Below are 57,671 nucleotides of genomic sequence, written 5' to 3'. Positions count from 1 at the left end.
TGTGAGCCGTCGTTGCTCCGACGCGGGTGTGGCGGTCGGGAAATCCACATTTTTCAAGCAAGCCGCTCCCCTCCGTGGCAAAAACCACGGTCGGCTGTACATCAGGAGTTGCGTATCAGGGCCGCGAAAGTGCGGCCCTTATTTCAAGGCGACGACATCACTTGGAGGTCATCACTGAAATCTTGGTAATCCCCGAACGCTCGATGGACGCCATGGCCTTGGCCACCTGGCCGTAGTTGACGTTGGTGTCGGCCTGCAATTGCACGCGCACGTCCGGGTCCTTGGCCTTGACGTCCTTGAGGCTGACTTCCAGCAGCTCAGGCGCCAGTTCGGACTTGGCCAGGTAGAACTTGCCGTCCTGATCGACGCTGACCACGATCGGGTCTTTCTTGTCGGCGGCGGCCACGGCGTCGGTCTTGGGCAGGTTGACCTTGATCGCGTTGGTCATCAGCGGGGCGGTGACGATGAACACCACCAGCAGCACCAGCATCACGTCCACCAGCGGCGTGACGTTCATTTCGCTGAGGACTTCATCACTGTCTTGGGTGGAGAACGACATTTAGCTCGCCTCCCGCACGGCCTGGGCGTGCTTGCTGGCGATGGCCTGGCGGTTGATGGAGAAGGCGCTGCGTGAAGCCAGTGCGTCGAAGTCATGGGCGAAATCGTCCATGTCGGCCACGGCCAGCTTCAGGCGACGCAGGAAAAAGTTGTAAATCAGCACCGCCGGCACGGCGACCGCGATGCCCACACCGGTGGCGATCAGCGCATGACCGATGGGGCCGGCAACCGTTTCCAGGCTCGCCGAACCGCTGGCGCCGATGCTTTGCAGGGCTTCCATGATTCCCCAGACCGTACCGAACAGACCAATGAACGGCGCGGTGCTGCCGATACTCGCCAGGATGGCCTGACCGGCTTCCAGCGAGCGGCGCTCTTTCTGGATCTGCTGGCGCAGGTTGCGCTCGAGGCGGTCGGAACGGTTGATGGTGTGGGCCAGTTGCTGGGTGGTGCGCGGGGTGTCGTCCACGGTCATCGCTTCAAAACCGGTGTTGGCGATGCGTGCCAGCGAACCCGGGTACTGCGCGGAGTGTTCAGCCGCCGTCAGCAGGTCCGGCGCAGCCCAGAAGGCTTTGGTGAACTGCTTGTTCTGTTTTTTCAGTTTCAGGTACTGCGCCGACTTGATCAGCAACAGGCCCCAGCTCAGTACCGAGAACACGACCAGAGCCCACAGGACGCCAGGGACAATCATCGAAGAGAGCGATTCGTTCATGGTTTAAACCTCACCAGCTATATAAAGAGTTATCAGTCGTTTGCGAGCAGCCGTCATTCCGGCAACTTGAAATCAATGGTTTGTGTCGCGAAGCCTTCAATCGGGGTGTCACCGCGCTTGGCCGGAATGAACTTCCAGTTGCGCACCGTTTCCACGGCGGCGTCGTCCAGCACTTGCTTGCCGCTGGATTTGGTCACCTCCACGGTGCCGGCGCGGCCGTTGGGCAGCACCTTGATGCGCAGGATCACCCGGCCTTCCATGCCTTTGCGCAACGCAGCACCGGGGTACTCCGGCGGCGGGTTGCCCAGGCTGGCGAGTCCCGAAATCGCGGCCGATTCCTTGACCGGCGCAGCAGGGGCTGCCGGTGCCGCAGGGGCGGGCGTCGGTGCAGGCGGTGCCGGGTTGGGCGGTGCCGGCGGGGCAGGAGGCGTCGGCGGCGCGGGCGGCGTCGGCTTTTTCACCGGCTTGGGCTTCTCCACCGGTTTTGGCTTCTCGACCTTGGGCTTCTCGATCGGTTTGTCCGGCGGCTTGATCGCATCCGGGTCTTCCACGGGCGTCTCCGGTTCCGGCGGTGGCGGCGGTGGAGGAGGCGGCGGTGGCGGAGGAGGTGGCGGCGGTTCTGGCGCTGGCGGCGTCGGGCTGGTCAACTCAACTGTCATTTCCGGTACTTGCGGTGCAACTTCTGGAAGTTCGGCTTTTGCCGTTTGCATGTACCACCAGATCGCGCCGTGAATAAGCACAGAGGCGGCAATCAATATCAACACCTGCGGCTTATTAAGGCCGCCGGGTCGAGAGGTGTTTTCCTTGAAGGGAATGCCTTGCCACGCCTTGGAAAGTTGTTCCGGCGTGGGGTCGGGCATTGCCTTCATCTTTACCGCATCATTCATTAAAGCTCCCTCGGGTAGTTGAAGGGCAATACGATTCCGTTCAAACATTTCGTGAATGTTCGAATGCAGGGGGCTTGCACTTTCATGAGGCGCAAAAGCCCGTAAGCGGACACACAAGTGTCAGCTGTTTTATCGGAAGTTAAGTCGCGGTTTCAGTTATTGAGACGGCATCACTATTCCCTGATTTCTTGTTGTGTACCGGGTTGTACAGCTTTGTTCCTGTGTGGATACATAGCAACCGCTATGCCAAAACACCTGTGCTAGAGCCTTTATTCATGTTCGTTACGAAATATGTCGCATTCTTGTACTTTTTTTTCGAATTGACCCGCAAACGCCGCCTGGATCAATCCGGACCATTGGAACCTGTGTAAAACGCACAGGCGACGAGGTCCGCCTGGCAGTGTTTGCGAATAACGCCACGGCCGGTTATTTACTGTTTCAACGTCGCTTGCACCAAACAGGTCTATCAAGTGTTGGATTGGTGCATGAATCTTTTAACGGTACATGTTCAATGTTCTCGGGCGAGGGGTGAAGTATGACTGGTAAGTCATAAATCAAACTAACGACAATTTCAGGCCGAACGAGTTTAACGAACTGAAACAGTGCGCTGTTCAGTACTCAGTGCAACGTTGTTAACGGAAAGCTCCGTTTTACCGCAGGCCTGATAAGTCGTTATTGTTGTACCACTGTTCAGGAATAAACACTGAGCGCTGCACGCGCTCAACGATAAAAAAATAAAAAACTCAAACCGCGGACATGCGTTCGCGCCTGGGTCAGGTGTAGGAGGCGTTCAAAAAAATCAGCCGTGACGGCCAGGGGAGGACAGGGGTATTCGCGCCAGTTCGAGGCGATTGCGCAGACGCGCGGAGGAGGGCGTTGCCAGGTGGGTCGGGTGAAGCGCGGGAGGGCGTCGGTTTGAAGGCTGCACGAAACGAATTCCTTATCGTTGGACGCTGGCTTGTGGTTGCGTCCTGCACTGTTATGGACAGGGTAATGTCCGTTTGTTTGCACGTTGGTGCGGGGTGAGCACTCAACGGCGCAGTACCCCGCGGATTCACTGGGTTGCAGTGGTCGCCTTGTGGTACTCCCGTTCCATAAGGAAGAAATGTGCCAAAAACCGCGAATTTGTAACATTTTTTTTACAACTGGCACGGGACACTGTTCCATGGCACGTGGAATGCCCCCGATCCAACGCCATCGAGCGAGAGCCCTTCATGACCACGCTTTTCCCTGGAAGCCCCACGTATCGCGCACTGCGTGAACGCTTTCTGGCGGCTGCACAGTCGGCCGGCGCTGTGCTCACCGCGCATCAACACCCGCTCACGGGTCCGTTTGGCGAAGCGCTGTACACCGACGTCGCCTGGCTGGGCGCACCCGACGCCAGGCGTGTGCTGGTGGCAGTGAGCGGCACCCACGGCGTCGAGGGCTATTACGGTTCGGACTGTCAGACCCGCTGGCTGCAGACCTTCAGCGAGCGCACGCTGCCGGACGATGTGGCCATCCTCATGATTCATCTGATCAATCCGTGGGGCACCGCGTGGATGCGTCGGGTCAACGAAGACAATCTGGACCAGAACCGCAATTACCTGGACTTCAGCCAGCCGCTGCCTGACAACTCGGCCTACCGGGCTGTGCACGACATCTATGCCTGCAGCCAGTTACAGGGCGCCGAGCGGGACCGTGCCGATGCGCGGTTCAATGAGGAGATTGCCTCGCGCGGCTGGTCGGGGTTGATGGGCGTGGTGGAGGCCGGGCAATACGCCTTCGCCGACGGCCTGTTCTATGGCGGCACCGCGCCCAGCTGGTCGAACCTGACCCTGCGGCGCCTCATCGACACGCACCTGAAGCACGCCGAGGTGGTCACCTGTTTCGACCTGCACACCGGCGCGGGCGATTACGGCCATCCCATGCTGTTGAGCATCGTCGAGTCGGCGTACCCGGCGCTGGGCGATGCCCAGACGTTGTTCGGGCCGTGGTTGTTCACCCTGGTGACGGGCGCAGGCAAGGTCAGCGACACCGGTGTGTCGGCGACCTCCACCGGCTACACCTCGCAAATGCTGGTGGACGCGTTGCCCCAGGTGCACCTGATGCCGTTCGTGATCGAGTGCGGAACCTACCCCGGCGCCGAGGTGCACGGTCACCTGCGCGACGATCACTGGCTGCACCTGCACGGGGATCCACTCGACGCTACTGGTCAACGGATCAAGCGTGGCCTGCTGGAACAGTTTTATCCGGCCGATCCGGACTGGCAGGCGATCGTGTGGGTCCGCACCCGGCAAATCTGGGAGCGGGCGCTGGCGGCGTTGCCGGGGATCAGTCGGGGCTGAACCTCAACGAATCAACTGCTGGGCCAGATCAGGCAGCAGTTGTTCGCAAGGGGCTTCGAGCTTCAGGTCCAGCAGATCGTCGGCCCGGGTCTTGCCCATGTTGACGGCGATGATCGGCTTGCCCTGGTCCACTGTGGCGCGGCACAGGCGAAAGGCCGAATAGGCCATCAGCGAGGAGCCCACCACCAGCAAGCCTTCAGCCTGTTCGATCAGGGTCATGGCCTTCGCGGCTTTGGGCGGGGCGACGTTTTCACCGAAGAACACCACGTCGGGCTTCATCCGTTCGCCACCGCAGTGGGGGCAATGCGGCACTTGAAAGCGCTCTTCGAAAGAGGCGTCCAGCAGCGTGTCGCCGTCGGGGGCCTGAATGGCGTCGACGCCGGCCAGGTATGGATTCTGTTGTTCGAGGGTCAGCTGAACCACATCCCGTTCGGTGCGTTGCCGACAGTCCAGGCACAGCACCCAATGCAGGCTGCCGTGCAGTTCGACCACGCCATGGCTGCCGGCCTGGTCGTGCAGGCTGTCGACGTTCTGGGTGATCAGGCCGGTGATGATGCCGTGGGTCTGCAGGGTGGCCAGTGCCTCGTGCGCCGCATTGGGGCGCGCCACGCGCACCCGCGGCCAGCCGAGCATCGCCCGCGCCCAGTAACGGCGGCGGGCCTCCGGGGCGTTGAGGAACTCCTGAAACATCATCGGCTGCCGGCCACGGCGCACGCCGTCGCGGTCCCGGTAATCCGGAATGCCCGACGAGGTGCTGATGCCCGCGCCGGTGAGCACCACCAGTGACTTGATGTGCATCAGCTGTAACAGCGTGTCGAATGAAGCGTCGGCGGACATGCAGGGGTGGCTCCGGGTGGTTGGCGAGGACTTTGATCGTTCCCACGCTCCGCGTGGTAACGCCGTTCAGGGCGCTCCGCGCCCAAGTGACGCGGAGCGTCACCGGCATGCATTCCCACGCGGAGCGTGAGGAACGATCAGCGCAGGCAGGGTTGATCGTTGTTCGGCATCGCCCAGACTGTCACGAACCCCGGCCCTTTGAAAAGGCAGTCGGTCGGGCGAAAAATCAGTAATATGGCGAAACATCGGGACAGGCCAACGCTGGACCGTGCCTTCAAGACCGTATTGTCGATCAGTCAGCCGCCCCCACGCCGGGCGCGCTAGCCAAGAAATAGAGGGTGTCATGGGTAACGAGAGCATCAATTGGGACAAGCTGGGTTTCGACTACATCAAGACCGACAAGCGCTACGTGGCGCACTGGATTGATGGCGACTGGCAGCAAGGCGAGCTGACGGAAGACAACGTGCTGCACATCAGCGAAGGCTCCACCGCTCTGCATTACGGTCAGCAGTGTTTCGAAGGCATGAAGGCCTACCGCTGCAAGGACGGCTCGATCAACCTGTTCCGCCCGGACCAGAACGCCGCCCGCATGCAACGCAGCTGCAACCGCCTGTTGATGCCCAATGTGCCCACCGACATGTTCATCGAAGCCTGCAAGGACGTGGTCCGCGCCAACGAGCGCTTCATCCCGCCGTACGGCACCGGCGGCGCGTTGTACCTGCGTCCGTTCGTGATTGGCGTCGGCGACAACATCGGCGTGCGCACCGCCCCCGAATTCATCTTCTCGGTGTTCTGCATCCCGGTCGGCCCTTACTTCAAGGGCGGCCTGACCCCGCACAATTTCCTGATCTCCGACTACGACCGCGCCGCCCCCCATGGCACCGGCGCCGCCAAGGTCGGCGGCAACTACGCGGCCAGCCTGATGCCGGGTGTCGATGCCAAGAAGCGCGGCTTTGCCGACTGCATCTACCTGGACCCGATGACCCATTCGAAGATCGAAGAAGTCGGTTCGGCCAACTTCTTCGGCATCACCCATGACGACGAATTCATCACGCCCAAGTCGCCGTCGGTGCTGCCGGGGATCACCCGTCTGTCGCTGATCGAACTGGCCGCCAGCCGTCTGGGCCTGAAGGTCACCGAAGGCGACGTGCTGATCGACGAGCTGGACAAGTTCAAGGAAGCCGGCGCCTGTGGTACCGCGGCCGTGATCACCCCGATTGGTGGCATCAGCTACAAGGACAAGCTGCACGTGTTCCACAGCGAAACCGACGTCGGCCCGGTGACCAAGCGCCTGTACGCCGAGTTGACCGGCGTACAGACCGGCGACCTCGAAGGTCCGGCGGGCTGGATCGTCAAGGTCTGAGTGTGACCTGATCGCCGCGCAATAAAAAACCACCGCCCTTGAGGCGGTGGTTTTGCTTACGGTCAGCAGTGGGAGCAAGCTTGCTCGCGATGAGGTCGGTACATTCAATTCCGGGTGTTGATATCGAATCGCGAGCAAGCTCCCTCCCACTTGTTCGCGAATGAATTCGCGCCTACAGAGATGCCAAGTAGCAGCGGGATCACACAGCCTTCACCGCCCCATGCTCAAGCAACAACGCTTCCATCCACTGCATGAACGCCCGGCAGCGGGCGGGCAGGTGGCGGCGGTGGGCGTAGAGCAGTGACACCGGCATCGGCGCGGGCAGGTAACCGGGGAGGATTTCCACCAGTTCGCCGCTTTCTACGGCCGCGCGTTTGGCCATGCGCGGTGCCTGGATGATGCCCAACCCGCCCAGGCAGGCGGCTTCGTAGGTCTCGATGTTGTTTACCGTGACGCTGCAGGGCATGGGCACGCGCTGGTCCTTGCCGTCCTGGTGATACTCGAACACGGCGTCGCTGGCACCGAAGGTCGAGACGTAATTCACCAGCTTATGCGCCTGCAGGTCGTCCAGCGTGTGCGGCACACCGTGCTCGCGGGCATAGCCTGCGCTGACCACATTGATCATCGGGAAATCGCCCACGTGCCGGGCCACCAGCGTGGTGTCGGGCAGTTCGCCGACACGCATCACGCAATCAAAACCTTCGCGGACCAAGTCGACACGCCGGTCGGTGCTGCTGATTTCCAGGTTGATCAGCGGATGACGGGCGATGAACTCACCGATCCTCGGCATCACAATCTTGCGCGCCACGGCCGTGGGCATGTCCACCCGCAAGCGGCCGCTGAGCGTTGCATCGTCGCTGCGAAACAGGCTTTCCAGTTCGTCCATCTGCGCCAGCACGTCCTTGCTGCGTTCGTACAGCACCTGGCCGTCCGGCGTGGTCTGCACCTTGCGCGTGGTGCGTTGCAGCAGGCGGGTGTCGAGCAGTGCCTCCAGCACACGGACCTGCTCCGACACGGTTGAACGCGGCAGGCCCAGGGCTTCGCTGGCCTGGGTAAAACTCGACAGCTCCGCCACCCGCACGAAGGTGTTCAAAAGCTCCAGCTTGTTCATGGGCAGGCACTCTTTATTGTTCGGTCAGGGCGATCAGTGATATCGATTGTGGCGTATTTATCGAATGGCCGCTCCCCCCTAAGCTCCTGTTCATTCACCGACCCATCACTTGAGGAATGAGCCATGAGCAATAAAATCGCAATCATCACCGGTGCCAGCCGCGGTTTGGGTAAAAGCGCTGCACTGCATCTGGCGGCGCAAGGTGTCGACATCATCGGCACGTACCACAGCAATGTGCAGGCGTCGCGCAACGTCATCGCCGAGATCGAGGCCCTGGGCGGCCGGGCAAAGATGCTGCAACTGGACGTTGGCAACAGCGCCAGCTTCGAGGGTTTTGTGGGGCAGGTCCAGGCGCTGCTGCGTGACGCTTTCCACACCGAGCATTTTGACTTTCTGGTGAACAATGCCGGCGTCGGCGCCCACGCCAGTTTTGCCGAGACCACCGAAGCGCAGTTCGACCAGTTGATGAACGTGCACTTCAAAGGCTCGTTCTTCCTGACCCAGAAGCTGCTGCCCGTGATGGCCGACGGCGGGCGGATCATCAACATCACCACCGGGCTGACACGTTTCTCGCCCGTGGGCTATGCCGCCTACGCGGCCATGAAAGGCGCAGTGGAAGTATGGACGCGCTACCTGGCCAACGAGCTGGGCCCGCGCGGGATCACCGTCAACAGCCTGGCCCCCGGCGCCATCGCCACCGACTTCAGTGGCGGCACCGTGCGGGACAACGCCGACGTCAACGCCTGGGTCGCGGGCAGCACCGCCATGGGCCGGGTCGGCCAGCCGGACGACATCGGCGCGGCGGTGGCGATGTTGCTGGGCGAGGGCGGGAAATGGATCACGGCGCAGCGGATCGAGGCGTCGGGCGGGATGTTTCTTTAATCACCGATCCCCTGTAGGAGCGAACTTGTTCGCGAGGCGGCGTGCCTGACACACCGCGTCAAAGGCTTCGCCAACACGTTGGCTCCTACAGAATCGGGCTGCAGTTCAGCCCTTGATGTAATAAATACACAACGACAACGTCACCAACGACCCCAGCGTCGAGATCAGTATCGTGCTCGACACCACTGACGCTTCGCGCTTGTAGTATTCAGCCAGCATGAACGGGCCGGTGCCGGTGGGCAGTGCGCTGAGCAGCAGGGCGGAGTTGGCCCACAGCGGCGGCAGGTGGAACACCCGGTACGCCAGGAACCACGTCAGCAGGGGATGGGCGATCAGTTTGATCAGGACCAACAGGCTCGTGCCCTCGCGCGGGCCTTGTTGTTTGTGGGCCAGGAACAGGCCCAGGGAAATCAGCGCGCAGGGCGTGGTCGCGGCGCCCAGCAGGTGCAGGAATTTATCCAGCGCCCCCGGCAGCGGCACCCCGCTGGCCGCCCAGCACGCCCCCAGGATCGGCGACACCACCAGCGGGTTCTTCGCCAGCGCGGTCAGCACCTTGAGCACGATGCGGTGCACCCGGGCTTCGCTCTGCAGGCCGATCTCGATGCACACCAGGGCAATGCCGAACAACACGCAGACCACCAGCAGCGAAGCGATCAGCGCCGGTTCCAGACCGCCATCGCCCAGCACCAGCACGCACAACGGGATGCCGATGTAGCCGGTGTTGGCGTAGGAGGCACTCAGCGCATCGATGCTGGCGTCGGCAAGATGATGCCCGGCTTTTTTTCGGCGGATCAGCAGCGTCACCACGAACATGGTCATCGTGCTCAGGGTGAACACGGCGACGAAGCCCGGGTGCCAGATCTGTTCCCAAGTGGCGGTGGCGGTCGCGGTAAACAGCAGCGCCGGCAGGCACAGCCAGACCACCATGCGATTGATTTCCGACGCGGCGGTGGGGCCGAGGCGGTTGGTGCGGCGACACAGGTAGCCCACCAGAATCAAGGCGAAGATCGGCAACAACACGTTCAAGACAGACGACATCGGACCCAGGCCTTCCACACGACAAATCAGCGGGCAAGGTTAAGGGCGGCAATCGTGAGCGTCCAACCTTTATTGCCCTGGACGCGCGGGTTTCATGCCCGCCAGAGCGCAGGCCAGACCGTTTTCTGGACCCCACACATGCAAATGCCCGGAAACGGTCCGGGCATCAGGTGTCGGGTGGGCGTATCAGTGTTTCATCGGCGCGATGTCGAGGATCTTGCCGTTGTCCATTTCCACCATCACGTATTTATTGCTGATGGTGACCCACTGCGCGCCTTCTTTCGGGGCCGGAAGGTTCTTTTGCTGCCAGTCCTTGATGCCCAGTCGTTCTTCCTGATAGAGCTTGTGCGCGGTGTCGCCGACCTTGTACTGCTTGTTGGTGTGCTCGGCCTGGACGGTCTCGGTGGAGGCTGCCTGCGCCACGAAGGCGGTTGAGGTCAGGCACGTGACAACGGCCATGCTGGCCAACAGGGATTTCAACGTCATGGGGACTTCCTCTTGTTATTGCTCTGAAACCGGGTCGGCGCAGCCACCGCCGTCATGCAGGGTGTTGGCTACTTCTTGCTTCTTGCTTCTTGCTTCTTGCTTCTTACTTCTTGGCTGGGGCGTGACCCTTCATCGGCACGATGTCGGTGATCTGGCCGTTGGTGGTCTGGACTTGCACGTATTTGTTATGGATCAACACCCACTGGCTCTGCTCGGCCGGTTCGTGCAGGCCTTTGGCTTTCCAGTCGGCGATGGCGGCGCCAGGGCGCTGGAACTTCTCGGGGGCGCGGTCGCCTTTTTCCAGCTCGCGCATGTTGTCTTTGGATTCTTGAACCTTTTGTTCCGGTGCATCGGCCGCGTGCACGGACAGGCTGGTGACAGAAACGCAGCCCAGGATTGCGAAACAGGCCATAAGCGTCTTGCTGTTCATACGATGCTCCTTATCCAGTGCGTAATGCTCTGTTCACTAGTTCGGACCGTCGCGGGGGCAAATCATTCATTTGGGTTGGCGGCGACGGGTGGCGGTGCGTCACATGGATCGGATCGCAGCCTTCGGCGGCTCGGCAGCGCCTACAGGGTTTGCGTCTGGCCGCGATCGGCGCTGCGCCGCCGCTCCCGGGTCGATCAGAGCGTCGCCGCCAGTTCAATCGCGGCAGCGGTGGCGGTCTGGCGCGATTCGGCGTCCACGTCGGGGCCCAGCAGGGTTTTCTCGATGAGGATGTTGTACTGCTCGTCGATCCCGACCATCTCGGACCAGGTGGTCATGTACGAAATCTGATGCTCGGCCCTGTCCAGCGGCGCGCCACGGGCGGCGATGACCACCACTTTGCGGCCGTCGAGCAGCCCGTTCAGCCCGCGCTCGTCGAAGGTGAACAGCAGGTCCTTCTGGCTGACCACGTCGATCAGGTGCTTGAGCTTGTAGGGAATGCCGAAATTCCACATCGGCACGCCGAACACAATGATGTCGGCCTTGATGAAGCGCCCGGCCAGTTCGACGATGTGCGCCCAGGCCTCTTTCTGTTCAGGGGTGCGTTCGATGCCCTGGATGCCGGCGTATTTGGCCTCCAGCGTCGGGCCATCGAACTCCGGCAGCGGGGTGTTCCAGACGTCCAGCGTGTCAACCGTGGCAATCGCGTGCTGAGCCTGCCAGGCGTCGATGAACGCGTGAGCCACTTCGATGGAAGCCGAGCGTTGTTTGCGGGGCGAGCTTTCGATGTAGAGCAGGTGCGCCATGGCGATATCCCTCTGCGGGGTAAATGGAAACCTCAGTGATAGCAGAAAGTGGCGTGGCAGGGCGTTTTTCTTGAGGTGACGCGACAGGCCGGGGCAGCCTGTCGCGTCGGCACGGCTCAGGCGAAGGTGGCGCCGCGGGTGTTGACGAACAGCGAGTACACCGAGTGACTGCTGGCCATGAACACACGGTTGCCTTCGCGGCCGCCGAAGCACAGGTTCGGACAGCGCTCGGGCAGCGAAATATGGCCGATGGCTTTGCCTTGGGGGTTGAACACGCGCACGCCGTCGAGTTTTTCCAGGTCCGCTTTCGGGTCGCCGTTGCCGCCCCAGCCGCACCACAGATTGCCCGCTTCGTCGCACTTGATGCCGTCGAGGGCGGCGTACTCCAGGCCCTCGATGTGCTTGCGCCGGGCGCCGAGGCTGCCGTCGTCATTCATGGCAATGGCCCAGACCAGACGGTTGGGCTTGGCGCGGCCTTCGACGACATACAGCGTCTTTTCATCCGGGGAGAAGCACAGCCCGTTGGGCCCGTTGAGGTCGTCGATGACCCGCGTGACCTTGCCGCTGTCGCCGTCGATCCGGTACACCGCGTGGGGCTGGGTCGGGGTGATCTTGTGGCCTTCGTAGTTGTTGCCGGTCTGGAACGGCGGGTCCGTAAACCAGATCGAGCCGTCACGCTTGCAGATCACGTCGTTGGGCGAGTTGAAGGGTTTGCCCTCGTAACTGTCGGCGAGCACGGTGATCGTGCCGTTGGGTTCGGTGCGGGTGATGCGCCGGCCTTCGGAGGTGGTGGTGGAGCCCTCGCAGGCGATCAGGCGCCCTTGTCGGTCGCGGCACAGCCCGTTGGAGAAATTCGAGTTTTCCCGGTACACCGAGAACGCCCCGGTGATTTCGTCCCAGCGCATGATGCGATTATTGGGGATGTCGCTGAGCAGCAAATAGCGGCCATCGCCGACCCACACCGGACCTTCCGCCCAGCGCATGCCGGTGGCGAGTTTTTCGACGCTGGCGTTGAAGATGCGCAGGTCCAGGAAGCTGTCGTCGAGGATCTGGATCAGCGGGTCGGGGTAACGCTGACTCAAGGGTTCGGCGGCCTGGACCAGGCGGGGCAGGGACAGTCCACCGACAGCGGCGAGAGAGGCCGAGACGGCGAGGGAGGTTTTCAGAAAGCGACGGCGACTGGCGCCTGCCAGTGGTTCAGATTGCAGCTCGGAGTGAGACGGCGGTTGCATGGAATCCATCGAGGATCTCCGTTGATTATTGTTGTGACGGCGGGCGTAGTAATACCTCCTGATAAGACATCGTACAAGTAGATCGGCCGATCTGTAGGAGCGAACTTGTTCGCGAAGCGCCGCACTTGAGTCTCCTCCTTAACCCCCATCGGCAACACGTTGGCTCCTGAAGGACGCGGGCTTGCAGACAAAAAAATGCCCGATTCCATCACTGGAACCGGGCATTTCTGTACCACCGAATCGCTACACCCTATTTAGGCCGCAGCTCCTCGCGCAGGTCCTTCACATCGCCGCTGGACACCGCCGGCGCGGCGTTGCCCCAGGTGTTGCGCACGTACGTGAGCACGTTGGCGACGTTGTCGTCCGACAGGTTCCAGCCGAACGCTGGCATTGCCGGTGCGGTAGGGGCCGCATCGGTAGCACCGGCACGGCTGCCGGCCAGGACCACACGGATCAGCGACGACGGATCATTGCTGTTGACCAGCGGACCCATGGCCAGTTTCGGGAACAGACCTTCCACGCCTTCGCCGTTTGGCGTATGGCACGCCGAGCAACGGTCAGCGTAGATCGCCTTGCCCGCGACCATGGCGGCATCATCGGCCGCCAGTGGCTTGGGCGCCTCAGCCGGCTTGGCTCCGTCCTTCAGATACACCGCAACCGCCATCAAGTCCTCGTCTTTCCAGTGCTGCGAGGAGTGTTCGACTTCCTCGGCCATGGGGCCGGAGGCGATATCGAACCGGTTGGCGCCGGTCTTCAGGTACTTGACGATATCGTCCTCGGTCCACGCACCGATGCCGTCATGGGCGTTGGCGGTGAGGTTCGGTGCAACCCAGCCTTGCAGGTTCGCGCCGCCCAGGAACTCGCCGGACTTGTCGCCACCGGTCAGGCCCTTGGGTGTGTGGCAGGTGCCGCAGTGCCCCAGGCCTTCCACCAGATACGCGCCGCGATTCCACTGCTCGGACTTGTCCGGGTGCGGTTTGAATTCGCCCTGGGTGAAGTTCAGCAGGTTCCAGCCGATCAGGCTGGTGCGCACGTTGAACGGGAAGGGCAACTGGTTGGTTTCAACCTTGTTGTCCGACGCGTCGACGGTCTGCAGGTAGGCGAAGATCGCCTGATTGTCTTCACGTCGGACCTTGGTGTAAGCGGTGTAGGGCATGGCGCCGTACAGCAGCTTGCCATCCAGACCATGCCCCTTGGACATAGCGTTCTGGAAGTCTTCCTCGGTCCAGCGGCCAATCCCGTTGATCGGGTCCGGGGTGATGTTGGCGCCGGCCAGTTTGCCGAACGGCGTATCGAGGATCACGCCGCCGGAGAACTCAGGCTTGCCCGGCAGCGTGTGGCACGCCGTGCAGTCGCCCAGGGTCGCCAGGTATCGGCCTTTGGCCACGAGGTTGTAGGAATCGGCGCCGGTGTCGGCCTGCGCCAGGTTCAGCGACAGACCGATGACGCCTGCGCACACAGCCAGAAAAGTCTTCATGCGCTGATCATCTCCCCAGGACGCTTGAGGTAGCGGGTGCGAATTGCGTCGGCCGCCTTGAAGGCCAGCGCCGCCACGGTGCCGGTCGGGTTGTAGCCCGGGTTCTGCGGGAAGGCGGATGAGCCGACCACGAACAGGTTCGGCACGCCCCACACTTGCAGGTGCTTGTTCACCGAGCTGTTCTTCGGGTCGGCGCCCATGATGAAGCCGCCGACGATGTGCGAGGACTGATACGGCGCGCTGTTCCAGTGCCCGGTCTGCGCGCTGGGGACCATCTGCCGCGGGTTCATGCTCTTGGCGATTTCACCGACCTTGGACGTCACGTAAGCGGCCATCTTGCGGTCGTTTTCCGGGAAGTCGAACGTGATGCGCAGCAGCGGGCGACCCAGCGGATCCTTATAGGTCGGGTCCAGCGACAGGTAGTTGGTGCGCGTCGAGTAGCTGCTGGCTTCGCAGCCGATGGACATGGTGCTGGCGTAGTTGTCGACCGTGGCCTTTTTCCAGGCCGAACCCCAGGCCGGCGTGCCCGGTGGCACGGGGCGCGAGTCGATCGGTGCGGCGCCGATGGGCGTCACACGGGTGCTGCCGCCGCCGACGAAGCCGAGACCTGAGTGGTCGAAGTTGTCGTTGTTGAATTCGTCGATGCCCATGCCGATGGCGCCGCCACCGATGAACGGGTTGAAGTTCTTGTCATCGAAGAACATCCGCACGCTGTTGGCGGTCTGGTACGCGTAGTTGCGGCCCGTGGTGCCGGTATTGGTCACCGGGTCGTATGGCTGGCCGACGCCGGACAGCAGCATCAGGCGCACGTTTTCGAAGATGAACGCGCTGATGACAACCAGGTCCGCCGGCTGCTCGTATTCGTCGCCGTTAGCGTCCATGTAAATGATGCCGGTGGCCTTGGTGCCGGTGTTGTCCATTACCACGCGAATCACTTCGCAGTTGGTCCTGGCGGTGAAGTTGGGTTTGCGGATCAGCACCGGCAACACGGTGGTGATGGCGCTGGCCTTGGAGTAGTTGGCGCAACCGTAGTTGGTGCAGAAACCACAGAAGGTGCAGGCGCCCATTTTCACGCCCAGGGAGTTGGTGTAAGCCCGGGACACCAGCGCCGACGGCACCGGGAACGGCTTGTAGCCCAGGTTCTTCGCGGCTTCGGCGAACAGCGTCGGCGCGTAGGTCTGGGCGGTGGGCGGGTTGGGGTATTCCTCGGAGCGCGGGCCTTCGAAGGTGTTGCCGCCTTCCTGGATCACGCCCTTGATGTTGCCGGCCTTGCCCGACACGCCCGCCAGTTTGTCGAACTTTGTGTAGTGCGGCTCCATCTCTTCCCAGGTGGTGCCCCAGTCCTGCAGGGTCAGCTCGGGGGACAGTTCTTTGCCGTAGCGCTCGCTCAGGTGGCTGTGCAGACGGAACTCGTGGGGCTGGAAGCGGAACGAAATCCCCGCCCAGTGGTTGCCCGCGCCGCCCGTGCCATTGCCCGGGTGGAATGAGCCCCAGGTGCGCATGGGTAGCGCTGTCTCTGTCACGCTGTTGCGCATGGTGGTGGTGTTTTGCTTGGTGCGCAGCATCAATTCCTGACGGCGCGAGTAACGCAGCTCGTCAGTGGCGGACGCCAGGTTGAAGTCGGTGGCGGTGTCGCGCCACGGGCCGCGTTCGAAACCAATGATCTTCAAGCCTTCGTCGGCGAGTTCATTGGCGATGATGGATCCGGCCCAGCCGAGCCCGACAACCACGACGTCCGTGGCAGGTAGTTTTTTGGCCATGTGCAATTAACCCTTCTTGTTCCAGGCGGAGCTGCCGATGATGGAAAGCGGCACGAGGTTCAGCTTCTTGTTATGCAGCCCGATGTAGTCGCGGTAGTCATAACGGGCACCGGGGAAACCGATCATTTTCCACGACACCATTTCGCGGTTGCCGCCGTAGATCGGGTCGGCGAAGAAGCCTTCCATGGTGTTGGCCAGGATCTGCTGGAAGAAGATTTTGCCGTCGATGCCGTCCAGCGCGATGTCGCCCTTTTCCACGCCGGTCAGGACTTTGTCCTGCTCTTCAGGCGACAGGGCATTGAAGGCTTTCTGGAAGGTTTTCTGGGTATAGGCGGCCAGACCGGCCAGGCCCAGGCGATAGCGTTCGCGGGGCACCAGCGACGACTGATCGCCCTGGGTCGGTGTGCCTTTCTCGAAAGGCCCCTGCATGTACAGGCGATCAAACGTGCCGTACTCGCCCGCCAGCTGGCGGTCGATGAACACCGCGCAGCCTGCGTCCTTGCCACTCACGCTCAAGTCGTCCGCCGGGATCAGCCGCGCAACGATGGCTTCTACCGCCGCCGCTTCGTCAGCGCTGAAAAACTGCCAGCCGGGGGTTTCGTAATGCATCGGGCCGTTATGGTCGAACGGCACCCACTGCGGCACGCCGGTGAGGGTAGCGGCCTTGGCCGTTGCAGCGCCGACCACGGCCAGAGAGGTCGCGGAGGACACCAGCAACTGCCTGCGGGTGAGGCCTTTGGGTTTATCTGTCATTCAGGGCTCCTGCGAACGCGCCTTTCCCGGCCCAGGGCACTGGGTCCGGAGACAGGCTGCGTCATCGCGGTTATTTCACGGTTAGTGCTCGAGCGTGACAAACAATGAGCGAGCGAATCCATTGCTGCGCGGGGTGTGACATTAGGTCTCTGTGACATCGGGTCTCTGGCGAACCCGTTGTGTCAGGGCGCACGCTAGGCGGGCACTTGGTTTGCCTGTAATCATCTTTTCCACGCGTCGCGCAATGATAGATGTGTTACGAACAGTTGCACGTACAGATTCAGTAAATGACTGTTACGGATCTGGCAACAGTGGGGATGACTGAGGCGTTAGCCTGCGTTTCTCGGCGTCACCCGCAAGCGTCCGAAAGCCAAGCGCGGTATGGCTCAAAGGGCTGACGTTGATTGGCCATTACTGACCCGCTATCACTGCGCTGTATGTTCGCCTATCAGCTGTATGGAAAGTCACCCCGTTATTGTCTGGTTTTATGCAACAAAACGGCCTCATGTTTTTATACGCCTGCTCGGGCGAAGGGCTGTCTGACAGGATTTTCATGAAGTTCGCGGCATGGCGGATGCCGGTTCTTGGTATCTTGCACGCCATTTGTGTCCGTCCAATCGTTACCGGTGGTTGCCTGCACCGTTCAAATCTTCACCGAGAAGCTGTAGAAAAATGCCTGATCCCATACCGTTAAAAGACCACGAGAAAGAAACCCGGCTGGTCAACAAGCGGCTGATTGCCTGCGCCCTGTTTGTGGCGGTGCTGAGTGCGGCACTGGTCTGCCGGATGTATGTGCTGCAGGTCACCGAGTTCGCCTATCACTCGACGATTTCCGAAAACAACCGCGTTCACGTGTTGCCCATCCCGCCGGAACGCGGACTGATCTACGACCGCAACGGCGTGATCCTCGCCGACAACCGTCCCAGCTTTAACCTGACCATGACCCGCGAGCGGGCAGGGGACTGGCACGCCGTCATCGAAACCCTCATGGGCCTGCTCAATCTGCCGGACGAGGACCGCATCGTTTTCGACAAGGCGATGAAGAACTCACCGCACCGCTTCGTCCCCGTCACCCTGCTGTACGAGCTGACCGAGGAGCAGATTGCCTTGCTCGCGGTCAATCAGTTCCGCCTGCCGGGCCTGGACGTTGAAGCGCAATTCGTGCGGCACTACCCGCTGGGCGCGCACTTTGCGCATTCCATCGGCTATGTCGGGCGGATCAACGAGAAGGAATCCACCCAGCTGGATCAGGTGGAGTACCGCGGCACGCAGTCCATCGGCAAGACCGGTATCGAACGCTTTTACGAAAGCGAGCTGCACGGCCACGTGGGCTACGAAGAAGTCGAAACCAACGCCCAGGGCCGCGTGCTCCGGGTGCTGAACCACACCGACCCGGTGGCGGGCAAGAACATCGTCTTGAGCCTGGACATCAAGCTGCAGGAAGCGGCCGAAGAGGCGCTGGGCGACCGTCGCGGTTCGGTGGTGGCGCTGGACCCGGAAACCGGCGAGGTGCTGGCGATGGTCAGCAAACCGAGCTTCGACCCCAACCTGTTCGTCACCGGCATCAGCTTCAAGGAATATTCCGCGCTGCGCGATTCGGTCGACCGCCCGCTGTTCAACCGCGTGCTGCGCGGCCTGTACGCGCCGGGTTCGACCATCAAGCCGGAAGTGGCGATTGCCGGGCTCGACAGCGGGGTGGTCACGCCCTCCACGCGGGTGTTCGACCCCGGTTACTTCCAACTGCCGGACTTCGATCACAAATACCGCAACTGGAACCACAGCGGTGATGGCTGGGTGGATTTGAACGCAGCGATCATGCGCTCCAACGACACCTACTTTTACGACCTGGCCCACAAGCTGGGGATCGACCGCATGCACGACTACCTGACCATGTTCGGCATCGGCCAGAAGGTCTCGCTGGACATGTTCGAGGAATCGGCAGGCCTGATGCCGTCCAAGGAATGGAAACGCGCGACCCGGCGCCAGGCCTGGTTCCCCGGCGAAACCGTGATCCTCGGCATCGGACAGGGCTACATGCAAGTCACGCCGCTGCAACTGGCCCAGGCGACCTCGCTGATCGCCAGCAAAGGCGTGTGGAATCGCCCGCACCTGGCCAAAACCGTGGGCGGTGTCGCACCGCTGGACGAACACCCGATGCCCAACATCGTGCTGCGCGATGCCCACGAATGGGATCAAGTGAACAACGGCATGCAAGCCGTGATGCACGACCCGCGCGGCATTGCCCGTGCTGCCGCCCAAGGCGCTCAATACCGCATCGCCGGCAAGAGCGGCACCGCGCAAGTGGTGGCGATCAAACAGGGCGAACGCTACAACCGCGCCAAAACCCTCGAACGCCACCGCGACAACGCCCTGTTCGTCGGCTTCGCCCCCGCCGCGCATCCCAAGATCGTCGTCTCGGTCATGATCGAAAACGGCGAAGCCGGCGGTCGCGTGGCAGGCCCGGTGGTGCGGCAGATTCTCGATGCATGGCTGCTGGACCCGGAAGGGCATTTGAAACAGCAATACGCAACGCCGGCGGTGCCGTTGGTGAATACGAAGCAGCAGGTGGCGGTGCCGGTGAAGGGGGCGCCGAACCCACCCGTGTGAGTCGGGATGGGTAGAATCCTGTAGGGGCGAATTTATTCGCGAATGGGAGGGGCGGGGCATAACCCTATCTCTAGAAAGATCAAATGGCAGCGGATTCGCTTCCCATTCTTTTCAAGAGCACGGCTTCACTGCTAGTTTTTTTAGATCACGGAAGTGCATTCTCTGAAATCGTAGAGGCTCTTCCGACTGAAGAATATCTAGGTAATCAATTTCTGGAGAGCCTCTACTTGAAAATACCAGGAATCCACTTGTGTTGCCTAAGTTAAAGCACCCGAAAGGACCCTTAATGTATTTCTCTGGCATTGCGTTTTCAAGTGCGGACACTGACGGGTATCTGTCATATATCTCAATATCATTAATTTTTCCAAGCAAGAAGCTAGCAGGTCCTGAGTTATTAGCAATTAATTGAGTGTCGAAGGAATAAATCATTTGCTGTATGTTCTCCGTTTTCTTTCGAGCGGCGTCACTGTACGTTTCATCGAGCTGTAAGTTTAATCCACAGGTAGCAATCGTCACCCTTGCGCCATTATAGTTATTTCGCGTTTCAGAGTAGGCGCAGTCAATGACTATTTGATCGCGTTCCACTGCCAGCGTAAAGTACTGGGTGTCCCTACCGAGCACCAGAACAGCGGGCGATCCGTTTATAATGGAGAGGCTTCGATTCACGTACTGTTCGGTAGTAGTGATATTTTCATAAACCCTCTCATGCCCAGCTGCGCGCAGGACAATGCTGCCTTCCTTGCTGCCGTCGACTATCTCGTTGGCATCAGTCGCAGCGCTTGCAACAAAGAATAAAATCGCATAATGGCATTTATATATATGCAAATAGGAACCTCGTATATTCATGGAGCCTGACTTTTGAGCCGTTAACGCATTAATTTTTATCCAGGCTTGGCTCATCCGCTGAGTCATTTCCAGGTTGTTTCACCTTACTGCGGAAAAACTGATATGACAGCTCATTAAACAATCAAATTTTGCATACGAAGTGGTGATGATGCCATCTTCCATTGTTGTACTTCATGTGAGCGAATGTATGTCGTGTCCGGGCACTCTGCTTAGGGCATAGCATGATGATAGGTAGTGTGGTATTGAAAAAATTAGTTTTCTGCGTCATTGGTCGTGCTCCCGCTTATGGCTCGATAGGCATCTGAGTTCTTTGCACTCGGTGGATCGCATGCCAGTAAATTCGCAAAAGAGTTATCAGGCGATTCTGAAAATTGGCGACGGCCTGTTGCATAGTCAATGGCTCTTGGCTGTTCAGAGGATAGGTTGAATTCGGGATAATTCGAATTTCACAAGTTTTCCGAGACCGTAAAACTACCCCCGCAAAATTCACCTGTTTCCCTTGCCACCACGCATCCCGTAGACGTATCAATCAGATTGCAGTATGCCACCTCGTGGTATCTAGTGGAGCCGTCTGGCATTACGACCGTGCCTGACAGAACTTGATGAATTAATACAAAGTTTTGGTCATTTGAGAATCGTGGCGATTTTTCATATTCGAAGGTGCCGAATTTCTCATTGTCGCCCTTTAAGGTGCGTATTAATTTTCCGTTGTCGATTATTGACAGCGTGAGGTATCGATTACTTATTTGATTCTGATATTCGAGTTTTATCATATTAGGATCCATATCCTTAACCATCTCTGTAGCGCCTACAGCTGAGATGCTAGGTACGAGGGCGAGTGACACCAGGAATATTAGACGGTTGTTCATTGCAGTCACTCAGCCCTGATATAGTTTGGGGTAGCATATTTTCCATATGCCCTAAATACGATTTTTATGAGCGCCAATTGATAGCATATTTTCAATCCCCAGTGCTGAGTTATTCACTTTGAAATTAGTTTTGTGGGTCTTGTTTAACCTTATTTCACATTTTTGTAATCGTTTTCAGCATGCTTGGTTGAATCTGGTTCTCCGCTCTGCATTTGGCGTGTTTTGTGTCTTCGTCCGGATACTCTAGACTGCACGAGAGGTGATCTGCTAGCTCGTCTTTGAAGATGACTTCGCATAGCACTGAGGTTTCGCTTGCCGACTTAAGCGGCGTAATCCCAACATCAAAGAAAAGTTTTCCATTTTCAAATTTTCCGCTTTTGAAGTCGACGTAGGTGTAGCCATCATAGAAACTTTTTCCATCTATTGAGCAGATCTCTTGCTGCGCCGAGACTTTCCCTTTTCCACCTGGGACCAAACTCTGGATGACAAGGCACGGGGTTTCTGAGGAATACAGGTAGCGCACGAATGTATTTCCAAGATCTCCTGTTCCAGCCATGAGCACTCTACTGTAATTGAATTCTTTAGCGTCGGTGGGAGCAGCCAGTGACAAGATCAGTGCAGGAATTAGAAATATCTTCATTTCCTTAATAGCTCCGGTTGGTGTAAGAAAACGAACTCTGGAAACACCTTTTCAGCTGCTCACCTCGGATATGTCTTCAATCATTCGTGCAAATATTCTCTATAGACGAGCTTTAAAGGTGAAAAAATATAGCCCTGCGCGACGATTTTTTTATGAGCTCTCGATTTGAATTATTAGCACGGATTGACAGCAAGTTTTTTAAGATCCTGGTGCTGCAGTCTTCTTAGTATCATAGGATCTTCGGATTCAAGTACGTCAAGGTATTCAAGCTTCGGAGATGGATTTTTTGAAAAAACTAAATACCCAACGGAATTTCCTAAATCAAAGCAGCCATTGGGTCCTTTGATATATTTCCGTGGCGCATAATTTTCTAACGTTGCTGCCGAAGAGTAGTGGTCATAAATCTCAATATCATTGATTTTTCCAAGCAGAAATTCACTGGGCTTGGAATGTTCAATAATAGAACGAGTATCAAAAGAAAATACTAATTGCTGAAGATTTCTGAATGCATTCGCGCAGTTTCACTGTATGATTCTTCGAGTTGCAAGTTTAATCCGCAGACCCCGGTGGTCATTCGGGCACCATTATAATTGTTTCTCGTATCTAAATAAGCACAGTCAATGAGCACTTGATGGTGCTGTACCTTTAAAGTTAGGTATTGAACATCTCTAGCAAGAACCATGAGAGCGGGTGATCCATTTATTTCCAAGAGGTTCCGACTGACATCATATTCTTCGCCGGTAATGTTTTGGTATAGTGTCTGGATCCCGTTTTCGCTGAGAACTATACTTCCCTTCGGTTCTCCGTCGAATATTTCGCTGGCTTCTGCCGTAGAGATAGTTATAAAAAAAACCACTGCCTTACAAAATCGCTCTACTATAAGCATTTAAAACTCCAAAGGCAGTTGAGACGTCTGCTTCAGAATAGATTCAAATTTCTCTGCATAAGACGCGAGTAAGTGTTGTTGATCTGTGCCGTTAATAATGCGTCTTGATGATGAATAGTCTATGCCGCCGGCATTCAGGTAGTCCCCTAGTTTTTTTCCTGTGAATAACCCTTTTTTCATACCAATGATCATAATGGGTACGGCGTATTCAAATTTTGCTGCAGCATCCGGATTCACGACAAAATCGAACGCCATGACATCTGAAAACCTTTGATAGTTGTTTTTCCAAGTCAAGTGTACGCCGCCACGACCTCGATACTTAAGTCCGTCTCCTTCATTGATGTTGCCATGTGCTACTGCTCTTTCGCGAAGTTTAGCAGTCGGCCCGCGAACTGGATCGTATTTATTAAAATAGGTAACATCGCCGACTTCAGGCTTTTCGCTGAAGAACTCTCCTGAAAGAAAGTGGTAGGCTTCATGTCGATAGGTTGCTAGCATGTAAGATATTTCGTAAAGATTTGGTTTGCTTGTACTGAATTCGTAATACTTGTTTATCTGCGAAATAATCTGCCTTAGGTTGTCCTTAGATACTTGGCTCAGAGCGCGAGTCCCTGGCGCAAAAAGCGGATGTAGTTGTTCATAACGCTCTAAAAATTCCTCCACATTAATCAACCCTTGGGGGTGGGTGAAACACCCCACCAACCCCACCGGATGAAGGTGATACACCTTCCCATCTTCCGGCAACCCAAGTTTCCCGGCGACCTCATCCCACCAGCAGATCTGCTGAACCCGTTCCTTTTCCGCCAGCCAGTTGCGCAGTGGCGTCGAGTTGCTGTGGCCGACCAGTTCATCCAGCCCGTCCCATTTGTTCGGTATGTATTTCCACTCGCTTTCGGCGTAGATGATCAGTTGCGAAATCGATTGGGCAAGCGCCGGCAGGCTGAGGGCGGCTTGCAGTTCTTTGGAGGTGATGACGCCGTCGCCAGTGCGGTCGATGAGGTTGCGCAGGCGGGTTTTCAACGGGCCGGTATCGCCCAGATCGGCCGTTGATCCAAAGCGTTGCAGCTCGCCTTCGTTCATCTGGCCGGTGGCGCGGCGGAAGGAGGCCAGCAAGGTGCGGGGGTTGTCCCAGTTATAGATCACCTCGTGGTTTTCCCACGACCACGGGCTCACCCAGGGAGTGGCGTTGTCTTCGCAGACCCAGCCATCGAGCAGGTTGTTCTCGGCGTCGTGCAGCAAGCCGTCGATTCGATACCAGGTGCAGGCGTTGTTTCCGTCTGTGGCGGAGACTTTGATTTTCTTGTCGGCGGGCAGGCCATCGAGCAGGGTTTTCGGCAGCAACGCCTCACCCGCGCTGGGTGTGTTTGGCGCTTTCAGGCTTGGAGGCTGTTGGGCGTTGAAACGGTCCTGATGCGCGACGACGGGGGTGCCTTTGGCCAGCTTGAGCCAGGTCTTGCTGCTCGGGGGCAGACGCTTTGCCCAGGCGCGGCTGGCTTCGATAAAGCTGTCCACCACGTCGGTGTTGAACACTTCCAGGTGCAGGCGCTGTTCCGGGTGTTCGACGGCGCTGTCCTGATACCAGCCGATGTGGCCGATCAGTTCGCCCGCCTTGATGGCTATCGGCTTGTCGAGCACCACCACCCGATCCTGCAGAGGCTCGCGCGCGCCTTGCAGCGAAGCGAAATGCACGTATTGGTTTATGCGCTCCAGCTTGCGGTATTCGCCGTCGCCGCTGACGGTCACTTCGGTGCCGCTGTGCAACTGGCCGATGGATGGACTTTCACGGCGGCCATCAGCCCGGACGTTAAGCGGACCTTTCTGCGTCACGACGCGGTATTGGCCGTCGGCAATGGGCTGCAGAAAACTGGCCGCGACATAACCTTTCAGCGAACCGTCAGGGTTTTGCAGCGTCTCCGGACCTCGGGTGTTTGCCAGCCTGCGGAAATCCCCATCCCCGCTGACAGCGACCTGCGCACCACGGGGCAGGAACCCGATCACCGCGCCATTCTTGGCCTGGTTTCGGACGTTCAGGCCGCGCTCTTTGAGCTTCGCAGGATTGGCATCGTTGGCCGACTCACTGACCTGACGGGTTGCGCCTTCCGGCCAAAACATAGGCCGTGCGATGTTCGCGTCGTCCTGATAAGCAGCCCAGTCCTGCAAATGCATGTACAGGCTGTAAAACGTCAGGCTTGGCGGGGTGTCCGGGCTGCCGTCGATCTTCGGCGGCTGCAGCCGGTGGCGGACCAGCACGAAATTGCGCGAGAAGGGTTTGTTCACTAACAACTTTTCGACCCAGAAGGGCGTGGTGGGTGTCTGGCGATCCATGCGATATGCCACCACCTCACCGTCCGCCAGACAATGCACGCTGGACTGGTCGACAGTCCCCGCCGTGCCGCCATCGAAATGGACACCGCCGTGCCACAAACCGCTGATGCCCAGCGGGTAATAACCGGCGGCGGCCTTGGCCAGGTGGGTCAATTGGAGTAACGGGTTCTGAGCGCTCTTGAAGGGATGACTCCAGCTCTTGACCGGCGGCAGAGTGTCAGCCTGCGGTTCGGGAGCTATAGGCAAAGGAACCGGGCGCCCGTCAGGGGTCGGCAGTATCGGCATACGCGCTTGCCGACGTTGCTGCCGTTCGGTTTCGCCACCGCCAAACAATTCGTTTTTTAACCACTTCAACATCATCAATTCGCTCCTGCGAGGGACGGACACCTGCCCCAAACGGCTCACGAGCAGAACAACGCGGTGCTCGTTTTCGCAGTGGAAAATAAGCGTGCACCGGCCGAAATTCCATGGCGAAAAGACGATCAAGAACGGTCCGAGGAATTTAAGAGATGCGTCCTACAACGGCCCATGACGACGTCGCCTGGATCACCCCGGACCCACGGCTCCCCCCTGAATCACTGAACTGTCAAACCGCGTGCTTGTCGATTTGAGACAACGCTCGACACCTGGCGCCTTCACCGCAGCCCACATGGCTGCCGTCAGGCCGAGCGCTCACCCGCATCGACAAGGAACTCACCCCTATGTCCAGCAAAACCGTCGCCGACTACCTCGCCCATACGCTGCTTGCCGCCGGCGTCTCCAAGATCTGGGGCGTCAGTGGCGACAGCCTCAACGGCCTGACCGACAGCCTGGAACGCCTGGGCAAGATCAAGTGGATGCACACCCGCCACGAGGAGGTCGCCGCGTTCGCCGCCGGTGCCGAAGCGGCTGCCACCGGCCAGTTGGCGGTGTGCGCCGGCAGTTGCGGACCGGGCAACTTGCACCTGATCAACGGCCTGTACGATTGCCACCGCAGCCGGGTGCCGGTGCTGGCGATTGCCGCGCAGATCCCGTCCTCGGAAATCGGCCTGGGTTACTTTCAGGAAACCCATCCCACCGAGCTGTTCAAAGAATGCAGCCACTTCGTTGAAGCGGTCAGCAGCGCCGAGCAGTTCCCCAAGGTGCTTGAGCGAGCCATGCGCGCGGCCATCAGCCAGCGCGGCGTTGCGGTGATCGTGATCCCGGGCGACGTGGCGCTGAGCGAACTGCCGGACATCAAGGCGGCGTGGGTCGATCACGAACCGGCGCTGGTGACACCCACTGAAAAAGACCTGCAGCGCATCGTCGATCTGCTGGACAAATCCAAGGCCGTGACCATCCTCGCCGGGGCAGGGTGCGCCGGTGCCCACGATCAGGTGGTTGCCCTGGCCGAGAAGCTCAACGCCCCGGTGGTGCACGCCCTGCGCGGCAAGCAGTACATCGAATACGCCAATCCCTATGACGTGGGCATGACCGGTCTGATCGGTTTCAGCTCCGGGTATCACGCGATGATGGCCTGCGACGCGCTGGTGATCCTGGGCAGCAGCCTTCCATACCGCAATTTCTACCCCGAGAAAGCCCAGGTCATCCAGATCGACATCGACCCCACCGCGCTGGGCCGTCGCGTAGCGCTGACCGTGGGCGTCACGGGCGGCGTCAGGGAAACCGTCGATGCCTTGTTGCCCAAGCTCAAGGACCACACCGACCGACGCTTCCTCGACAAGGCCCTGGATCACTACGCCAAGTCCCGCGAGGAACTCGACGAGCTGGCCACGCCGTCTGCCGCCGGTCAGCCGATCCACCCGCAATATCTGACACGGCTGGTGGACGCCTACGCCGATGCCGACGCCATCTTCACCGTGGACGTTGGCACCCCGACCCTGTGGGCGGCGCGCTACCTGACCATGAACGGCAAACGCTCGCTGATCGGTTCGTTCAACCACGGCTCCATGGCCAACGCCATGCCCCAGGCCTTGGGCGCTAAAGCGGCGGACCCCAAGCGCCAAGTGGTGGCCTTGTGTGGCGACGGTGGTTTGTCGATGCTGCTGGGCGACCTGCTGAGCGTTCGCCAGTTGGACTTGCCGATCAAGATGGTGGTGTTCAACAACAGCTCGCTGGGCTTTGTCGCCATGGAAATGCAGGCCAGCGGCTACGTGCCCCACGACACCGATTTCGACAGCACCAGTTTCGCCAACATTGCCATTGGCGCAGGGATTCTGGGGATTCGCGTGGAGGACTCGGCCGACCTGCCCAATGCCTTGAAACGCGCATTCGAGCACCCAGGCCCGGTGCTGATAGACGTGGTCACTGCCAAGCAGGAACTGGGTCTGCCGCCGAAAATCAAGCTGGCCCAGGCCAAGGGCTTCAGCCTGTTCATGCTCAAGGCCGTTATGAACGGCAAGGCGGACATGGTGCTGGAATTGGCGAAGACCAATCTGCGCTGAGAAGCGTGCTTTACATCGTGCGGATCGATCTCACGCGCTGCGAGGGATCGATCTACAGACTTGCCGTGGCGCGCAAGTGCGCTTGTAAATAGCGAATTAATTGCCCCCAAAAAGCGCATTTCACCTCCCTCCCGCACCACCCTGAATCACCAAAACCCCCATCTGAAAACTTCTGAAAATAACCGTTGTAACGGAGAAATTTCGGGTGTTATGTTGGTAACATCCTGTAGCGAAATGCACGGTAGATAACATTTATTACCCTTCGCTTAGTCAAATTTCCGGCCGAAATCCCATGCAGAAAAGCACGTTCCTCGACACGCTGGAGCAACGTTTCACCAGCCTGACGCCGACCGGCAAACGTATTGCGGGCTATCTGCTGGCCAATCCGCAGACGCTGCCGTTCGAGACCGCTGACAGCATCGCGCAGCAGACGGACACGACCGGCATTTCCGTGGGGCGGTTTTTGCGGTCGCTCGGTTACCGCAATCTGGATGACGTGAAGCAGAGCCTGCGCGGGGACACGGGTAACCCGTGGGTGATCACGGACCGGCTGGGCGCGTTTCGGGAGGAGGGCACTCATGGCGATGCGCTGGAGCGCTCCATGAATCGCGAGATCGAGGCCATCCAGCGCGTCTACGAACTGGCGCGCAGTGACGTGTTCACCCGGATCATCGAGCGACTGCACAGCGCAGACGCGGTGTTCATCGTCGGGCTGCAGACCACCCGGGGAATTCTCAACGCGTTTTTCAGCCACCTGGAGTACATCCGGCCCAAGGTGTATTACGTCGATGGTCTGTCCGGGACCTACGCCGAATCCTTGAATTCGCAATTCGAAAACCCCTACGCGCTGATCGCCGATTTCCGTACCTATTCCAGCGTGACCCGCACGTTTTGCCAGGTCGCCAGCCAGCAGGGTTTGCCGCTGGCGTTCATCACCGATTTTCACTGCCCGTGGGCGCGGGATTACCCGATGGACCTGTTGCAACTGCAATCGGACGTTGGGCAGTTCTGGGATTCTCTGGCGCCGCTGACGTGCCTGTTCAACCTGATGGTGTCGGCGGTGGCCGAGCGCTACGGCGACCGGCTGGATGAGCGGCTGGCGAAGAACCGGCAGTTGCAGCAGCTGTTCGGGCAGTTCGAGTAAGCAACAGACGCCGGGCAAACCCCGGGCCATGACCGTATTCAGTCGCAGTAGAGTGTGGAGTGCGTTACGTGAACAACCCTTTATTGGAAATCGATGCCCAGGCCCTCGGGCTTGAAATCGACCTGATCTACGCCGGTGTCGACAACCTGGCCGGCAAACAGATTTATCAGGACCCGCGCTGCCTGCTGCACCGCGACGCCGAAGTCTGCCTGCGAACGGCCAGCCGCCTGGCCCGTCAGGCCGGTTTGCGCCTGAAGATTTTCGACGCGTACCGCCCGCCGTATGCGCAATACCTGCTGTGGGAAGCGCTGCCCAACCCCGAATACGTGCGCGACCCCAGCCTGGGCTCGCACCACAGCCGCGGCGTTGCCGTGGACCTGACGCTGATCGACGCCGACGGCCAGGCGCTGGACATGGGCACCGGGTTCGACGACATGCGCGAGCAATCTCATCCGTTCTACGCTGACCTGCCGCCTGAGGTGCAGCGCAACCGCCTGCTGTTGCTGGGGATCATGCTCGGCGCGGGCTTCACCTACATGGACAGCGAGTGGTGGCATTTCGAGCTGCCCAACGCCGACGATTACCCGCTGATCGACGACACCTCGATCAAGCCGGCCCATTAACTAAGCAGCACCCGCCACACCTGACCGGGACGCACAAGATCCCGGCGTGAATCTGGCGACTCGCGACGGGAAGACCCTGAGCGAACGCCATGTCGAACGCCCGAAAGAGCGGTCGAGCTTTAACTGCCCGGTAAAGCGACAACAACAAACCTGACGAACTTTCCCACATTGAACGATCAAGGAACCGGCATGAAATCATTCACTTCCCCCCGCACGCTGGCGATGGCAGTCCTCTGCACCGCCATGGGCCTTGGTGCCTGGCAGTCGGCCAGTGCCGCCGTGCCGCAGGACACCTTGATGATCGGCAAACCGTCCGATCCGCAGACCCTCGACCCGGCCGTGACCATCGACAACAACGACTGGGCCGTGACCTATCCGTCCTACCAGCGGCTGGTCACCTACAAGGTCGAGAACGGCAAGGGCAGCACCGAAGTGGCGGGCGAGCTGGCCAGCAGCTGGACCACCTCGGCCGACAGCCTGGTCTGGGAATTCAAGCTCAAGCCCGGCAATAAATTCGACGATGGCGCCGAGGTCAACGCCGAAGCGGTGAAGTTCTCCTTCGACCGGGTGATGAAGCTCAAGCAGGGCCCGTCCGGCGCATTCCCGGACGACATGGCAGTGTCGGTGGTCGATCCGATGACCGTGCGCTTCACCCTGAAAACCCCGTATGCGCCGTTCCTCTCGACCCTGGCCCACAACGGTGCGGCCATCGTCAATCCGGACGTCGCGAAGAAACCCGAAGGCGCCGACGCGTACCTGTCGACCCACACCGCAGGTTCCGGTGCGTTCAAACTGGTCAGCTGGCAGAAGGGCCAGACCCTGACGATGGACCAGAACCCCAATTACGCCGGCACCAAACCGACGCTGAAAAAGGTGGTGATCAAGATCATTGGCGAGGCCTCGGTGCGTCGTCTGCAACTGGAGCACGGCGACCTCGACATCATCGAAGACATGCCCGAAGACCAGCTCGAAGCGCTGGGCAAGAAGCCTGGCATCGTGGTCGGCGACTACCCCTCATTGCGCGTAACGCTGTTGTACCTGAACAACAAGAAAGCCCCGATGAGCGACCCCAACGCTCGCCGCGCCATCGTCGAAGCGCTGGATTACGACGGCATCATCAACGGCATTCTCAAAGGCAAGGCCAAGCCCATGAACGGCCCGATCCCCCAGGGCATGTGGGCTTACGACGAGAAGCTGCCGGTGCCGAAACAGGACGAAGCCAAGGCCAAGGCGGACCTGGCCAAAGTCTCGCCCAAGCTCAGCAACCTGAACTTCATGTACTCGGACAAGGACCCGAACTGGGAACCCATCGGCCTGACCCTGCAAGCCAACCTGCAAGCGGTGGGGGTGAACCTGAAGATGGAGAAACTGGCCAACGCCACCTTGCGTGAGCGGCTGGGCAGCGGTGATTTCGACGTGGCCATCGGCTCCTGGAGTCCGGATTTTGCCGACCCGTACATGTTCATGAACTTCTGGTTCGACTCCAAGCTGCAAGGCCTGCCGGGCAACCGCTCGTTCTACAGCAACCCGGAAGTGGACAAGCTGGTGCGTGACGCCGCGGCCGATAACGACATCGCGCAGCGCACCGAGATGTACCAGAAAGCGCAGAAAATCGTGATCAACGACAGCGCCTACGCGTACCTGTACCAGAAGGCCTACACCTTGCCCATGAGCGATAAGGTCAAGGGCTACGTGTTCAACCCGATGCTGGAACAGGTGTTCAACGTCGACACGATTACCAAGTAAGTCACCACGCCCTGTAGGCGCGAATTCAATCGCGCCTCATCCCCGTAGGAGCGAATTCATTCGCGAAAAGGGTTCAGGCGATGGAGATGGATCGTCTGTACTGCCTTCTCGCGAATGAATTCGAGCCTACAGGGAGTCGTTACACGGCTTCGACCGAGGTGCCTGATGGCCTTCCTGACAACTGTACGCAAACGCCTGTCCGGCCTGTTGCTGGTGGTGTTTGGCGTTTCACTGATTACCTTTTCGATCTCGCACCTGATCCCGGGCGACCCCGCGCGTCTGATCGCCGGCGACCGGGCCACGGACGAGATCGTGCAGCACATCCGCCACCAGTTGGGGCTGGATTTGCCGCTGTATCAGCAATACGGGCGCTACATGCTCGACCTGTTTCATGGCGACCTGGGCACCTCGATCCGCACCAGCCGCCCGGTGCTGGAGGACCTGCAGGCGTTCTTCCCGGCGACCCTGGAACTGGCGCTGGCGGCGCTGATGCTGTCGATCCTGATCGGCGTGCCGCTGGGCGTGTTGTCGGCGGTCTACCACAACCGCTTCATCGATCAGGTGGCGCGGACCCTGGCGGTCACCGGGATTTCCACCCCGGCGTTCTGGCTCGGGTTGGGCCTGATCCTGCTGTTCTACGGCCACCTCAACTGGCTGCCCGGCAGCGGACGGCTGGATGAAGGCCTCGACCCGCCGCGCACGGTCACCGGTTTTTACCTGATCGACGCGCTGCTGATGGGCGACATGGCGCTGTTTTCCAACGCCGTGCAGCACCTGATTCTGCCGGCCATCACTCTGGGCTTCGTCAATCTGGGGGTGGTGGCGCGGCAGATTCGCTCGGCGATGCTGGACCAGCTGGGCGAGGATTACATCCGTACCGCCCGGGCCTACGGTCTGTCGAAATGGGCGGTGATTCTGCGCCACGCGCTGCCCAATGCATTGATCCCGTCGGTGACCGTGCTCGGCCTGACCCTGGGCGACCTGCTGTATGGCGCGGTACTGACCGAGACCGTGTTCGCCTGGCCGGGCATGGGCGCCTACGTGGTCAAATCGATCCAGTCCCTGGATTTCCCCGCCGTGATGGGCTTCGCGATTCTGGTGTCGTTCATTTATGTGCTGCTCAACATGCTGATCGATCTGCTGTACCGCCTGATCGACCCGCGCATCCGCGAGGTGAACTGATGTCCGCACCGATTTCCGCCCCCGTCGTCGCGCCGCTGCCCCAGGCCGCGCGCTGGCAGGACACCTACGCGTATCTGGCGCACCAGATCCGCCGCAGCCCGCTGACTATGGCCGGGTTACTGATCACCCTGATGGTGCTGCTGTGCATGATCTTCGCGCCGTGGCTGGCGACCCATAACCCCAACGCGCTGGACCTGACCCATCGCCTGGCGGCCCCGTCGTCCGCGCACTGGTTCGGCACCGATGAAGTCGGCCGCGATTTGTTCAGCCGGGTGTTGTACGGCAGCCAGCAATCGGTGGGCGTTGGCCTGTTCGTGGCGTTTGCCTCGTGCTTCGTCGGCGGCTTGCTGGGCTGTATGTCCGGGATCATCGGCGGGCGGTTCGACGGCCTGATGATGCGCCTGATGGACATCATGCTCTCGGTGCCGTCCCTGGTGCTGATCATGGCGCTGGCCGCGGCGCTGGGCCCGAGCCTGTTCAACGCGATGCTGGCGATCACCCTGGTGCGGATTCCGTTCTACGTGCGTCTGGCGCGGGGCCAGGCCCTGAGCATCCGCCAGATGGGTTACGTGAAAGCGGCCGAGACCTTCGGCGCCGGGCGCTGGCACATGGTGCTCTGGCACGTGGCGCGTAACGCCATGCCGCCGCTGCTGGTGCAGTTGAGCCTGGACATCGGCGCCGCGATCCTCATGGCCTCGGCCCTGGGTTTCATCGGCCTCGGTGCGCAACAGCCAACGGCGGAGTGGGGCGCGATGGTCGCCACCGGGCGCAACTACATCCTCGATCAATGGTGGTACTCGACCTTTCCCGGCGTGGCGATCCTGATCACCGCCACCGGGTTCAATCTGCTGGGCGATGGCGTGCGCGACCTGCTCGACCCTCGGCAACAGGGGAAATGACCATGCATACCCACGCTCCCATAACGCCTGCGGTACAGGCGCCGGTGCTGGCCATCGACAACCTGTGCATCGAATTCCCGGCGTACAAGAGCACAGTCAAGGCGCTGAACGGCGTGACCCTGCACGTCAATCCCGGCGAGATCGTCGGCGTGATCGGCGAGTCCGGTTCCGGTAAGTCGGTCACGGCCATGCTCAGCCTGCGCCTGCTGCCGGAGCGCTCGTATCGGGTCAAAAGCGGCAGCCTGAGCATCCTCGGTCGCGACATGCTGCTGGCCAGGGAAAAGGACCTGCTCAAAGTCCGTGGCCGCGACGCCGCGATGATTTTTCAGGAGCCCATGACGGCGCTCAATCCGACCCGGCGCATCGGCCGGCAGATGCTGGACGTGATCATCCATCACCAGCGCCTGAGCAAGGCCGAGGCCCGGGCCAAGGCGGTCGCCCTGTTGCGCGACATGCACATCGCCGACCCCGAGCAGATCATGGACAGCTACCCCTTCGAACTGTCCGGCGGCATGCGGCAGCGGGTGATGATTGCGCTGGCGTTTTCCTGCGATCCGCAGTTGCTGATCTCCGACGAACCGACCACCGCGCTGGACGTGACGGTGCAGCGCCAGGTGCTGTTGCTGTTGCGCGAGAAAGCCCGCCAGCGGGGCACGGCGATTCTGCTGATCACCCATGACATGGCGCTGGTTTCCCAGTACTGCGACCGGGTCTACGTGATGTACACCGGCGCGGTGGTGGAGCAGGGCGTAACGTCCGAGGTCATGGCTGACCCGCGTCATCCGTACACACAAGGGTTGCTCAGCGGGTTGCCGGAGCAAGTCGAGCCGGGCACGGAGTTGATGACCATTCCCGGGCAAGTGCCGAACCTGTCGGCGCTGCCGGAGGGCTGCACGTTTCGGGATCGCTGCGCGTATGCGATGCCCAAGTGCGTGGAGCGTCCGCCGCTGATGGCGGTGGGTGAATCGGGTGATCGTAAAAGTGCCTGTTGGTTATCCGAGCCCGGCCTCGCACATTCCGTTGGAGCGAGGCTTGCCCGCGAATGAATAGTGACTGCCGATGGATTCGTATTGGGTTCACTCCCTTCGCGGGCAAGCCGCGCTCCAACAAGTAGGCCGATAATGACGATTCTCACCCTCGAAGACATCCGCGTGCATTTCCCCGTCCGCAACGATTGGCTAGGGCGGCCGAAAACCGTGGCCCATGCGCTGAACGGCATCGACCTGCAGGTCCGCGCCGGGGAAACCCTGGGCGTGGTCGGCGAATCCGGCTGCGGCAAGAGCACCCTGGCGCAGCTGCTGATGGGGTTGATCAAACCGACATCGGGCGCGCTGAGCTGGATCTACAACGACGCCCGGGAGCGCAGCAGCAACGTGCAGATCGTGTTCCAGGACCCGCAGTCGTCGCTGGACCCGCGCCTGCCGATCTGGAAAATCATCACCGAGCCGTTGTTCGTGCAGCGTGCCGCGCCGCGTCGGGACATGCGCGAGATCGCGGCCAGGGTTGCGTCCCAGGTCGGCATTCGCCCCGAATACCTGGACCGCTTTCCGCACCAGTTTTCCGGCGGGCAGCGGCAACGGATCGCCATCGCCCGGGCCTTGTCGTCGGACCCGGACATCATCGTGCTGGACGAGCCGACCTCGGCGCTGGACATCTCGGTGCAGGCGCAAATCCTCAACCTGCTGGCCGAACTGCAGCGCACGCGTGACCTGACTTACATCCTGATCTCGCACAACGTTTCCGTGGTTCGGCACATGGCCGATCGGGTGGCGGTGATGTACCTCGGGCAGATCGTCGAACTGGGCAGCGCCGCCGAGGTGCTGGAACGCCCGCGTCATCCGTACACGCAGTTGCTGCTGGAAGCGGTGCCGCGTCTCGGGGTGCCGGTGGACGATACGCAGATTGCTGCGCCCACGGAGTTGCCGGGCAACCGGAATCTGCCCACCGGGTGTTTCTTCCGCGACCGCTGCCCGAAGGCGACCGTGGGGTGCGAAAAGCCGCAGGCGTTGTTGCCGGCCAAGGGAGGCGGGGAATGGGTGCGTTGTCATCTGGCGTCGACTCACTGACACCTGGCCGCCGGCCCTTTATCTGACAGGGCCGGTTGCAGGCGTTGAGTCGATCAGTGGCTGATCATCCACGGGCGGCCGGCGGGCTTGCCTTTCAATGCGTGGGGATTGGCTTTGGTGGGGGCCAGTTTTTTCGTCGGGCCGCAGCAGCTGCAACCGCTGGGGTGGCCACGGCTTTCCTTGTACTGGTCCACGGTTTTGGGCGCGTGGGCGCTTTGTTCGTTGCGGGCGATGGCGCTGCGGGTGTTGCCGGCCATGGTGCTCAGGCCCGGCGCGGACAGAATCACCCGCAGGCTGGACGCGCCACATGCCGGGCACTCGCACGGCAGCGCGCTTTCGGCCATGGGCCGCAGTGAAGTGAAATCCCCGCAGTCAGGGCAGTCGTATTCGTACAGGGGCATGGCGGCAATCCTCAATGTCTCAGAGTGTGCGATCCCTGTAGGAGCTGCCGAGCCGCCGAAGGCTGCGATAGCGTCCTTTCTGACACACCGCATCGCAGCCTCGCGCTGCTCGTCAGCTCCTACAAAGAGCGGATCTGCATTTCCAGCGCTTACTTATCCTGCGCAATCGGCAGATCCACGGTGCCGTCGATGAACTTGGTCGGGCCGTTGGCGTTGGGGTTGATGTCGAACTTGAAGATCTCCGTCGGCAGCCACAGGGTCGCGCAGGCGTTGGGGATGTCCACCACGCCGCTGATGTGACCCTGTACCGGGGCCGAGCCCAACAGCGAATAACCCTGGGCCGGCGAGTAACCGAACTTGGTCATGTAATTGATCGCGTTCAGACACGCCTGGCGGTAGGCGACGTTGACGTCCAGGTAGTGCTGCTGGCCGGCTTCGTCGACCGAGATGCCTTCGAAGATCAGGTAATTGTTGTAGTTCGGCACGATAGGGCTTGGCTTGAACACCGGGTTCTTGATCCCGTACTTGGCCATGCCGCCCTTGATCAGCTCGACGCGCATGTGCACCCAGCCGGCCATTTCGATGGCGCCGCAGAAGGTGATTTCGCCGTCGCCCTGGCTGAAGTGCAAGTCGCCCACCGACAGGCCTGCGCCGTCGACGTAGACCGGGAAGAACACTTTCGAGCCCCGGGACAAATCCTTGATGTCGCAGTTGCCGCCGTGTTCACGGGGCGGGACTGTACGCGCGCCAGTGGCAGCGGCGAGGTCGCGGGCCGGGCCTTTGAGCTTGCCCAGGTGCGCGGTGCTGGCGCAGGGCGGGCAGGCCAGGGCCGGGACGCGGTCCGGGTCGGTGTCGATCAGTTCCTGTTCGCGGCGGTTCCACTCGGCGAGCATCTTGTGATCGGGCAGGCAGCCGATCAGGCCCGGGTGAATCAGGCCGGCGAATTCAACGCCGGGGATGTGCCGGGAACTGGTCATCATGCCTTTGAAATCCCAGATGGATTTCTGTGCCAGCGGGAAGTGCTCGGTGAGGAAGCCGCCACCGTTCTGCTTGGAAAAGAAACCGTTGAAGCCCCACTGCGAATCGGTACGGGCGCCGATGTCCAGCAGGTCAACCACCAGGAGATCGCCGGGTTCTGCGCCATGCACGCCGACCGGTCCCGAGAGGTAATGCACGGTGGTCAGGTCGACGTCGCGCACGTCGCTGGCGTCGTCGTCGTTCTTGATCGCGCCGGCGGTCCAGTCGTAGGTTTCGAGGATGAAATCATCCCCCGGCTTCACCCAGCAGGCCATGGGGATGTCCGGGTGCCAGCGGTTGTGGATCTGCTCGTTTTCGGTGACAGGCTGGTTGAGGTCGACTTTGATCAAGGTATCGGTCATGGGGGTTCTCCTTGGGTTTCGGGTCAATCCGATAGAAATGGGGTGGTCCGGCTGACGTCTTCGCGGGCAAGCGCGCTCCTACATGCGCGTTCGCTGTAGGAGCGACCGGGGTGGCGATCCACTTTGCCCGCGATGACGTCGGATCAAACAACAAAAATCTTCGAGGCCTCTTACACCGACAAATACCGACTGATCGTCGCTTCATCGACATTGGCCCGGGTTTCTTCGATGACGAAGCGGCCTTTCTCGATCACCAGCAAGCGGTCGGCGATTTCCAGGGTGAAGGACAGCACCTGCTCGGACACGACGATGGTCAGGTTGCGCAGGGTGCGGATCTCTTTGAGGGTGCGGGCGATGTCCTTGATGATCGACGGCTGGATGCCTTCGGTGGGCTCGTCGAGCAACAACACCTTGGGGTTGGTCGCCAGGGCCCGGGCGATGGCCAGCTGTTGCTGCTGGCCGCCGGACAGGTTGCCGCCGCGCCGGCCGCGCATGTCGAACAGCACCGGAAACAGCGCGTACAAATCTTCCGGCACCTTGCCACCCGCCGAGGCGGGCAGGCCGGTCTGGATGTTTTCCAGCACGCTCATGGACGGGAAAATCATCCGGCCCTGGGGCACGTAGGCCATGCCGTGGGCGACCCGGTTGTGGGTTTCCATGCCGGAGACGTCCACGCCGTCCAGCTGCACCTGGCCGCCCCATTGCGGCAGGATGCCCATCAGGCTCTTGAACAGCGTGGTCTTGCCCATGCCGTTGCGGCCCATGACCGCGACGATCTCCTGTTTCTGCACCGAGAGGTTCAGGTCATGGAGAACCTGGCTCTGGCCATAACCGCACGCCAGCTGCTGAATGTTGAACATGCTGCGCTCCTTAATGGCCCAGATAGACTTCGATGACTTTCGGGTTGTTCTGCACCGACTCCATGCTGCCTTCGGCCAGCACTTTGCCCTGATGCAGCACCGTGACCTTGTGCGCGATGCTCTTCACAAACTCCATGTCGTGCTCGATCACCAGCACCGAGCGGCCCTGGCTGATGCGGTTCAACAGGTCGGCAGTCTGCGCGCGCTCGCTGACACTCATCCCGGCCACTGGCTCGTCGAGCATCAGCAGCTCCGGGTCCTGCATCAGCAGCATGCCGATCTCCAGCCACTGCTTCTGGCCGTGGGACAAAAGCCCGGCCTGCTGATGCAGCAACTCGCCCAGAAAGATGTCGGCGGACACCTGCTTTACCCGGTCCAGCACCTCTTGGGTGCGCTTGAAAAACAGCGCGCCGAACACCGAGCGACCGGCTGGAAACGACATCTCCAGGTTCTCGAACACACTCAGGTTGTCGTAGATCGACGGCGTCTGAAATTTACGTCCGACACCGGCGCGGACGATGTCGTACTCGTTCATTTTGGTCAGCTCGCGGTCCTTGAACTGGATGCTGCCGCCGGTGGCGCGGGTCTTGCCGCAGATCAGGTCGAGGACCGTGGTCTTGCCTGCACCGTTGGGGCCGATCACCACACGCACTTCGTTGCGGTCGATGTACAGATTCAGATCGTCCACCGCCTTGAAGCCGTCGAAGGACACGGTCAGCCCTTCGATGGCCAGGACCGGTTTGTTCATCTGGAAGCCTGTGGGGCTGGTCATGGCTGAATCTCCAACGGGCTGGCGGCTTGCTTGTCAGCGGAGGCGGGGGTTGGCGTGATGACCGGGGCAGGGGACATCATCGCCGGTGCGGCTTTGCGCTTGCCTGACAGCCATTTACGCTCGTGGCTTTCCCACAGACCGGCCAGGCCGTTGGGGAAATACATGACCACGGCGATGAACAGCCCGCCCATGAGGTACAGCCACAATTCGGGGAACGATTCGGAGAAATAGGTCTTGCCGTAGTTCACCAGTAGCGAGCCGTACACCGCGCCCAGCAGCGACATGCGCCCGCCGACCGCGGCGAAGATCACCATCTCGATGGACGGCACGATGCCGACGAATGACGGCGACATGAAGCCCACCTGCAAGGCGAACATCGCCCCGCCGATGGCCGAGAAACACGCCGCAACGCAGTACACGAAGACCTTGAACGCAGCGACGTCGTAGCCGGAAAACCGCACGCGCTCTTCCTTGTCGCGCATGGCCATCAGCAGCCGGCCGAGCTTGGAGTTGAGGATGAATTTGCCGAACAGGATGCAGGCGAACAGTAGCCCGGCATTGATGAAGTACAACAGCAGCTTGGCGCTGTCGCTGCGGATGTCCCAGCCGAGCAGGGTCTTGAGGTCGGTGATGCCGTTGACGCCACCGGTCAGGCCTTGCTGGCCGATGATCAGCACCGTCAGGATCAGGGCGATGGCCTGGGTGACGATGGAGAAATACACGTCACCGACCCGCCGGCGGAACAGCGCAGCGCCGATGATCAATGCCAGCAGCACCGGCGCCACGATCACCGCGATCACGGTGAAAGTGAAACTGTGAAACGGCACCCACAGCCAGGGCAGTTCGGTGATCTGGTTCCAGTCCATGAAGTCCGGAATGCCCGGGGTCGACTGGATCTTGGTGCTTTCCGGGTCGGACGCTTCCAGCTTGAGAAACATCGCCATGCAGTAGCCGCCGAGGCCAAAGAACACCCCTTGCCCCAGGCTGAGAATGCCGCCGTAGCCCCAGCACAACACCAGGCCCACCGCGACGAACGCGTAGGTCAGGTATTTGCCGACCATGTTCAGGCGGAAGGCGTCGAGGGTCAGCGGGAAGACCACCAGAATCAGGGCCGCGAGGATCAGCAGGCCAATCACGCCCTGGCGTCCACCGAGCATTTTGTTTAGCGCGTTCATTACTTGGCCTCTCTTGTCGAACTTGGGCAACTCATGAATGTGATTGCCGACCGCGAACGGTGGGACGGAGCTTGCTCGCGAGGGGCCAGTCCCTGCGATCCATGCTCTGCAAGCCATCGACCCGAATCGCGAGCAAGCTCCCTCCCACAGAAGCGGGCTTGCCGCACGACACCGGGCGCTTCTGCCAGCACGCACACTTATTTACGAACCTTGCTGGCAAACAACCCTTGCGGGCGCATCAACAGGATCAGGATCACGATGGACAGGGTCAGGACCTTGGCCATCGAGCCACTCATGAAAAATTCCGACAGGGACTGGGTCTGGGCAATGGCGAACGCCGAGGCGATGGTGCCGAACAGGCTGGCCGCGCCGCCGAAGACCACCACCAGGAAGGTGTCGACGATGTACAGCGAACCGGCGGTGGGGCCGGTGGAACCGATGGTGGTGAACGCAGCACCTGCCACGCCGGCAACACCGCAGCCCAGGGCGAAGGTCATGCGGTCGACCTTGCGGGTGTTGATGCCCACGGCCCGGCTCATGATCCGGTTCTGCACCGTGGCGCGGACATGCAGGCCCCAGCGGGTGCGGTACAGCATCAGGAAAATGCCGCCGGTCATCAGCACGGTCAGGCCCATGACGAACAGGCCGTTGCGCGGGATTTCGATGGCATCGGTGAGGTTGACCGCGCCCATCAGCCACTCCGGCGGGTTGGCGCTGACTTCACGGGCGCCGAAGATGGAGCGGAAGGCTTGTTGCATGACCAGGGACAGACCCCAGGTCGCGAGCAGGGTGTCGAGCGGTCGGTGGTAGAGGCGACTGATCATCACCCACTCCACCACCCAGCCAATCGCACCGGCCACCACGAACGACAACGCGATGGCGAAGAAAAAGTAGTACGGCTGCATCCAGGGCGCATAGGTTTGCACCAGGGTCGACAGCATGTACGTGGTGTAGGCGCCGATGGTGAGGAATTCACCGTGGGCCATGTTGATCACACCCATCTGACCAAAGATGATCGCCAGCCCCAGGGCCATCAACAACAGCACGCAGAACACGGAAAGCCCGTTGAACCCCTGCATGGCCGCGATGGCACCAAATTCCGATAGCCATTCCATGATGATGGTCTCCGAGGTGAAAAGTTGATTGGCCACCCACCTGTAGGAGCGCCCGGGGTGGCGTTCCACCTTGCCCGCGAATGCCATGTGTCAGGCGCTAGAAATGCAGCGGATGTACTGACGTCTTCGCGGGCAAGGTGGGTCGCCACCCCGGTCGCTCCTACAAAGGACCGCGCCGTTTTCAGCAGCTGTTACTGATAACCCTTCGGAAACGGATTCGGCTCAATCAGATCCGACTCGTACACCACTTTGAACTGGCCGTCGGCCTGGACTTCGCCGATGCGGGTCTTGCTCCACAGGTGATGGTTTTCGTGAATCTTCACGTAGCCTTCAGGCGCGGTTTTCAGCTCGATGCCGGGGGAGGCGGCGACCACTTTGTCGACGTCGAAACTGCCGGCTTTCTCGACCGCGGCTTTCCACAACCACGGACCGAGGTAGGCGGCCTGGGTCACGTCGCCCATCACTGAATCCTTGCCGTACTTGGCCTTGAACGCCTCAACGAAGGCTTTGTTGTTGGGGTTGTCCAGGCTCTGGAAGTACTTCATGGAGGCGTAGAAGCCCTTCATGTTTTCGCCGCCAATGCCCAGCAGCTCGTCTTCGGTGACCGACAGGGTCAACAAGGTCTGCTTGGTGGAATCGACGCCCGCCGCTTTCAGCTGTTTGTAGAAGGCCACGTTGGAGCCGCCCACGACCGCAGCGAAGACCACGTCAGGCTTTTTCAATTTGACTTTGTTGATCAGCGAACCGAACTGGGTGTTGCCCAGCGGGTAGTAGTCTTCGCCGACCACAGTGCCGTGCAGCACGTTTTCGATGTGCTTGCGGGCGATCTTCATCGAGGTGCGCGGCCAGATGTAGTCCGAGCCGATCAGGTAGAATGTCTTGGCGCCCTTGGTCTTGGCGATCCAGTCCAGGCTGGCGAGGATCTGCTGGGTGGCTTCTTGCCCTGTGTAGATCACGTTTTTCGACTGCTCCAGCCCTTCATAAAAGGTCGGGTAGTAGAGCAGGCCGTTTTCTTTCTCAAACACCGGCAACACCGCTTTACGCGAGGCCGAGGTCCAGCAGCCGAACACCGTGGCCACCTTGTCGCCCACCAGCAGCTTGCGGGCTTTTTCGGCGAAGGTCGGCCAGTCGGACGCGCCGTCTTCCTGGATGATCTTGATCTGGCGGCCGAGGATGCCGCCCGAGGCGTTGATCTGGTCGATGGCCAGGCGTTCAGCCTGGATCGAACCGGTTTCCGAGATCGCCATGGTGCCGGTGGCCGAGTGCAGCTGGCCGACGGTCACTTCGGTCGGCGTGACGGCGAGGCCCGTGGTGTTGGCGTCATCGGCCAGGGTCATCTGGCTGAACACGCTGGCTGCGATCAGCGAAAGGGCTGCCGCACCCAATGCCAGCCGTCGGGGGAAAAAGCGCGTGGGGCCTGTCAGTCGTGAATCCATGTTCCCGCTCCTGTGCTGGTGATTCGCGACAGGCCGGGTAAGGGCCGTCGCGAGCTGCGAGCAAGCATGAGCGTGACGGCGTCCACGAGGTATACGCAGCGTGACGTATGCGCGTACGTCATTTGACGTAGGGCCGGGAACTCTCGGGAAAGGCATGATTGCGCCCGCGGCACAGAAGTTGCTGTTTCAAAGCCGGGCGCTGAACCCTAACCTTGTTGGAGCGAGGCTTGCCCGCGAATGCGATGTAACAGTAGAAAAAGATGTATTGAACGGACGTACCTCTTCGCGGGCAAGTCGGAACGCCGCCCGCTCGCCCCAACAGGGTGGGGCGAATTCGCTCTTCTCATCAGGAACCACTCAGTGCGCCCCTCCGGCTCTCAACGCATCATCAAGGTGCGCCGCGATTACAATCGTCTGGTCGCCGACGAGACCATGGAAGACTACGCGCTGCGTTTCACGCCCAAGTCCTTCCGCAAATGGTCGGAATTCCGCATCGCCAACACCGCGGTCGGTGCCGTGTCGTTTCTGGCGCTGGAGGCCATCGGCGGCGCGCTGGTCATGAGTTACGGCTTCACCAACACGCTGTGGGCGATCATCGCCATGGCGGTGGTGATCTTTCTCACCGGCCTGCCCATCAGTTATTACGCCGCCCGTTACGGCGTGGACATGGACCTGCTGACCCGTGGCGCCGGCTTCGGCTACATCGGCTCCACCATCACCTCGCTGATCTACGCCAGCTTCACCTTTCTGTTCTTCGCCCTGGAAGCGGCGATCATGGCCCTGGCGCTGGAGCTGTACACCCACATCCCGCTGGCGCTGGCCTACGTGATCTGCTCGATCATCGTCATCCCGCTGGTGGCCTACGGCATCACCCTGATCAGTCGTTTGCAGATGTGGTCGCAGCCGTTATGGCTGACGCTGTTGATCGTGCCCTACGTGTTCGTCATCTGGAAAAACCCCGACGCGCTGTCGGACCTCACCAGTTTCGCCGGGCGCGAAGGCGAGGGCGGGACCTTCAATCTGTTGCTGTTCGGCGCCGCGTTCAGTGTGGCGCTGTCTCTGGTGACGCAGATTGGCGAGCAAGTGGACTACCTGCGCTTTCTGCCGGAGAAAACCCGCCGCAACCGCAAGCGCTGGTGGGCCGCGCTGCTGATGGCCGGCCCGGGCTGGGTGATTCCCGGCGCCCTGAAAATCATGGCCGGTGCCTTCCTGGCGTTTCTTGCCCTGCAACATCAAGTGCCCATCGAGCGCGCCGCCGAGCCGACGCAGATGTACCTGGTGGCCTTCAACTACGTGTTCATGTCGCCGGAATGGGCGCTGGCGGCGATGGTGCTGTTCGTGATCATTTCCCAGATCAAGATCAACATGACCAACGCCTACGCCGGCTCCCTGGCCTGGTCGAATTTCTTTGCGCGGGTCACCCACAGCCACCCGGGGCGGGTGGTGTGGCTGGTGTTCAACGTGGCCATCGCGCTGATTCTCATGGAGCTGGGCGTGTTCGACGCCATCGAGGAAGTGCTCGGGCTGTACGCCAACGTCGCCATCGCCTGGATTGGCGCGCTGGTGGCTGATCTGGTGATCAACAAGCCGTTGGGGCTCTCGCCCAAACACATCGAATTCAAGCGCGCGCACCTGTACGACATCAACCCGGTGGGCGTCGGCGCGATGTTTATTGCGTCACTGCTGTCCATGTGTGCCCATTTCGGTGCGCTGGGGGAAGTGGCCCGGGCCGCACCGCCGCTGATTTCCCTGACCACCGCAATGATTGCCGCGCCGTTGATCGCCTGGCTGACCCAAGGCCGCTATTACATCGCCCGGGACAGCGACCCCGTATTGCTGTTCCCGCTCGGGCGCCAGACCAGCCTGCGCTGCGGCGTGTGCAGCAACAGTTTCGAAACCCCGGACATGGCCTGGTGCCCGGCCTACGGTTCGCCTATCTGCTCGTTGTGCTGCTCGCTGGACGCCCGCTGCGGCGATCAATGCAAAACCCGTTCGCGGCTGTCGATGCAGTTCGAGGACTTCGTCGCTCGCCTGTTGCCCCGGCTGCCGCGCGAGTACCTGCACACGCGCCTGGCGCAATACCTCGGTTTGTTGACCGTGCTGGTGCTGACCCTCTCCGGGGCGCTGGCGATGATTTACAGCCAGGTGTCCCACGGGTTGATCGATCAGTCGCCCCAGGTGCATCACACCCTGATGCTGGCGTTTCTCAAGGCTTTCCTGACCTTTTGCGTGTTCGCCGGCGTGCTGGCCTGGTGGGTGGTGCTGACCCGTGAAAGCCGGCGCGTGGCGCTGGAAGAATCCGAGCGGCAGACGGCGCTGCTGATGCAGGAAATCGAAGCGCACCACAAAACCGACCAGGCGCTGCAGGAAGCCAAAGAGGCCTCGGAAGCGGCCAACGCGGCCAAGAGCCGTTACGTCACCGGGCTGTCCCACGAGCTGCGCACGCCGCTCAACAGCATTCTCGGTTTCACCCAGATTTTGCAGCGGGACACCGCCACCCCGAGCAAGCATCTGGATTCCCTGGCGACCATCATGCGCAGCAGTTCGCACCTGTTGTCGCTGATCGACGGCCTGCTGGACGTGGCCAAGATCGAAGCCGGCAAACTGCGGCTGGAGCCTTCGGAAATCCTGTTCCGGGAGTTTCTCAACGACCTGCAGAAAATGTTCGCCAGCACCGCCCGGGAGAAGGGCCTGCACTTTCGCCTGGAGCTGATCGGGCGCATGCCGGAAGTGGTGCGCGGCGATGAAAAGCGGGTGCGGCAGATCCTGATCAACCTGCTGGGCAACGCGATCAATTTCACCGACAGCGGCGAGGTCTGCCTGCGGGTCAGTTACCGGCGTGAAACCGCGACCTTCGACATCATCGACACCGGGATCGGCATCGCCCCGGAGCAGATCGAGCGCATCTTCCAGCCCTTCGAACGCGGCGGGCTGGTGCGCCAGGACAACGGCGTCGGCCTGGGGCTGACCATCACCCGCATGCTCACCGCGTTGATGGGCGGCGCCTTGTCGGTCAGCAGCCAGCCGGACGAAGGCACGCGGTTTCAGGTGCGGTTGTTTCTGTCGGAAGTGCGGGTGCCCAAGGCGATCATCGACGTCAACCACGACGTCATCGGTTACGACGGTCATCGACGGTTGATTCTGGTGGTGGACGATCACATCGAGCACCGCAAGGTCATCAGCGGCATGCTCATGCCGCTGGGGTTCGAGGTGGCGCAGGCGGCCAACGGGCAGGAGGCGGTGCGGCAGGTGTCGTTGCTGCACCCGGACCTGATCCTGATGGACCTGTCCATGCCGGACATGGACGGCTGGGCGGCCAGCCGCATGATTCGCCGCAACGCGCTGTCCCTGGCGCCGATCATCGTGCTGTCGGCCAACGCCAATGCCTTTGCCGACGACAAGGAACGCAGCTTGCAGGTGTGCAACGACTACCTGGCCAAACCGGTGCATCTGCCGCAACTGCTGGACCGCATTCAGCACCACCTGCAACTGACCTGGCAGCGGCGTTTGCGCACTGACCCGTTGCGGGTCCACGCGCCGGGGGTGTTGCCGTCCCGGGAGGATCTGGAAGAGCTGTATGAACTGTGCGGCCTGGGCTACATCCGTGGCATCCAGCAAAAACTCGATGCCATCGAGCGTGACAGCAGCAACAGTGCCGGCTTTGTCACCGGCCTGCGCACCCTGGCCTCAGGCTTTCGCCTGGATGAACTCAGTCTTCAATTGAAGGAGGCGCTCAATGGACGCTATGACCCGAGCCGCTGAAAACGGCGTGATCCTCATCGTCGACGACGTGCCCGATAACCTGGCGCTGCTGTCCGATGCGCTGGACGAGGCGGGCTACATGGTGCTGGTGGCGCTGGACGGGCTGAGCGCGCTGACCCGCATCCAGCGCCGGCGCCCGGACCTGATCCTGCTGGACGCCGTGATGCCGGGCCTGAACGGCTTCGATACCTGCCGGCAGATCAAGGCGCAACCGGACACCGCCAACATCCCGGTGCTGTTCATGACCGCGCTGACCGACAGCGAGCATGTGGTGCAGGGTTTCGAGGCCGGGGCCATCGATTACGTGACCAAGCCGATCCAGTGCGCCGAAGTGCTGGCGCGGGTGGCCTCGCATTTGCGCACCGCACGGATTCTGCAATCGGCGCGCACGGCGTCGCAGCCGGTGAGGTTCGACGACAAATCGGCGTACGGCAAACTGTCCGGGCGCTTCCAGCTGACCGACCGGGAAATCGAAGTGCTGCGCTGGGTGTCCTGCGGCAAGACCAACAAAGACATCGCCGACATCCTGCAATTGAGCCCGCGCACGGTGAACAAACACCTGGAACACATCTACATCAAACTCGGCGTCGAAACCCGCACCGCCGCCACCTCCGTGGCCATGGCGGCGATGACGGGGTGAGCAGGGCGTTCAGTCATCGCCGTGGGAGGGAGCTTGCTCGCGATGAGGCCCGAACCTCCGCTGCATCTTCCGCCGGCCCGGAACCGCATCGCGAGCAAGCTCCCTCCCACAAAACGCTCCAACAATGCGCTCGGTTTACTGATCCACCGCGTGCGCCGGTTCTGCTGCCGCTGCGCGGCAGATCGTCAGCAAGCTGGACTCCCACGGCCTGCGGCCAGAATCAAAAGCCACTGCAGCCCCGCTTCTGCCCGGAGGGCGTGGGAGTCCGGCTTGCCGACGATGGGCTGCGCAGCAGCCCCGAAGCCGACCAGCGCGGTGTGCCTGACCCACCGAATCGCAGCCTTCGGCAGCGCCTACACGGGGTAGGTAGCGGGCTGTAAATTTCGGTGTGTGATCGTTCCCACGTGCCGCCTGGTAACGCAGCCCCGGAGGCTCCGCGTCCCTTGTGACGCAGAGCATCACGAACGGCATTCCCACGCGGAGCTTTGGGACGATCAGAGCCAGCTCCCACGAGAATCAAAAGCCACTGCAGCCTCGCTTCTGCCCGGAGGGCGTGGGAGTCCGGCTTGCCGACGATGGGCTGCGCAGCAGCCCCAAACCCGACCAGCGCGGTGTGCCTGACCCACCGAACCGGAGCCTTCGGCAGCGCCTACACGGGGTAGGTAGCGGGCTGTAAATTTCGGTGTGTACGCGGTTCGGGGTCGATTACTCCAGACATTCCCGAAACAACCGGTGCAACGGCAACTGCCGGTTGGCATGACGCATGATCAGCACCAGCTCCCGGTAGAACGTCAGTTCACCCAGGTCCAATACCCGAATGTTCGCCTCACGCGCCAGCCACAATCCGGCTTGCGGCACCAGCGACACGCCCAGTCCCGCTTCCACCATCCGCACCAGCGCTTCCACTTCGTCCAGCTCCAGCCCCGGATTGACCTCGATCTGCTGCTCGCGCAGAAAGCGGCTCACCTGACGCCCGCCGAATGAATGCCGGTCGTAGCGCACCAGGCGGTTGTCCCGCAGCAATTGCAGCGGATCGTCCCCGGTGGTGTGCGGCGGGGCGATCAGCACGAACGGCTCGCGGCGGATCACTTCCAGGTGCAGGTCCTTGGGCAACGCGAACGGCGGGTGAATCAGGATCGCCATGTCGATCTCGCCGGCGTCCACGCTATTGAGCAGGTGCTGCGACACCCCGGGCCTGACCTTGGCTTCGATGGCCGGAGCGTGTTGGTTGAGCCGCACCAGCGCATCGGGCAACAGGCCGGTCTGCACGGTGGCGATGGCGCCGATCACCAGCTCGCCGAAATAGCCGCTGTCGTGCTCGGGTCTGGCCATGCGCTCGAAGATCTCGACGATCTCCCGGGCCATGGGCAGGGCGCGCTGACCTGCCGCATTCAAGGTAGCGCTGCGGCCATTGCGGTCGAACAGGCTGCTGCCCAGGGCTTTTTCCAGGGTGCGGATCTGCGCGCTGATGGCCGACTGGGTCAGGCCGATGTGGTTGCCGGCGGCGACGAAAGTGCCGAGGCGGGCGACGGTCAGCAGGGTTTTCAGTTCGCGGATCATGCAGTGCCCATTGATCAAAATAATTCGTGCTCGGCACGAAAATTATGCGTTTTCAATTCATTAAACAATGGGCAAAGATACGGCCATTCACTACAAAGAGACATCACCGTGACCACACCGACCTCGACCCTTACCCCGTTTCACCTCGCCATCCCGGTCTACGACCTCGCCGCCGCCCGGCATTTCTACGCCAACTTGTTCAACCTGCCGGAAGGCCGCTCCAGTGAGCAGTGGGTGGATTTCGACTTCTTCGGCCATCAACTGGTGATCCACGAACACCCGAAAACCGACTCCCAGGCCCACGCCGGCAGCAACGCAGTGGACGGCCACGACGTGCCGGTGCCGCATTTCGGTGTGGTGCTGGGATGGGAAGTCTGGGAGGCGCTGGCTGAGCGTTTGCGCGGGCAAGGCGTGAAATTCGTCATCGAACCCTACGTGCGCTTCAAGGGCCAGGTGGGCGAGCAGGCCACGATGTTCCTGTTCGACCCGTGCGGCAACGCGCTGGAGTTCAAGGCGTTCAAGGACATGTCGCAGTTGTTTGCCAAGTAAAACCGGCTACCTGTAGGAGCGCGCTTGCCCGCGATTGCGTTGTGTCAGCCTCTGGAGATATCACCGCCAGATCGCAATCGCGGGCAAGCGCGCTCCTACAATCATCGGACTGAAAAACTTAATGATTCAAACACCCGTTTATTCAACCAAGTACACCCCCTTCAATAACTTCCTCACCACTCGTCATTAGCACTAACGCCTTTCTCAAGCCGGCCGACACAGAGTGCAAGCCGCGTCTTCCTTTTGCTGCGCAAGCCTGTAAAAAGCCCAGCGCGCGCCCATCCGGTGGTGCAAACCCCTCGCTGTCAATCTTGGTTATGGACACACACGTATGATCAGAAGTCTTGGCTTCAGCAGAAAAATCCTGCTGGCTGCCGCGTTGATAGTTGTCGTCGCGTTTTCACTCTTTATTGTGGTGAACGACTACCGACAACGTGAAACCCTTAGAACCAGTGTGGACTCTGAACTTACCCAGTTAGGCAGTCTGACCACCCAGAACATTCAAACCTGGCTGGAAAGTCGCACCCAGTTGTTGCACTCCATGGCCCAGCAGATTGCCGTGGACGGCCCGGCACCGACCAGCCTGCAGCGTGCCATCGGCCTGCCGGTGTACCCGGACAACTTCCAGCTCAGTTATTTCGGCGGCAAGGACGGCGTGATGTTCTCCGTCCCCGCCGGCAATCGCGCCGCCGACTACGACCCTCGCGCCCGCGGCTGGTACAAGGTGGCGGATGCGGCGCAGGCCACCATCGTTACCGAACCCTACATCGCCGCGTCGTCCGGCAAACTCGTCGTGACCCTGGCCACGCCGGTGCGCCAGCAAGGGCAGATGATCGGTGTCGCCGGTGCCGACATCTCGCTGGACGCCATCAGCAAGACCATCAACTCGCTGAATTTCGGCGGTCATGGCTACGCGTACATCGTCAGCGCCGACGGCAAGATTCTGATCCACCCCGACAGCAAGCTGGTGCTCAAGAACGTCTCCGACGCCTACCCCAACGGTGCGCCGAAGATCGTGCCCGGCGTGACCGAGATCGAATCCAACGGCAAGGCGCAGTTCATTTCCTTCACCAAAGTCGAAGGCCAGAGCACCGCCAACTGGTACGTGGCGCTGGTGCTGGATCGCGACGCGGCCTACTCGATGCTCAGCGAATTCCGCACCTCGGCGATCACCGCCATGGTCATTGCGGTGGCGATCATCATCCTGTTGCTGGGCTTGCTGATTCGGGTGTTGATGCGTCCGTTGCACCAGATGGGTCGCGCCATGGCGGACATCGCCGACGGCGAAGGCGACCTGACCAAGCGCCTGAACAACGATTCCAACGACGAATTCGGGCAGATGGCCCAGTCGTTCAACCGCTTCGTCGAGCGTATCCACAGCTCGATCCGCGAAGTGGCGTCCACCGCCGGGCAACTGGGTGAAGTCGCCGCGCGGGTGGTCCGCGCGTCCAACTCATCCATGGGCAACTCCGACCAGCAATCCAACCGCACCACCAGCGTCGCGGCTGCCATCAATCAACTGGGCGCCGCCGCCCAGGAAATCGCGCACAACGCCGCCCTGGCTTCGCAACATTCCAGCCAGGCCAGCCAGTTGGCCGCCGAAGGGCAGGGGGTGGTCAGCCAGACCATCACCGCAATGAATCAGCTGTCGGAGAAGATCAGCGAGTCCTGCGTCAACATCGAAACCCTGAACAACAAGACCGCCAACATCGGGCAGATCCTGGAAGTGATTACCGGCATCTCCCAGCAGACCAACCTGCTGGCGCTGAACGCTGCGATCGAAGCGGCACGGGCGGGCGAGGCCGGTCGCGGGTTTGCCGTGGTGGCCGATGAAGTGCGCAACCTGGCGCATCGCACCCAGGATTCGGCGCAGCAAGTGCAGAAGATGATTGAAGAGCTGCAGGTCGGCGCCCGGGACGCGGTGGTCAACATGACCGAGAGCCAGCGTCAGAGCGAAAGCAGTGTGGTAATCGCCAATCAGGCCGGCGAACGGTTGAGCAGCGTGACCCAGCGCATCAGCGAAATCGATGGCATGAACCAGTCGGTGGCCACGGCAACCGAAGAGCAGACCGCCGTGGTGGAGTCGATCAACGTCGACATCAACGAGATCAACACCCTTAACCAGGAAGGCGTGGACAACCTCAAATCCACGCTCGACGCCTGCTCACACCTGGAACACCAGACCGCGCGGTTGCAGCATTTGGTGGGTACGTTCCGGATCTGAAAGCACATCGATCCAGCAGGTGAATGCAGTCCAGCATGTGAATGCGGTCTACATTGTGGGAGCGGACCTGTCCGCGAAGGCGCCGGTACATTCAACACATCTTCTGTGTATGAACTGACGTCTTCGCGGACAGGTCCGCTCCCACGGGGTTCACCATCATTACCTCACGGTTTTTCCGGCAACCCCGCCGCCATCCGCAACGCCGGGTGTAGCGCGGTACTGAACATCTGCCCGTGGTTGCGGCCGCTGAACTGCTCGTAGGTCGCATCGGTATGGGCCAGGGTCGCCAGATGCCCGGCCAGTATCCGATTGGAGTCGTTGGGCACTGCGGCCATGGCTTTTCGTCTTTCCGGCGAGCCGGTATCGAACTGTCCCACCGGTGGCTTGCCTTCGCGTTCCCCTCTGACAATCCGCACCGTTTGCGGCCGATCGCCCTTGAATCCGCGCAACGCCATGCCGTTATCAAAGGTCATCGGCTGAAACCACAGCGAAGGACTCGCGGCATACCACTGCTGGAACGCCTCGGGTTTCTCCAGCAGCGCATACAGCACGAACAACCCGCCGAACGAATGCCCCCACAGCGTCTGCCGTGACGGATCCACCGCATAGCGCGTTTGCACCTTGGGTTTGATGCCGTTCTCCAGCAGCTCAAGAAACGCCGCTGACGTGTTGCCGGTGTAATCCCGGGTGCGTTGCGTCATGTCGTAGGTGCCGTCGATGTCATAGCCGACCATCACCAGCAGCGGCGGGCTTCCTGCCTCCAGCTCCCCCAGCCAGTCATCCCTCAGCTCGGCCATCACGTTGTTGCCGTCCAGCAGGTACATCACCGGGTAGCCCGCGGCCGGGGCGGCCTTCTTCGGCACGGCGACGTCGATGCGGTAGTGAAGCTGGCTGTCGGGGGAATCGACGGTAAAGCGCTCGAAGGTGTAATGCGCCGAACCGGTCTCGGCCAGGGGCGGGTTCTTCACCGCGACGTTGCCGGCGGCGTAGGCCATCAGCGGCAGCGCGCCGAGCAGGGTGATGGACAGGGTGTTCTTCATGGTTTGAATCCAGTTCATGGGTGCACTCATTGGTTACTTCGCTGATTCGGTGTAGGAGCGCGCTTGCCCGCGATGCGTCTCGTCAGAAATATCAAAGGTGACTGACCCACCTCAATCGCGGGCAAGCGCGCTCCTACAAAAAAGTGCATTCAACTTGTCTAGCCCACAGGCCAGCAGGACCGCGATTCCAGCGGCAGATGTCTGCCAAACCCCCGGAAAACCGGACCCCAAACCTTCAACAAACTGTTATCTCACGTTCATCTTCGGTTCATCGGACTGCCACACGCTCTCTCTAATGTCACTCGCACTGCAGCCAGCCATGGAGCGGCTGAGCAGAAGATTATGTGCCGTGGCGGGACGCCAGACCCACAAGACAGAGAAGCTTATGAACGCAGCCATCCATGTCGACCGCTTGAACAAGACTTTCTCCGGTAAAACCGCGCTGGTTGACCTTGCATTGTCTATACAACCCGGAGAAATGGTCGCCCTGATCGGCGCGTCGGGTTCCGGTAAATCTACCCTGTTACGCCACCTCGCGGGCCTTGCCTGTTGCGACCGCCACAACGGCGGTCACGTTCAGGTGCTGGGCCGCGAGGTTCAGGCTTCCGGTCGCCTGAACGGCAAAGTGCGCCGCCTGCGCGCCGACATCGGCTACATCTTCCAGCAATTCAACCTGGTCAACCGCCTCAGCGTGCTGGACAACGTGCTGCTCGGTTGCCTGGGGCGCATGCCTCGCTGGCGCGGCAACCTCGGGCTGTTCAATGCCGAGGAGAAACAACGGGCCATGGAATCCCTGGCGCGGGTCGGTCTGGCCGATCTGGCCCCTCAGCGTGCCTCGACCCTGTCCGGCGGCCAGCAGCAGCGGGTTGCGATTGCCCGGGCCCTGACCCAGCGCGCCGAAGTCATCCTGGCAGACGAACCCATCGCCTCGCTGGACCCGGAGTCAGCACGCAACGTCATGGAAATCCTCGCCGACATCAACCGTCGCGACGGCAAGACCGTGGTCGTGACCCTGCATCAAGTCGATTACGCCGTGCGCTATTGCCCGCGTGCCGTGGCGCTCAAGGGCGGACGCATTCATTACGACGGTGCCGGCGACGCCCTCAGCAGTCAGTTCCTCAACGAGCTGTACGGCGGCGACCTGGACACCAGCCTCATGTTCTCCGATCAGGCCCGCAAGCCCGGCAAACCACCCCGGCTGACCTTGGCCCAGGCCTGATTTCATCCCCATCGATAACCCTCATTCTTCGCTTCAGGAGCACCCCATGTTGAACCGTATCGGTCGCGTGTTCGTGTCTGCCGCCTTGCTCGCCAGCTGCCTGCTGGGTACCGCGCAAGCCGACGACAAGGTCATCAACTTCGGCATCATGTCCACCGAGTCTTCGCAGAACCTGAAAAGCGTCTGGCAGCCGTTCCTCGACGACATGACCAAAAAGACCGGCCTGAAGGTCAATGCCACCTTCGCCTCGGACTACGCCGGCCTGATCCAGGGCATGCGCTTCAACAAGGTCGACGTGGCCTGGCTCGGCAACAAGGCGGCCATGGAAGCGGTGGACCGTTCCGGTGGCGAGATCTTCGCCCAGACCGCCGCCGCCAACGGTGCGCCGGGTTACTGGAGCGTGATCATTGCGCGCAAGGACAGCCCGATCAATTCGGTCGACGACATGCTCAAGCACGCCAAGGAACTGACCTTCGGTAACGGCGACCCGAACTCCACCTCCGGTTACCTGATCCCGGGCTACTACGTGTTCGCCAAGAACAACGTCGATGCCGCCACCGCCTTCAAACGCACCCTGAACTCCAGCCACGAAGTGAACGCCCTGAGCGTCGCCAAGGGCCAGCTGGATGTCGCCACCTTCAACACCGAAAGCTGGGACCGTCTGGAAGTGACCCAGCCGGACAAGGCGGCGATGCTCAAAGTGATCTGGAAATCCCCGCTGATCCCGGCCGACCCGATGGTCTGGCGCAAATCCCTGTCGGATGACGACAAGAACAAGATCCGCGAATTCTTCGCCACCTACGGCGACACCGACGAAGAAAAAGCCGTGCTCAAAAACATGCAGATGGGCAAGTTCCTCAAGTCCTCTGACGACCAGTTGCTGACCATCCGCCAGCTGGACCTGTTCAAGCAGAAGTCCGAAGTCACCGCCAGCACCACCCTGGACGCCAACGAAAAAGCTACCCGCCTCAAAACCATCGACGACGGCCTGACCAAGCTGCAGGACCGCATTTCGGAGCTGGAAAAACAAGGCACCGCCAAAGCGGGCTGACCGGTCCTGCGCGGTGCTCCGGCACCGCGCAGCCGACGCGATAAAGCTGTCGTTTTTAACCCTGCAAACGGGATCGTTTATGACCACTCATGCTGCATACGCCGACGTTGCCGGCAAGCGCTCCTGGAGCCGATACCTGGGCTGGGGCCTGTTCGCGGCCATGATGGCCTGGGCCTGGCACGGCGCCGAGATGAACCCGCTGGCGCTGTACCGCGACTCGGGAAACATGGCGACCTTCGCCGCCGACTTCTTCCCGCCTGACTTCCACGAATGGCGCGCGTACCTCAAGGAAATGATCGTCACCGTGCACATCGCCCTGTGGGGCACCTTGCTCGCCATCGTCTGCTCGGTGCCGCTGGGCATCCTCTGCGCCGACAACATCACGCCGTGGTGGATTCACCAGCCGCTGCGCCGGGTCATGGATTCGTTTCGCTCCATCAATGAAATGGTCTTCGCCATGCTGTTCGTGGTGGCCGTGGGCCTGGGGCCGTTCGCCGGGGTCCTGGCGTTGTGGATCAGCACCACCGGCGTGCTGGCCAAGCTGTTCGCCGAAGCGGTGGAAGCCATCGATCCGGGCCCGGTGGAAGGGGTGCGCGCCACGGGTGCCAGCGCCTTGCAGGAAGTGATCTACGGGGTCATCCCGCAAGTGCTGCCGCTGTGGATTTCCTATGCGCTGTACCGCTTCGAATCCAACGTGCGCTCGGCGACGGTGGTGGGGATGGTCGGCGCCGGCGGCATCGGCGTGATCCTCTGGGAAAACATCCGCGCCTTCGAGTTCGTTCAGACCTGCGCCGTGCTCCTGGTGATCATCGTGGTGGTCAGCGTGATCGACATCATTTCCCAGCGCCTGCGCAAGCAGTTCATCTAACTGACAGGAGAGGGTGCGAACCCTTTTTTTAGCCATGCAGTTGTCTAGACAATCCGAGCCCGTTTACCGAGAGCTGGCCGACACCCTGCGCAGCGAGTTGAGCGGTTTCAACGCCGGGGAATACCTGCCCGCCGAGATCCAGCTGGCGGCGCGTTTCTCGGTCAACCGCCACACCGTGCGCCGGGCCGTCGACGAGCTGGTGCGCGAAGGCAGTTTGTTACGCCGACAGGGCAAGGGCACCCAGGTGCTGGGCCGTCCGCTGATTTACCCGGTGGCCGCCGAAAGCGCCTACAGCCAGTCGTTGTCGGCCCAGGGCCATGGTGTCGAAGCGATCCTGCTGGCGCGCCGGCACTGTGTCGCCACCCGCGAAGAGGCCGAGCACCTGGGCCTGGCCGAACACGCACCGCTGATCGAACTGCTAACCCTGCGCCGCCTCGACGGCCAACCGGTCAGCCTGATTCGCCACCGCTACTGCGCCAGTCACGCCCCCTTGCTCGCTGACTACACCAGCGGCTCGGTACGCCAGTTTCTGGCGGCGCGGGATCTGCCGTTGACCCGCACGTTCAGCCTGATCGGTGCCCGACTGCCCAGCCGTGACGAGGCCAGCGTGCTGCTGATGCCGCGTCACCTGCCGGCGCTCACCGTCCTCACCCTTTCCCGCGATGCGTCCGGCCGACCGGTGGAGCTGGCCCATTCCACCAGCCGCTCGGACCGCTTCCAGTACCAGGTCGTTACATGATGGAGATGCCTCTGATGACTGCCTCATCCGTTAACCCTAAAGACGCCGTTGATTTAGAACACGCCGCACGCCAGCGATGGATCGGCGTGCTGTCCCGCGCCCGCCGTGGGGACCTGATCCACCACGAATCGGCCCTGCGCGACGCTGAATTCCAGCTGATCCGCGCGCCTGAAATCGGCATGACCCTGGTCCGTGGCCGCATGGGCGGCTGCGGCGCGCCGTTCAACGTCGGCGAAATGAGCGTGACCCGTTGCGTGGTGCGCCTGGCCGACGGCCGTACCGGCTACAGCTACCTGGCCGGGCGCGACAAGGTCCACGCCGAACTGGCCGCCCTGGCCGACGCCCACCTGCAAGGCCCGCAACAGGCTCACTGGTTGAGCGAACTGATCGAACCCCTGGCCCAGGCACACGCCGCGCGCCGGGCCCGGCAAGAAGCTGAAACCGCAGCGACCAAAGTGGAGTTCTTCACCCTGGTCAGAGGAGAAAACTGATGACAGCCACGCTTTTACAACCGGCCTTCGCCGACCCCGTGCTCGACGCCCAGCGCAGCTTCCGCGCCGCCCTCAAGGCCCTTGCCGGGCCGGGCGTTGCGCAGACCCTGGTGCCGGCGCAACTGCCGCCGCACCTGGAAGGCCTGGCCGCCGCGAGCCATGCCTTGTGCCTGGCGCTGCTGGACATCGACACGCCCCTGTGGCTCGCGCCCACATTCGACACCCAGGCCATTCGCGCCAACCTGACTTTTCACTGCGGCTGCCCGATTGTCAGCGACCGGCAGAACGCACGCTTCGCGCTGCTGGACGACAGCCAGTTGCATGACCTGAGCGGCTTCAATCTGGGCAACGACCGTTATCCCGATCAGTCCTGCACGCTGCTGGTTCAGTTGCCGACGCTGGAAGGCGGACCTCAGCTGGCCTGGCGCGGGCCGGGCATCCAGAGCGAAAACCAGGTGGCGCTGCCCTTGGGTGAAGCGTTCTGGCACGAGCGTGAGGCACGCAATGACTTCCCCCGCGGCATCGACGTGTTCTTTGTTGCCGGCAGTGAGCTGATGGGGCTGCCGCGCAGCACCCAGGTCGCGTACCAGGGAGGTGCCTGATGTACGTCGCAGTCAAGGGTGGCGAACAGGCCATCGATAACGCCCACAAAGTGCTGGCGAAAAAACGTCGCGGCGACACCTCGATTGCCGAGCTGGACGTCGAGCAGATCCGTCAGCAATTGCCGCTGGCCGTGGCCCGGGTCATGACCGAAGGCTCGCTCTACGACGAGCAACTGGCGGCGCTGGCGATCAAGCAGGCGGCCGGTGATCTGGTGGAAGCGATCTTCCTGCTGCGCGCCTACCGCACGACCTTGCCGCGCTTCAACGCCAGCCTGCCCATCGACACCTCGGACATGCTCCTGACCCGGCGCCTGTCGGCCACGTTCAAGGACGTGCCCGGCGGCCAGTTGCTCGGCCCGACCTTCGATTACACCCACCGTTTGCTGGACTTCAGCCTGCTCGCCGAAGGCGAATACCCTGGCCCGTCGGCGCAGGCAAACACCGCGCTGGAGCCGTGCCCACGGGTGCTGGGCTTGCTGGCCAGAGAAGGGCTGATCAAGGAAGAAGCCGACAACGGTGAAGCCATCGCCGACATCACCCGCGAACCGCTGGAGTACCCGGCCAGCCGCGCGCAACGCCTGCAGGCCCTGGCCCGTGGCGATGAAGGTTTCCTGCTGGCGCTGGGCTACTCGACCCAACGCGGTTACGGCCGCAACCACCCGTTTGCCGGGGAAATCCGCATCGGCGACGTGGAAGTGTGGATCGAGCCTGAAGAGCTGGGCTTCCCGATTGCCATTGGCGCCATCGAAGTCACCGAATGCGAGATGGTCAACCAGTTCGTCGGCTCCGGCAGCGAACCGGCGCAGTTCACACGCGGTTACGGCCTGGCCTTCGGGCACGCCGAGCGCAAGGCCATGGGCATGGCGCTGGTGGACCGCT

Annotated in this window: 49 protein-coding genes (1 of these 49 only partly in view); 23 read left to right on the top strand and 26 right to left on the bottom strand. The window is 61.1% G+C overall.

Going from position 1 to position 57,671, the window contains the following annotated elements; all coding sequences use genetic code 11:
• Positions 1–157 precede the first annotated feature (157 nt).
• Genes ABQX22_RS20855 through ABQX22_RS20845 form a run of 3 tightly spaced genes read right to left on the bottom strand, consistent with a single transcriptional unit; the run spans position 158 to position 2,154 of the window.
• Positions 158–559 (bottom strand): ExbD/TolR family protein, encoded by a 402-nt coding sequence (locus ABQX22_RS20855; protein ID WP_349801753.1) that lies wholly within the window; start codon positions 557–559, stop codon positions 158–160.
• Entirely contained in the window at positions 560–1,267 is a 708-nt protein-coding gene (locus tag ABQX22_RS20850; RefSeq protein WP_349801752.1) for a MotA/TolQ/ExbB proton channel family protein, read from the bottom strand.
• Between the two features lie 53 nt (positions 1,268–1,320).
• Entirely contained in the window at positions 1,321–2,154 is an 834-nt protein-coding gene (locus ABQX22_RS20845; protein ID WP_349801751.1) for an energy transducer TonB, read from the bottom strand.
• A gap of 1,214 nt (positions 2,155–3,368) precedes the next feature.
• Between ABQX22_RS20845 and ABQX22_RS20840 the strand changes: the two genes are divergently transcribed.
• Positions 3,369–4,481, top strand: coding sequence for a DUF2817 domain-containing protein (locus tag ABQX22_RS20840; protein WP_349801750.1), 1,113 nt, complete (start codon positions 3,369–3,371; stop codon positions 4,479–4,481).
• A gap of 3 nt (positions 4,482–4,484) precedes the next feature.
• On the opposite strand, the gene ABQX22_RS20835 is transcribed toward ABQX22_RS20840, so the two are convergent.
• Entirely contained in the window at positions 4,485–5,318 is an 834-nt protein-coding gene (locus ABQX22_RS20835; protein ID WP_349801749.1) for an NAD-dependent protein deacetylase, read from the bottom strand.
• A gap of 343 nt (positions 5,319–5,661) precedes the next feature.
• Between ABQX22_RS20835 and ABQX22_RS20830 the strand changes: the two genes are divergently transcribed.
• Entirely contained in the window at positions 5,662–6,681 is a 1,020-nt protein-coding gene (locus ABQX22_RS20830) for a branched-chain amino acid aminotransferase (RefSeq protein WP_349801748.1), read from the top strand.
• Positions 6,682–6,880: 199 nt separating this feature from the next.
• Here ABQX22_RS20830 and ABQX22_RS20825 read toward each other — a convergent pair whose 3' ends face one another.
• On the bottom strand, positions 6,881–7,792 hold the full coding sequence (locus ABQX22_RS20825; RefSeq protein ID WP_349801747.1) for a LysR family transcriptional regulator: 912 nt from the start codon (positions 7,790–7,792) through the stop codon (positions 6,881–6,883).
• Positions 7,793–7,915: 123 nt separating this feature from the next.
• Here ABQX22_RS20825 and ABQX22_RS20820 point away from each other — a divergent pair, with 123 nt between their 5' ends.
• The gene (locus ABQX22_RS20820) at positions 7,916–8,674 is read left to right on the top strand and encodes an SDR family NAD(P)-dependent oxidoreductase (RefSeq protein ID WP_349801746.1); all 759 of its coding nucleotides are present in this window, start codon (positions 7,916–7,918) and stop codon (positions 8,672–8,674) included.
• Between the two features lie 105 nt (positions 8,675–8,779).
• Here the strand turns inward: ABQX22_RS20820 and ABQX22_RS20815 are convergent, their stop codons facing one another.
• The 8 genes from ABQX22_RS20815 to ABQX22_RS20780 form a co-directional block, all read right to left on the bottom strand.
• A complete protein-coding gene (locus ABQX22_RS20815; protein WP_349801745.1) occupies positions 8,780–9,712 on the bottom strand; it encodes an AEC family transporter in 933 nt (310 codons plus the stop codon).
• A 186-nt stretch (positions 9,713–9,898) separates the two neighbouring features.
• Complete coding sequence (locus ABQX22_RS20810) at positions 9,899–10,198, bottom strand: RcnB family protein (protein ID WP_349801744.1); 300 nt, start codon at positions 10,196–10,198, stop codon at positions 9,899–9,901.
• Between the two features lie 103 nt (positions 10,199–10,301).
• Positions 10,302–10,628 carry an RcnB family protein gene (locus ABQX22_RS20805; RefSeq protein ID WP_349801743.1) on the bottom strand — a complete coding sequence of 109 codons (327 nt, stop codon included), beginning with the start codon at positions 10,626–10,628 and terminating at the stop codon, positions 10,302–10,304.
• 194 nt (positions 10,629–10,822) lie between these two features.
• A complete protein-coding gene (locus tag ABQX22_RS20800; RefSeq protein WP_349801742.1) occupies positions 10,823–11,431 on the bottom strand; it encodes an FMN-dependent NADH-azoreductase in 609 nt (202 codons plus the stop codon).
• Between the two features lie 116 nt (positions 11,432–11,547).
• A complete protein-coding gene (locus ABQX22_RS20795) occupies positions 11,548–12,672 on the bottom strand; it encodes an SMP-30/gluconolactonase/LRE family protein (RefSeq protein WP_349801741.1) in 1,125 nt (374 codons plus the stop codon).
• A gap of 241 nt (positions 12,673–12,913) precedes the next feature.
• Positions 12,914–14,140 (bottom strand): c-type cytochrome, encoded by a 1,227-nt coding sequence (locus ABQX22_RS20790; protein WP_349801740.1) that lies wholly within the window; start codon positions 14,138–14,140, stop codon positions 12,914–12,916.
• Positions 14,137–15,900: a GMC family oxidoreductase gene (locus tag ABQX22_RS20785; RefSeq protein ID WP_349801739.1), complete on the bottom strand. Its 1,764-nt coding sequence runs from the start codon at positions 15,898–15,900 to the stop codon at positions 14,137–14,139. Before ABQX22_RS20785 ends, ABQX22_RS20790 begins: the two co-directional genes overlap by 4 nt.
• 6 nt (positions 15,901–15,906) lie before the next feature.
• Complete coding sequence (locus ABQX22_RS20780) at positions 15,907–16,653, bottom strand: gluconate 2-dehydrogenase subunit 3 family protein (protein ID WP_349801738.1); 747 nt, start codon at positions 16,651–16,653, stop codon at positions 15,907–15,909.
• Positions 16,654–17,325: 672 nt separating this feature from the next.
• Here ABQX22_RS20780 and mrdA point away from each other — a divergent pair.
• Positions 17,326–19,260, top strand: coding sequence for a penicillin-binding protein 2 (gene mrdA, locus ABQX22_RS20775; protein ID WP_349801737.1), 1,935 nt, complete (start codon positions 17,326–17,328; stop codon positions 19,258–19,260).
• Positions 19,261–19,371: 111 nt separating this feature from the next.
• Here the strand turns inward: mrdA and ABQX22_RS20770 are convergent, their stop codons facing one another.
• From ABQX22_RS20770 to ABQX22_RS20755, 4 genes are all read right to left on the bottom strand, one after another.
• Positions 19,372–20,160, bottom strand: a complete 789-nt coding sequence (locus ABQX22_RS20770; protein WP_349801736.1) for a hypothetical protein — start codon at positions 20,158–20,160, stop codon at positions 19,372–19,374.
• Positions 20,161–20,552: 392 nt separating this feature from the next.
• Positions 20,553–20,975 (bottom strand): hypothetical protein, encoded by a 423-nt coding sequence (locus ABQX22_RS20765; RefSeq protein ID WP_349801735.1) that lies wholly within the window; start codon positions 20,973–20,975, stop codon positions 20,553–20,555.
• A gap of 154 nt (positions 20,976–21,129) precedes the next feature.
• The gene (locus ABQX22_RS20760; protein WP_349801734.1) at positions 21,130–21,615 is read right to left on the bottom strand and encodes a hypothetical protein; all 486 of its coding nucleotides are present in this window, start codon (positions 21,613–21,615) and stop codon (positions 21,130–21,132) included.
• A gap of 886 nt (positions 21,616–22,501) precedes the next feature.
• On the bottom strand, positions 22,502–25,186 hold the full coding sequence (locus tag ABQX22_RS20755; protein WP_349801733.1) for a hypothetical protein: 2,685 nt from the start codon (positions 25,184–25,186) through the stop codon (positions 22,502–22,504).
• A gap of 341 nt (positions 25,187–25,527) precedes the next feature.
• Between ABQX22_RS20755 and poxB the strand changes: the two genes are divergently transcribed.
• From poxB to ABQX22_RS20715, 8 genes are all read left to right on the top strand, one after another.
• On the top strand, positions 25,528–27,249 hold the full coding sequence (gene poxB, locus ABQX22_RS20750; RefSeq protein ID WP_349801732.1) for a ubiquinone-dependent pyruvate dehydrogenase: 1,722 nt from the start codon (positions 25,528–25,530) through the stop codon (positions 27,247–27,249).
• Between the two features lie 292 nt (positions 27,250–27,541).
• Positions 27,542–28,393, top strand: coding sequence for a MurR/RpiR family transcriptional regulator (locus ABQX22_RS20745; protein ID WP_349801731.1), 852 nt, complete (start codon positions 27,542–27,544; stop codon positions 28,391–28,393).
• Positions 28,394–28,461: 68 nt separating this feature from the next.
• Complete coding sequence (gene ddpX, locus ABQX22_RS20740) at positions 28,462–29,016, top strand: D-alanyl-D-alanine dipeptidase (protein WP_349801730.1); 555 nt, start codon at positions 28,462–28,464, stop codon at positions 29,014–29,016.
• 189 nt (positions 29,017–29,205) lie between these two features.
• Complete coding sequence (locus tag ABQX22_RS20735; protein ID WP_349801729.1) at positions 29,206–30,762, top strand: ABC transporter substrate-binding protein; 1,557 nt, start codon at positions 29,206–29,208, stop codon at positions 30,760–30,762.
• Positions 30,763–30,927: 165 nt separating this feature from the next.
• Entirely contained in the window at positions 30,928–31,944 is a 1,017-nt protein-coding gene (locus tag ABQX22_RS20730) for an ABC transporter permease (RefSeq protein WP_349801728.1), read from the top strand.
• Positions 31,944–32,843 (top strand): D,D-dipeptide ABC transporter permease, encoded by a 900-nt coding sequence (gene ddpC, locus ABQX22_RS20725; protein WP_349801727.1) that lies wholly within the window; start codon positions 31,944–31,946, stop codon positions 32,841–32,843. Before ABQX22_RS20730 ends, ddpC begins: the two co-directional genes overlap by 1 nt.
• A gap of 2 nt (positions 32,844–32,845) precedes the next feature.
• Entirely contained in the window at positions 32,846–33,889 is a 1,044-nt protein-coding gene (locus ABQX22_RS20720; protein WP_349801726.1) for an ABC transporter ATP-binding protein, read from the top strand.
• A gap of 75 nt (positions 33,890–33,964) precedes the next feature.
• The gene (locus ABQX22_RS20715) at positions 33,965–34,909 is read left to right on the top strand and encodes an oligopeptide/dipeptide ABC transporter ATP-binding protein (RefSeq protein WP_349801725.1); all 945 of its coding nucleotides are present in this window, start codon (positions 33,965–33,967) and stop codon (positions 34,907–34,909) included.
• Positions 34,910–34,962: 53 nt separating this feature from the next.
• Here the strand turns inward: ABQX22_RS20715 and ABQX22_RS20710 are convergent, their stop codons facing one another.
• From ABQX22_RS20710 to urtA, 7 genes are all read right to left on the bottom strand, one after another.
• Positions 34,963–35,310 carry an FmdB family zinc ribbon protein gene (locus tag ABQX22_RS20710; RefSeq protein ID WP_349801724.1) on the bottom strand — a complete coding sequence of 116 codons (348 nt, stop codon included), beginning with the start codon at positions 35,308–35,310 and terminating at the stop codon, positions 34,963–34,965.
• Between the two features lie 149 nt (positions 35,311–35,459).
• Positions 35,460–36,689, bottom strand: coding sequence for a formamidase (fmdA, locus tag ABQX22_RS20705; protein ID WP_349801723.1), 1,230 nt, complete (start codon positions 36,687–36,689; stop codon positions 35,460–35,462).
• A 170-nt stretch (positions 36,690–36,859) separates the two neighbouring features.
• The gene (gene urtE, locus ABQX22_RS20700; RefSeq protein ID WP_349801722.1) at positions 36,860–37,549 is read right to left on the bottom strand and encodes an urea ABC transporter ATP-binding subunit UrtE; all 690 of its coding nucleotides are present in this window, start codon (positions 37,547–37,549) and stop codon (positions 36,860–36,862) included.
• A 10-nt stretch (positions 37,550–37,559) separates the two neighbouring features.
• Complete coding sequence (urtD, locus tag ABQX22_RS20695; RefSeq protein ID WP_349801721.1) at positions 37,560–38,321, bottom strand: urea ABC transporter ATP-binding protein UrtD; 762 nt, start codon at positions 38,319–38,321, stop codon at positions 37,560–37,562.
• A complete protein-coding gene (gene urtC / locus ABQX22_RS20690) occupies positions 38,318–39,496 on the bottom strand; it encodes an urea ABC transporter permease subunit UrtC (protein ID WP_349801720.1) in 1,179 nt (392 codons plus the stop codon). The genes urtD and urtC overlap by 4 nt, the downstream gene beginning before the upstream one ends.
• A 197-nt stretch (positions 39,497–39,693) precedes the next feature.
• Positions 39,694–40,611: an urea ABC transporter permease subunit UrtB gene (urtB, locus tag ABQX22_RS20685; RefSeq protein WP_349801719.1), complete on the bottom strand. Its 918-nt coding sequence runs from the start codon at positions 40,609–40,611 to the stop codon at positions 39,694–39,696.
• A 191-nt stretch (positions 40,612–40,802) separates the two neighbouring features.
• Positions 40,803–42,047, bottom strand: coding sequence for an urea ABC transporter substrate-binding protein (urtA, locus tag ABQX22_RS20680; RefSeq protein ID WP_349801718.1), 1,245 nt, complete (start codon positions 42,045–42,047; stop codon positions 40,803–40,805).
• Positions 42,048–42,407: 360 nt separating this feature from the next.
• On the opposite strand from urtA, the gene ABQX22_RS20675 reads away from it, so the two are divergent.
• Positions 42,408–45,809 (top strand): ATP-binding protein, encoded by a 3,402-nt coding sequence (locus ABQX22_RS20675; protein ID WP_349801717.1) that lies wholly within the window; start codon positions 42,408–42,410, stop codon positions 45,807–45,809.
• Positions 45,784–46,449, top strand: a complete 666-nt coding sequence (locus ABQX22_RS20670) for a response regulator (RefSeq protein ID WP_349801716.1) — start codon at positions 45,784–45,786, stop codon at positions 46,447–46,449. Before ABQX22_RS20675 ends, ABQX22_RS20670 begins: the two co-directional genes overlap by 26 nt.
• A 705-nt stretch (positions 46,450–47,154) precedes the next feature.
• On the opposite strand, the gene ABQX22_RS20665 is transcribed toward ABQX22_RS20670, so the two are convergent.
• Complete coding sequence (locus ABQX22_RS20665; RefSeq protein ID WP_349801715.1) at positions 47,155–48,009, bottom strand: LysR family transcriptional regulator; 855 nt, start codon at positions 48,007–48,009, stop codon at positions 47,155–47,157.
• A 108-nt stretch (positions 48,010–48,117) separates the two neighbouring features.
• Between ABQX22_RS20665 and ABQX22_RS20660 the strand changes: the two genes are divergently transcribed.
• The gene (locus ABQX22_RS20660) at positions 48,118–48,558 is read left to right on the top strand and encodes a VOC family protein (protein WP_349801714.1); all 441 of its coding nucleotides are present in this window, start codon (positions 48,118–48,120) and stop codon (positions 48,556–48,558) included.
• Between the two features lie 331 nt (positions 48,559–48,889).
• Positions 48,890–50,782, top strand: coding sequence for a methyl-accepting chemotaxis protein (locus ABQX22_RS20655; RefSeq protein ID WP_349801713.1), 1,893 nt, complete (start codon positions 48,890–48,892; stop codon positions 50,780–50,782).
• A gap of 164 nt (positions 50,783–50,946) precedes the next feature.
• Here ABQX22_RS20655 and ABQX22_RS20650 read toward each other — a convergent pair whose 3' ends face one another.
• Complete coding sequence (locus ABQX22_RS20650; RefSeq protein ID WP_349801712.1) at positions 50,947–51,840, bottom strand: alpha/beta hydrolase; 894 nt, start codon at positions 51,838–51,840, stop codon at positions 50,947–50,949.
• Positions 51,841–52,207: 367 nt separating this feature from the next.
• On the opposite strand from ABQX22_RS20650, the gene phnC reads away from it, so the two are divergent.
• The 7 genes from phnC to ABQX22_RS20615 form a co-directional block, all read left to right on the top strand.
• Complete coding sequence (gene phnC / locus ABQX22_RS20645; RefSeq protein WP_349801711.1) at positions 52,208–53,041, top strand: phosphonate ABC transporter ATP-binding protein; 834 nt, start codon at positions 52,208–52,210, stop codon at positions 53,039–53,041.
• 46 nt (positions 53,042–53,087) lie between these two features.
• On the top strand, positions 53,088–54,092 hold the full coding sequence (phnD, locus tag ABQX22_RS20640; protein ID WP_349801710.1) for a phosphonate ABC transporter substrate-binding protein: 1,005 nt from the start codon (positions 53,088–53,090) through the stop codon (positions 54,090–54,092).
• A gap of 79 nt (positions 54,093–54,171) precedes the next feature.
• Positions 54,172–54,960 carry a phosphonate ABC transporter, permease protein PhnE gene (gene phnE, locus ABQX22_RS20635; RefSeq protein WP_349801709.1) on the top strand — a complete coding sequence of 263 codons (789 nt, stop codon included), beginning with the start codon at positions 54,172–54,174 and terminating at the stop codon, positions 54,958–54,960.
• Positions 54,961–54,994: 34 nt separating this feature from the next.
• Complete coding sequence (gene phnF / locus ABQX22_RS20630; protein WP_349801708.1) at positions 54,995–55,699, top strand: phosphonate metabolism transcriptional regulator PhnF; 705 nt, start codon at positions 54,995–54,997, stop codon at positions 55,697–55,699.
• Positions 55,700–55,713: 14 nt separating this feature from the next.
• Entirely contained in the window at positions 55,714–56,190 is a 477-nt protein-coding gene (phnG, locus tag ABQX22_RS20625) for a phosphonate C-P lyase system protein PhnG (RefSeq protein WP_349801707.1), read from the top strand.
• Positions 56,190–56,792 (top strand): phosphonate C-P lyase system protein PhnH, encoded by a 603-nt coding sequence (gene phnH / locus ABQX22_RS20620; protein WP_349801706.1) that lies wholly within the window; start codon positions 56,190–56,192, stop codon positions 56,790–56,792. Before phnG ends, phnH begins: the two co-directional genes overlap by 1 nt.
• On the top strand, positions 56,792–57,671 hold the 5' portion of the coding sequence (locus tag ABQX22_RS20615; RefSeq protein WP_349801705.1) for a carbon-phosphorus lyase complex subunit PhnI. The gene runs 212 nt beyond the window's last position; only the first 880 of its 1,092 coding nucleotides appear in the window; the start codon lies at positions 56,792–56,794; its stop codon lies beyond the right edge, outside the window. Before phnH ends, ABQX22_RS20615 begins: the two co-directional genes overlap by 1 nt.

Origin of the sequence: Xanthomonas sp. WHRI 1810A, assembly GCF_040202885.1 — a bacterium.
Classification (GTDB): domain Bacteria; phylum Pseudomonadota; class Gammaproteobacteria; order Pseudomonadales; family Pseudomonadaceae; genus Aquipseudomonas.
This window is presented reverse-complemented; position numbering and strand designations above follow the sequence as displayed.

Coding starts and splice junctions, on each gene's coding strand:
- ABQX22_RS20855 (WP_349801753.1), bottom strand. CDS start 559: ATGTCGTTCTCCACCCAAGACAGTGATGAAGTCCTCAGCGAAATGAAC.
- ABQX22_RS20850 (WP_349801752.1), bottom strand. CDS start 1,267: ATGAACGAATCGCTCTCTTCGATGATTGTCCCTGGCGTCCTGTGGGCT.
- ABQX22_RS20845 (WP_349801751.1), bottom strand. CDS start 2,154: ATGAATGATGCGGTAAAGATGAAGGCAATGCCCGACCCCACGCCGGAA.
- ABQX22_RS20840 (WP_349801750.1), top strand. CDS start 3,369: ATGACCACGCTTTTCCCTGGAAGCCCCACGTATCGCGCACTGCGTGAA.
- ABQX22_RS20835 (WP_349801749.1), bottom strand. CDS start 5,318: ATGTCCGCCGACGCTTCATTCGACACGCTGTTACAGCTGATGCACATC.
- ABQX22_RS20830 (WP_349801748.1), top strand. CDS start 5,662: ATGGGTAACGAGAGCATCAATTGGGACAAGCTGGGTTTCGACTACATC.
- ABQX22_RS20825 (WP_349801747.1), bottom strand. CDS start 7,792: ATGAACAAGCTGGAGCTTTTGAACACCTTCGTGCGGGTGGCGGAGCTG.
- ABQX22_RS20820 (WP_349801746.1), top strand. CDS start 7,916: ATGAGCAATAAAATCGCAATCATCACCGGTGCCAGCCGCGGTTTGGGT.
- ABQX22_RS20815 (WP_349801745.1), bottom strand. CDS start 9,712: ATGTCGTCTGTCTTGAACGTGTTGTTGCCGATCTTCGCCTTGATTCTG.
- ABQX22_RS20810 (WP_349801744.1), bottom strand. CDS start 10,198: ATGACGTTGAAATCCCTGTTGGCCAGCATGGCCGTTGTCACGTGCCTG.
- ABQX22_RS20805 (WP_349801743.1), bottom strand. CDS start 10,628: ATGAACAGCAAGACGCTTATGGCCTGTTTCGCAATCCTGGGCTGCGTT.
- ABQX22_RS20800 (WP_349801742.1), bottom strand. CDS start 11,431: ATGGCGCACCTGCTCTACATCGAAAGCTCGCCCCGCAAACAACGCTCG.
- ABQX22_RS20795 (WP_349801741.1), bottom strand. CDS start 12,672: ATGGATTCCATGCAACCGCCGTCTCACTCCGAGCTGCAATCTGAACCA.
- ABQX22_RS20790 (WP_349801740.1), bottom strand. CDS start 14,140: ATGAAGACTTTTCTGGCTGTGTGCGCAGGCGTCATCGGTCTGTCGCTG.
- ABQX22_RS20785 (WP_349801739.1), bottom strand. CDS start 15,900: ATGGCCAAAAAACTACCTGCCACGGACGTCGTGGTTGTCGGGCTCGGC.
- ABQX22_RS20780 (WP_349801738.1), bottom strand. CDS start 16,653: ATGACAGATAAACCCAAAGGCCTCACCCGCAGGCAGTTGCTGGTGTCC.
- mrdA (WP_349801737.1), top strand. CDS start 17,326: ATGCCTGATCCCATACCGTTAAAAGACCACGAGAAAGAAACCCGGCTG.
- ABQX22_RS20770 (WP_349801736.1), bottom strand. CDS start 20,160: ATGAGCCAAGCCTGGATAAAAATTAATGCGTTAACGGCTCAAAAGTCA.
- ABQX22_RS20765 (WP_349801735.1), bottom strand. CDS start 20,975: ATGAACAACCGTCTAATATTCCTGGTGTCACTCGCCCTCGTACCTAGC.
- ABQX22_RS20760 (WP_349801734.1), bottom strand. CDS start 21,615: ATGAAGATATTTCTAATTCCTGCACTGATCTTGTCACTGGCTGCTCCC.
- ABQX22_RS20755 (WP_349801733.1), bottom strand. CDS start 25,186: ATGATGTTGAAGTGGTTAAAAAACGAATTGTTTGGCGGTGGCGAAACC.
- poxB (WP_349801732.1), top strand. CDS start 25,528: ATGTCCAGCAAAACCGTCGCCGACTACCTCGCCCATACGCTGCTTGCC.
- ABQX22_RS20745 (WP_349801731.1), top strand. CDS start 27,542: ATGCAGAAAAGCACGTTCCTCGACACGCTGGAGCAACGTTTCACCAGC.
- ABQX22_RS20735 (WP_349801729.1), top strand. CDS start 29,206: ATGAAATCATTCACTTCCCCCCGCACGCTGGCGATGGCAGTCCTCTGC.
- ABQX22_RS20730 (WP_349801728.1), top strand. CDS start 30,928: ATGGCCTTCCTGACAACTGTACGCAAACGCCTGTCCGGCCTGTTGCTG.
- ddpC (WP_349801727.1), top strand. CDS start 31,944: ATGTCCGCACCGATTTCCGCCCCCGTCGTCGCGCCGCTGCCCCAGGCC.
- ABQX22_RS20720 (WP_349801726.1), top strand. CDS start 32,846: ATGCATACCCACGCTCCCATAACGCCTGCGGTACAGGCGCCGGTGCTG.
- ABQX22_RS20715 (WP_349801725.1), top strand. CDS start 33,965: ATGACGATTCTCACCCTCGAAGACATCCGCGTGCATTTCCCCGTCCGC.
- ABQX22_RS20710 (WP_349801724.1), bottom strand. CDS start 35,310: ATGCCCCTGTACGAATACGACTGCCCTGACTGCGGGGATTTCACTTCA.
- fmdA (WP_349801723.1), bottom strand. CDS start 36,689: ATGACCGATACCTTGATCAAAGTCGACCTCAACCAGCCTGTCACCGAA.
- urtE (WP_349801722.1), bottom strand. CDS start 37,549: ATGTTCAACATTCAGCAGCTGGCGTGCGGTTATGGCCAGAGCCAGGTT.
- urtD (WP_349801721.1), bottom strand. CDS start 38,321: ATGACCAGCCCCACAGGCTTCCAGATGAACAAACCGGTCCTGGCCATC.
- urtC (WP_349801720.1), bottom strand. CDS start 39,496: ATGAACGCGCTAAACAAAATGCTCGGTGGACGCCAGGGCGTGATTGGC.
- urtB (WP_349801719.1), bottom strand. CDS start 40,611: ATGGAATGGCTATCGGAATTTGGTGCCATCGCGGCCATGCAGGGGTTC.
- urtA (WP_349801718.1), bottom strand. CDS start 42,047: ATGGATTCACGACTGACAGGCCCCACGCGCTTTTTCCCCCGACGGCTG.
- ABQX22_RS20670 (WP_349801716.1), top strand. CDS start 45,784: ATGGACGCTATGACCCGAGCCGCTGAAAACGGCGTGATCCTCATCGTC.
- ABQX22_RS20665 (WP_349801715.1), bottom strand. CDS start 48,009: ATGATCCGCGAACTGAAAACCCTGCTGACCGTCGCCCGCCTCGGCACT.
- ABQX22_RS20655 (WP_349801713.1), top strand. CDS start 48,890: ATGATCAGAAGTCTTGGCTTCAGCAGAAAAATCCTGCTGGCTGCCGCG.
- ABQX22_RS20650 (WP_349801712.1), bottom strand. CDS start 51,840: ATGAACTGGATTCAAACCATGAAGAACACCCTGTCCATCACCCTGCTC.
- phnC (WP_349801711.1), top strand. CDS start 52,208: ATGAACGCAGCCATCCATGTCGACCGCTTGAACAAGACTTTCTCCGGT.
- phnD (WP_349801710.1), top strand. CDS start 53,088: ATGTTGAACCGTATCGGTCGCGTGTTCGTGTCTGCCGCCTTGCTCGCC.
- phnE (WP_349801709.1), top strand. CDS start 54,172: ATGACCACTCATGCTGCATACGCCGACGTTGCCGGCAAGCGCTCCTGG.
- phnF (WP_349801708.1), top strand. CDS start 54,995: ATGCAGTTGTCTAGACAATCCGAGCCCGTTTACCGAGAGCTGGCCGAC.
- phnG (WP_349801707.1), top strand. CDS start 55,714: ATGACTGCCTCATCCGTTAACCCTAAAGACGCCGTTGATTTAGAACAC.
- phnH (WP_349801706.1), top strand. CDS start 56,190: ATGACAGCCACGCTTTTACAACCGGCCTTCGCCGACCCCGTGCTCGAC.